The 57,671-nt window shown below is 70.9% G+C and carries 43 protein-coding genes, 1 tRNA gene and 2 pseudogenes (2 of these 46 only partly in view); 41 read left to right on the forward strand and 5 right to left on the reverse strand.

Annotated elements, in window-relative coordinates; genetic code table 11:
- From ACTWJ9_RS22315 to clpX, 5 genes are all read left to right on the forward strand, one after another.
- Nucleotides 1-49, forward strand: a tRNA-Pro gene (locus ACTWJ9_RS22315) (it extends 28 nt beyond the left edge of the window).
- A 167-nt stretch (nucleotides 50-216) separates the two neighbouring features.
- On the forward strand, nucleotides 217-1,662 hold the full coding sequence (tig, locus tag ACTWJ9_RS22320) for a trigger factor (RefSeq protein ID WP_279336040.1): 1,446 nt from the start codon (nucleotides 217-219) through the stop codon (nucleotides 1,660-1,662).
- 317 nt (nucleotides 1,663-1,979) lie between these two features.
- Nucleotides 1,980-2,588 (forward strand): ATP-dependent Clp protease proteolytic subunit, encoded by a 609-nt coding sequence (locus tag ACTWJ9_RS22325; RefSeq protein ID WP_181383553.1) that lies wholly within the window; start codon nucleotides 1,980-1,982, stop codon nucleotides 2,586-2,588.
- A gap of 123 nt (nucleotides 2,589-2,711) precedes the next feature.
- Nucleotides 2,712-3,392, forward strand: coding sequence for an ATP-dependent Clp protease proteolytic subunit (locus tag ACTWJ9_RS22330; protein ID WP_279336041.1), 681 nt, complete (start codon nucleotides 2,712-2,714; stop codon nucleotides 3,390-3,392).
- Nucleotides 3,393-3,581: 189 nt separating this feature from the next.
- Complete coding sequence (gene clpX / locus ACTWJ9_RS22335; RefSeq protein ID WP_279336042.1) at nucleotides 3,582-4,868, forward strand: ATP-dependent Clp protease ATP-binding subunit ClpX; 1,287 nt, start codon at nucleotides 3,582-3,584, stop codon at nucleotides 4,866-4,868.
- Nucleotides 4,869-4,941: 73 nt separating this feature from the next.
- Here the strand turns inward: clpX and ACTWJ9_RS22340 are convergent, their stop codons facing one another.
- Nucleotides 4,942-5,898, reverse strand: coding sequence for a hypothetical protein (locus ACTWJ9_RS22340; protein ID WP_279336043.1), 957 nt, complete (start codon nucleotides 5,896-5,898; stop codon nucleotides 4,942-4,944).
- A gap of 138 nt (nucleotides 5,899-6,036) precedes the next feature.
- Here ACTWJ9_RS22340 and ACTWJ9_RS22345 point away from each other — a divergent pair, with 138 nt between their 5' ends.
- The 11 genes and pseudogenes from ACTWJ9_RS22345 to ACTWJ9_RS22395 all read left to right on the forward strand — a co-directional run bounded on the left by ACTWJ9_RS22345 (nucleotide 6,037) and on the right by ACTWJ9_RS22395 (nucleotide 21,747).
- Nucleotides 6,037-8,658 (forward strand): valine--tRNA ligase, encoded by a 2,622-nt coding sequence (locus tag ACTWJ9_RS22345; RefSeq protein WP_279336044.1) that lies wholly within the window; start codon nucleotides 6,037-6,039, stop codon nucleotides 8,656-8,658.
- Nucleotides 8,659-8,772: 114 nt separating this feature from the next.
- Nucleotides 8,773-10,299: a bifunctional tetrahydrofolate synthase/dihydrofolate synthase gene (folC, locus tag ACTWJ9_RS22350; RefSeq protein WP_443294682.1), complete on the forward strand. Its 1,527-nt coding sequence runs from the start codon at nucleotides 8,773-8,775 to the stop codon at nucleotides 10,297-10,299.
- Nucleotides 10,300-10,305: 6 nt separating this feature from the next.
- Complete coding sequence (locus tag ACTWJ9_RS22355) at nucleotides 10,306-10,644, forward strand: DUF4233 domain-containing protein (protein WP_443294683.1); 339 nt, start codon at nucleotides 10,306-10,308, stop codon at nucleotides 10,642-10,644.
- Nucleotides 10,645-10,859: 215 nt separating this feature from the next.
- A complete protein-coding gene (gene ndk / locus ACTWJ9_RS22360) occupies nucleotides 10,860-11,273 on the forward strand; it encodes a nucleoside-diphosphate kinase (RefSeq protein ID WP_387038934.1) in 414 nt (137 codons plus the stop codon).
- Nucleotides 11,274-11,591: 318 nt separating this feature from the next.
- Nucleotides 11,592-12,611: a rod shape-determining protein gene (locus ACTWJ9_RS22365; protein ID WP_279336048.1), complete on the forward strand. Its 1,020-nt coding sequence runs from the start codon at nucleotides 11,592-11,594 to the stop codon at nucleotides 12,609-12,611.
- A gap of 246 nt (nucleotides 12,612-12,857) precedes the next feature.
- Nucleotides 12,858-13,799, forward strand: coding sequence for a rod shape-determining protein MreC (gene mreC / locus ACTWJ9_RS22370; protein WP_279336049.1), 942 nt, complete (start codon nucleotides 12,858-12,860; stop codon nucleotides 13,797-13,799).
- A 13-nt stretch (nucleotides 13,800-13,812) separates the two neighbouring features.
- A complete protein-coding gene (gene mreD, locus ACTWJ9_RS22375) occupies nucleotides 13,813-14,478 on the forward strand; it encodes a rod shape-determining protein MreD (RefSeq protein WP_279336050.1) in 666 nt (221 codons plus the stop codon).
- 87 nt (nucleotides 14,479-14,565) lie between these two features.
- Nucleotides 14,566-16,878 carry a penicillin-binding protein 2 gene (gene mrdA, locus ACTWJ9_RS22380; RefSeq protein WP_279336051.1) on the forward strand — a complete coding sequence of 771 codons (2,313 nt, stop codon included), beginning with the start codon at nucleotides 14,566-14,568 and terminating at the stop codon, nucleotides 16,876-16,878.
- Nucleotides 16,875-18,074 (forward strand): annotated as a pseudogene (rodA, locus tag ACTWJ9_RS22385) (rod shape-determining protein RodA); the annotation flags it as partial. The gene mrdA and the pseudogene rodA, both read left to right, overlap by 4 nt.
- Before the next feature lie 90 nt (nucleotides 18,075-18,164).
- Nucleotides 18,165-19,721 carry a CYTH and CHAD domain-containing protein gene (locus ACTWJ9_RS22390; protein ID WP_443294684.1) on the forward strand — a complete coding sequence of 519 codons (1,557 nt, stop codon included), beginning with the start codon at nucleotides 18,165-18,167 and terminating at the stop codon, nucleotides 19,719-19,721.
- Nucleotides 19,722-19,797: 76 nt separating this feature from the next.
- Nucleotides 19,798-21,747, forward strand: coding sequence for a TIGR03960 family B12-binding radical SAM protein (locus tag ACTWJ9_RS22395; RefSeq protein ID WP_443294685.1), 1,950 nt, complete (start codon nucleotides 19,798-19,800; stop codon nucleotides 21,745-21,747).
- Between the two features lie 84 nt (nucleotides 21,748-21,831).
- Here the strand turns inward: ACTWJ9_RS22395 and ACTWJ9_RS22400 are convergent, their stop codons facing one another.
- Nucleotides 21,832-22,746, reverse strand: coding sequence for an ion transporter (locus ACTWJ9_RS22400; RefSeq protein ID WP_388702579.1), 915 nt, complete (start codon nucleotides 22,744-22,746; stop codon nucleotides 21,832-21,834).
- Between the two features lie 191 nt (nucleotides 22,747-22,937).
- Here ACTWJ9_RS22400 and ACTWJ9_RS22405 point away from each other — a divergent pair, with 191 nt between their 5' ends.
- The 8 genes from ACTWJ9_RS22405 to rfbC all read left to right on the forward strand — a co-directional run bounded on the left by ACTWJ9_RS22405 (nucleotide 22,938) and on the right by rfbC (nucleotide 35,264).
- On the forward strand, nucleotides 22,938-24,059 hold the full coding sequence (locus ACTWJ9_RS22405; protein ID WP_387042649.1) for a hypothetical protein: 1,122 nt from the start codon (nucleotides 22,938-22,940) through the stop codon (nucleotides 24,057-24,059).
- A 48-nt stretch (nucleotides 24,060-24,107) separates the two neighbouring features.
- Nucleotides 24,108-24,884 (forward strand): TIGR03936 family radical SAM-associated protein, encoded by a 777-nt coding sequence (locus tag ACTWJ9_RS22410; protein ID WP_279336056.1) that lies wholly within the window; start codon nucleotides 24,108-24,110, stop codon nucleotides 24,882-24,884.
- A gap of 261 nt (nucleotides 24,885-25,145) precedes the next feature.
- Entirely contained in the window at nucleotides 25,146-29,378 is a 4,233-nt protein-coding gene (locus ACTWJ9_RS22415) for an Rne/Rng family ribonuclease (protein WP_443294686.1), read from the forward strand.
- A 214-nt stretch (nucleotides 29,379-29,592) separates the two neighbouring features.
- Nucleotides 29,593-30,660, forward strand: a complete 1,068-nt coding sequence (locus ACTWJ9_RS22420) for a glucose-1-phosphate thymidylyltransferase (protein WP_279336058.1) — start codon at nucleotides 29,593-29,595, stop codon at nucleotides 30,658-30,660.
- On the forward strand, nucleotides 30,657-31,679 hold the full coding sequence (rfbB, locus tag ACTWJ9_RS22425; protein WP_279336059.1) for a dTDP-glucose 4,6-dehydratase: 1,023 nt from the start codon (nucleotides 30,657-30,659) through the stop codon (nucleotides 31,677-31,679). The genes ACTWJ9_RS22420 and rfbB overlap by 4 nt, the downstream gene beginning before the upstream one ends.
- Nucleotides 31,680-31,759: 80 nt before the next feature.
- Nucleotides 31,760-32,674 carry a dTDP-4-dehydrorhamnose reductase gene (rfbD, locus tag ACTWJ9_RS22430; protein WP_279336060.1) on the forward strand — a complete coding sequence of 305 codons (915 nt, stop codon included), beginning with the start codon at nucleotides 31,760-31,762 and terminating at the stop codon, nucleotides 32,672-32,674.
- Nucleotides 32,671-34,659 (forward strand): glycosyltransferase family 2 protein, encoded by a 1,989-nt coding sequence (locus ACTWJ9_RS22435; protein WP_443294687.1) that lies wholly within the window; start codon nucleotides 32,671-32,673, stop codon nucleotides 34,657-34,659. Before rfbD ends, ACTWJ9_RS22435 begins: the two co-directional genes overlap by 4 nt.
- Before the next feature lie 11 nt (nucleotides 34,660-34,670).
- Nucleotides 34,671-35,264, forward strand: coding sequence for a dTDP-4-dehydrorhamnose 3,5-epimerase (gene rfbC, locus ACTWJ9_RS22440; protein WP_443294688.1), 594 nt, complete (start codon nucleotides 34,671-34,673; stop codon nucleotides 35,262-35,264).
- Between the two features lie 166 nt (nucleotides 35,265-35,430).
- On the opposite strand, the gene ACTWJ9_RS22445 is transcribed toward rfbC, so the two are convergent.
- Nucleotides 35,431-35,844 (reverse strand): Fur family transcriptional regulator, encoded by a 414-nt coding sequence (locus tag ACTWJ9_RS22445; RefSeq protein WP_279336063.1) that lies wholly within the window; start codon nucleotides 35,842-35,844, stop codon nucleotides 35,431-35,433.
- 206 nt (nucleotides 35,845-36,050) lie between these two features.
- Between ACTWJ9_RS22445 and ACTWJ9_RS22450 the strand changes: the two genes are divergently transcribed.
- The 11 genes and pseudogenes from ACTWJ9_RS22450 to ACTWJ9_RS22500 all read left to right on the forward strand — a co-directional run bounded on the left by ACTWJ9_RS22450 (nucleotide 36,051) and on the right by ACTWJ9_RS22500 (nucleotide 48,215).
- Entirely contained in the window at nucleotides 36,051-37,514 is a 1,464-nt protein-coding gene (locus tag ACTWJ9_RS22450) for a catalase (RefSeq protein WP_279336064.1), read from the forward strand.
- Between the two features lie 145 nt (nucleotides 37,515-37,659).
- Complete coding sequence (locus ACTWJ9_RS22455; RefSeq protein ID WP_279336065.1) at nucleotides 37,660-38,046, forward strand: ankyrin repeat domain-containing protein; 387 nt, start codon at nucleotides 37,660-37,662, stop codon at nucleotides 38,044-38,046.
- A 231-nt stretch (nucleotides 38,047-38,277) separates the two neighbouring features.
- Nucleotides 38,278-38,598, forward strand: coding sequence for a 50S ribosomal protein L21 (gene rplU, locus ACTWJ9_RS22460; protein WP_003976204.1), 321 nt, complete (start codon nucleotides 38,278-38,280; stop codon nucleotides 38,596-38,598).
- A gap of 14 nt (nucleotides 38,599-38,612) precedes the next feature.
- Complete coding sequence (gene rpmA / locus ACTWJ9_RS22465; protein WP_279336067.1) at nucleotides 38,613-38,867, forward strand: 50S ribosomal protein L27; 255 nt, start codon at nucleotides 38,613-38,615, stop codon at nucleotides 38,865-38,867.
- A 117-nt stretch (nucleotides 38,868-38,984) separates the two neighbouring features.
- Nucleotides 38,985-40,421 (forward strand): GTPase ObgE, encoded by a 1,437-nt coding sequence (gene obgE, locus ACTWJ9_RS22470; protein WP_387042694.1) that lies wholly within the window; start codon nucleotides 38,985-38,987, stop codon nucleotides 40,419-40,421.
- Nucleotides 40,422-40,501: 80 nt separating this feature from the next.
- Nucleotides 40,502-40,717 (forward strand): annotated as a pseudogene (locus tag ACTWJ9_RS22475) (PhoD-like phosphatase N-terminal domain-containing protein); the annotation flags it as partial.
- A 152-nt stretch (nucleotides 40,718-40,869) separates the two neighbouring features.
- Complete coding sequence (locus ACTWJ9_RS22480; protein WP_443294689.1) at nucleotides 40,870-42,105, forward strand: RNA-guided endonuclease InsQ/TnpB family protein; 1,236 nt, start codon at nucleotides 40,870-40,872, stop codon at nucleotides 42,103-42,105.
- Nucleotides 42,106-42,161: 56 nt separating this feature from the next.
- Nucleotides 42,162-42,287 (forward strand): hypothetical protein, encoded by a 126-nt coding sequence (locus tag ACTWJ9_RS22485; RefSeq protein ID WP_443295941.1) that lies wholly within the window; start codon nucleotides 42,162-42,164, stop codon nucleotides 42,285-42,287.
- Nucleotides 42,288-42,728: 441 nt separating this feature from the next.
- Entirely contained in the window at nucleotides 42,729-44,225 is a 1,497-nt protein-coding gene (locus ACTWJ9_RS22490) for a D-ribitol-5-phosphate cytidylyltransferase (RefSeq protein ID WP_443294690.1), read from the forward strand.
- Between the two features lie 192 nt (nucleotides 44,226-44,417).
- Nucleotides 44,418-46,496, forward strand: coding sequence for a hypothetical protein (locus tag ACTWJ9_RS22495; RefSeq protein ID WP_443295915.1), 2,079 nt, complete (start codon nucleotides 44,418-44,420; stop codon nucleotides 46,494-46,496).
- Between the two features lie 192 nt (nucleotides 46,497-46,688).
- On the forward strand, nucleotides 46,689-48,215 hold the full coding sequence (locus ACTWJ9_RS22500) for a glycosyltransferase family 2 protein (protein ID WP_443294691.1): 1,527 nt from the start codon (nucleotides 46,689-46,691) through the stop codon (nucleotides 48,213-48,215).
- 5 nt (nucleotides 48,216-48,220) lie between these two features.
- On the opposite strand, the gene ACTWJ9_RS22505 is transcribed toward ACTWJ9_RS22500, so the two are convergent.
- Nucleotides 48,221-50,344: a hypothetical protein gene (locus ACTWJ9_RS22505; RefSeq protein WP_443294692.1), complete on the reverse strand. Its 2,124-nt coding sequence runs from the start codon at nucleotides 50,342-50,344 to the stop codon at nucleotides 48,221-48,223.
- Nucleotides 50,345-51,031: 687 nt separating this feature from the next.
- On the opposite strand from ACTWJ9_RS22505, the gene proB reads away from it, so the two are divergent.
- The 5 genes from proB to ACTWJ9_RS22530 all read left to right on the forward strand — a co-directional run bounded on the left by proB (nucleotide 51,032) and on the right by ACTWJ9_RS22530 (nucleotide 56,033).
- Complete coding sequence (gene proB, locus ACTWJ9_RS22510) at nucleotides 51,032-52,138, forward strand: glutamate 5-kinase (RefSeq protein ID WP_279338055.1); 1,107 nt, start codon at nucleotides 51,032-51,034, stop codon at nucleotides 52,136-52,138.
- Between the two features lie 112 nt (nucleotides 52,139-52,250).
- Nucleotides 52,251-52,739 carry a hypothetical protein gene (locus tag ACTWJ9_RS22515; RefSeq protein WP_387041311.1) on the forward strand — a complete coding sequence of 163 codons (489 nt, stop codon included), beginning with the start codon at nucleotides 52,251-52,253 and terminating at the stop codon, nucleotides 52,737-52,739.
- A 164-nt stretch (nucleotides 52,740-52,903) separates the two neighbouring features.
- Entirely contained in the window at nucleotides 52,904-54,190 is a 1,287-nt protein-coding gene (locus tag ACTWJ9_RS22520) for a glutamate-5-semialdehyde dehydrogenase (protein ID WP_279336075.1), read from the forward strand.
- Nucleotides 54,191-54,266: 76 nt separating this feature from the next.
- Nucleotides 54,267-54,875: an SCO2584 family spore wall biosynthesis protein gene (locus tag ACTWJ9_RS22525; RefSeq protein WP_443294693.1), complete on the forward strand. Its 609-nt coding sequence runs from the start codon at nucleotides 54,267-54,269 to the stop codon at nucleotides 54,873-54,875.
- An 87-nt stretch (nucleotides 54,876-54,962) separates the two neighbouring features.
- Complete coding sequence (locus tag ACTWJ9_RS22530) at nucleotides 54,963-56,033, forward strand: SCO2583 family membrane protein (RefSeq protein WP_387041307.1); 1,071 nt, start codon at nucleotides 54,963-54,965, stop codon at nucleotides 56,031-56,033.
- Between the two features lie 62 nt (nucleotides 56,034-56,095).
- Here ACTWJ9_RS22530 and ACTWJ9_RS22535 read toward each other — a convergent pair whose 3' ends face one another.
- The gene (locus tag ACTWJ9_RS22535; protein ID WP_279336078.1) at nucleotides 56,096-57,229 is read right to left on the reverse strand and encodes a M48 family metallopeptidase; all 1,134 of its coding nucleotides are present in this window, start codon (nucleotides 57,227-57,229) and stop codon (nucleotides 56,096-56,098) included.
- Nucleotides 57,230-57,597: 368 nt separating this feature from the next.
- On the opposite strand from ACTWJ9_RS22535, the gene ACTWJ9_RS22540 reads away from it, so the two are divergent.
- Nucleotides 57,598-57,671, forward strand: partial view of a hypothetical protein gene (locus tag ACTWJ9_RS22540; protein WP_279336079.1) — the beginning only. Its footprint extends 91 nt past the window's final position; 74 of the gene's 165 nt are visible here — the first part of the coding sequence; the start codon lies at nucleotides 57,598-57,600; its stop codon lies off the right edge, out of view.

Here is a 57,671-nt window from a genome sequence, read left to right on the forward strand (position 1 = left end):
CCGCTTTGGGAGCGGAAGGCCGTGGGTTCAAATCCCGCCACCCCGACCAGTCACCCGATCACCGCCAGTGATCGGTTTTGGGGCGCTGTAGCCGCTGCCGTTACTATGCAAGCTGCACGCCCGTGTGTCTCAGGTCTGAAGTCTCCGGGCGGCGAATCCGCCGGACCGCTCTGGTCCCGGCAGAATCCGAGAAGTCAGCCACAAGGAGACCGAACCGTGAAGAGCGCCGTGGAGACCCTGAACCCGACCCGGGTTCGGCTCACTGTCGAGGTGCCCTTCGAGGAGCTCAAGGACAGCCTCGACGCGGCGTACAAGAAGATCAACCAGCAGATCACGGTGAAGGGCTTCCGCAAGGGCAAGGTCCCGGCCCGGGTCATCGACCAGCGCTTCGGCCGCGGTGCGGTGCTGGAGGAGGCCGTCAACGACGCCCTCCCGAAGTTCTACACCGAAGCGGTCAACGAGGCCGAGCTGAACCCGCTGGGCCAGCCCGAGGTCGACATCACGGAGCTGAAGGACGGCGAGACGCTGAACTTCACCGCCGAGGTCGACATCCGCCCGACCATCGAGATCCCGGACTACTCCGGCATCGAGGTCGAGGTCGACGCCGTCGAGGTCACCGACGAGGACGTCGACAAGGCCGTCGAGGAGCTGCGCGAGCGTTTCGCCTCCACCTCCCCGGTCGAGCGTGCCGCCGAGGACGGCGACGTCGTCACCATCGACCTGGAGGCCAAGGTCGACGGCGAGGTGCTGGAGGACGGCATCGCCAACGGCGTCTCCTACACCATCGGCTCCGGTGAGCTGCTGGACGGCGTCGACGCCGCCGTGACGGGCCTGTCGGCCGACCAGGAGGCCACCTTCGCCTCCGAGCTCAAGGGCGGCTCCGCGGCGGGCAAGGAGGCCGAGGTCACCGTCAAGGTCACCCAGGTCGCCAAGCGTGAACTGCCCGAGCTGGACGACGAGTTCGCGCAGCTCGCCTCCGAGTTCGACACCCTCGAGGAGCTGCGTGCGGACAGCCGCAAGCGCCTGGAGAACATGAAGCAGTACGACCAGGCCACGCAGGCCCAGGAGCGCGTCCTGGACAAGCTGCTCGAGCTGGTCGAGGTGCCCGTCCCCGAGAAGCTGCTCGAGGACGAGATCAACACCCGTAAGCACAACCTCGAGCACCACCAGCTCGCCCAGATGGGCCTCGACCTCGAGAAGTACCTGGAGATCCAGGGCAAGACGGCCGAGGAGTTCGACACCGAGACCCGCGAGGCCGCGGTCAAGGGCATCAAGACCCAGTTCGTGCTCGACCAGCTGGTCAACCAGGAGAAGCTGAACGTCAACCAGGAGGAGCTCACCGAGCACCTCATGCGTCGTGCGGCCTCCTCCGGCATGTCCCCCGACCAGTTCGCCCAGGCCGTCGTCGAGCAGGGCCAGGTTCCGCTCCTGGTCGGCGAGGTCGCCCGCGGCAAGGCCCTGGCCGCCGTGGTCGAGAAGGCCACGGTCAAGGACACCAACGGCGAGATCATCGACCTCGAGGACGAGGAGGACGAGGAGGACGAGACGGAGGCCGCCGAGGCCGCCGCCGAGTCCACCGACGCCACCGAGGACAAGGCTGAGGGCGAGGCCGACGCCAAGGCCGACAAGGCCGCCGAGGTCGAGGAGAAGACCGAGGGCTGACCCTCGCGTCGCCTCTGACGGACGTACGACGGGCCCCGGACCATCATGGCCGGGGCCCGTCTGCCGTACGGCCGCACCGGCCCCGCCGGCCGGGCCGCCCACGGCGCGCGGGACCCCGCCCCGCCCCGCGGGGCCACCTGCGCTCACAGCGAACACCCCCCGCTGCGGGATTCCCCGAAGGGGCCCGCGCGTTAGGGTCCATGAATACGAGGGCAGGGGAGTCCGCGAGTACGGCCGGACGGCCCCACACCCCGGCAGAACACGTGAGACGGCCCGGCGCCGTCGTAAGACGAGCAGGTGGATACGTGACGAATCTGATGCCTTCAGCCGCCGGCGAGCCTTCCATCGGTGGTGGCCTCGGCGACCAGGTCTACAACCGGCTGCTCAACGAGCGGATCATCTTCCTCGGCCAGCCGGTGGACGACGACATCGCCAACAAGATCACCGCACAGCTGCTGCTCCTTGCCGCCGATCCGGACAAGGACATCTACCTCTACATCAACAGCCCCGGCGGCTCGATCACCGCCGGCATGGCGATCTACGACACCATGCAGTTCATCAAGAACGACGTGGTGACCATCGCCATGGGCCTCGCGGCCTCGATGGGCCAGTTCCTGCTCAGCGCGGGCACGCCCGGCAAGCGCTTCGCGCTGCCGAACGCGGAGATCCTGATCCACCAGCCCTCCGCCGGCCTGGCCGGCTCGGCCTCGGACATCAAGATCCACGCCGAGCGGCTGCTGCACACCAAGAAGCGCATGGCCGAGCTCACCTCCCAGCACACGGGACAGTCGGTCGAGCAGATCACCCGCGACTCGGACCGTGACCGTTGGTTCGACGCCTTCGAGGCCAAGAACTACGGCCTCATCGACGACGTCATCCCCACGGCCGCGGGCATGCCGGGCGGCGGCGGCACCGGGGCGGCCTGAGCGGCCCACGGGAGCCCCAGCGGCCCCGTAGGACCCCCGTCGGACCCGCCCGGACTTGCTCCGGGCCCGACGGCAGCCCCAGCAGCCCCGGCCGACCGCCTCAGCCCCTTTCCAGGAGACACCGTGAACGACTTCCCCGGCAGCGGCCTGTACGACCGCACCCGTGCCGAGTACACCGGCCCCGCGGCCGAGTCCCGCTACGTCATCCCGCGCTTCGTCGAGCGCACCTCCCAGGGCATCCGCGAGTACGACCCGTACGCGAAGCTCTTCGAGGAGCGGGTGATCTTCCTCGGCGTGCAGATCGACGACGCCTCCGCCAACGACGTCATGGCGCAGCTGCTGTGCCTGGAGTCGATGGACCCCGACCGGGACATCTCGGTCTACATCAACAGCCCCGGCGGCTCCTTCACCGCGCTCACGGCGATCTACGACACCATGCAGTACGTGAAGCCGGACATCCAGACGGTCTGCATGGGTCAGGCGGCCTCCGCCGCCGCCGTGCTGCTCGCCGCCGGCACCCCCGGCAAGCGCATGGCCCTGCCGAACGCGCGCGTGCTGATCCACCAGCCGTACAGCGAGACCGGCCGCGGCCAGGTCTCCGACCTGGAGATCGCCGCCAACGAGATCCTCCGGATGCGTGCGCAGCTGGAGGAGATGCTGGCCAAGCACTCCACCACGCCGGTCGAGAAGATCCGCGAGGACATCGAGCGGGACAAGATCCTCACGGCCGAGGACGCGCTGAGCTACGGTCTGATCGACCAGATCATCACCACCCGGAAGATGGACAACACCAGCCTGCGCTGACGCGAGGGACCCGGGAGGCTGTATTGTCTGCCGCTCCTTGGCACGGTCGCGGACGGTCCACGTCGAAGCGAACCGTGCCAAGGGGGGCCCGGACGGGGGGCCCGGCAAGGTACCGTCGGACATAAGGCAGCACCAGGAGTCGCTGGACGTTGACGTCCAGGTGGCTCCCAGGCGAAGGGGAAGCACACCGTGGCACGCATCGGTGACGGCGGCGATCTGCTCAAGTGCTCGTTCTGCGGCAAGAGCCAGAAGCAGGTCAAGAAGCTCATCGCAGGGCCCGGTGTGTACATCTGCGACGAGTGCATCGACCTCTGCAACGAGATCATCGAGGAAGAGCTCGCCGAGAGCAGTGAGGTCCGCTGGGAGGAACTGCCCAAGCCCCGCGAGATCTACGAGTTCCTCGAGGGGTACGTGGTCGGCCAGGAGTCGGCCAAGAAAGCTCTCTCCGTCGCGGTGTACAACCACTACAAGCGGGTCCAGGCGGGGGAGAACGGCGGCGCCCAAGGCCGCGAGGACGCCATCGAGTTGGCGAAGTCCAACATCCTGCTGCTGGGCCCCACCGGCTCCGGCAAGACCCTCCTCGCCCAGACCCTCGCCCGCATGCTGAACGTCCCGTTCGCGATCGCGGACGCCACCGCCCTCACCGAGGCCGGGTACGTCGGCGAGGACGTCGAGAACATCCTGCTCAAGCTGATCCAGGCCGCCGACTACGACGTCAAGAAGGCCGAGACCGGCATCATCTACATCGACGAGATCGACAAGGTCGCCCGCAAGAGCGAGAACCCGTCGATCACGCGCGACGTGAGCGGCGAGGGCGTCCAGCAGGCCCTGCTGAAGATCCTCGAGGGCACCACGGCGTCCGTCCCGCCGCAGGGCGGCCGCAAGCACCCGCACCAGGAGTTCATCCAGATCGACACGACGAACGTCCTGTTCATCGTGGGCGGCGCCTTCGCCGGCCTGGAGAAGATCATCGAGGGCCGCGCGGGAGCCAAGGGCATCGGCTTCGGCGCCACCATCCGCTCCAAGCGGGAACTGGAGTCCACGGACCGGTTCGAGCAGGTCATGCCGGAGGACCTGGTCAAGTTCGGCATGATCCCCGAGTTCATCGGCCGGCTCCCGGTCATCACCTCGGTCCACAACCTCGACCGCGAGGCCCTGCTGCAGATCCTGATCGAGCCGCGCAACGCGCTCGTCAAGCAGTACCAGCGCCTCTTCGAACTCGACGGCGTCGAGCTGGACTTCGAGCGCGAGGCACTGGAAGCCATCGCCGACCAGGCCATCCTCCGCCAGACCGGCGCCCGCGGTCTGCGCGCCATCATGGAGGAAGTCCTCCAGGGCGTCATGTACGAGGTCCCGTCCCGCAAGGACGTCGCCCGGGTGGTCATCACCGCGGACGTGGTCCTCTCCAACGTCAACCCGACGCTGATCCCGCGCGACGCCCGCGGCCGCGGACCGGGCGAGCAGAAGACGGCGTAGCGGCAACAGCCGTCCCCGGCACAGGTGAAGGGCCCCGGTCGAGCGACCGGGGCCCTTCGCGTGCCGCGTACCACTACGCCGGGACGCGCACCTCGTCGCGGAGCTTCGTGGCGATGTCCGCGGCGGCGTCCTTCGTGATGTCCTTGGTGTTGTCACCGGGGGAGACCACCACGACCGTGCTGTAGTCCGCCCAGATGCAGAACCAGTTGGTGGTGTCCTGCTTGGTGAGGTTGTTCTTGCCCTTGCCGGCCTGGCACTTCATGACCGCACCGTCGAGCTCGACATCCTCGGGCTCGCCCACCAGCTCGGACAGGAGAGCGTTGTCCGAGCCCTTGCTCTTGGCGGTCTCCTTCTTGATGTTGGCGAAGAGCTTGTCCACGGCCGCCTCGGGGTCCTCGACCTCGCCGTAGGCGCCGAGGAAGGTCACGCCCTTCGCCTTGAGCAGCTCTTCCTGGCTGGGCAGGTCGGCCGGGTCGGGGTTCTTGAGGTCGTACCGGCTGAAGTCGGCCGTCGAGTACTGGGCGCCCACCGACTTGCCGTTCTTCACCCCGCCCTTGGCCAGGTCCTGCGTGGTGCTGGAGCTCGAGTCCTCGCCGGCCTCACCGACCCGCGTGTACTCGCCCATCACCTTCTCCGGCGCCGAGAGCTTGTGCGGGCCGTCGTCCTCCACACCGCCGGGACCGCCTCCGCCGAACACGAAGTACACGCCGACACCGATCGCCACCACGACCGCCGTCGCGCCGACGATCCAGCCGGCCTTCTTGGAGCCGCCGTCCGGCGCCGGGGGCTGCGGGGCGCCGTACGGGGCCTGGCCGTAGGGGGCCTGGCCGTAGGGGGGCTGCTGGGGCGGGACGCCCTGGCCGGGCTGGGCCGGGTAGCCGTAGCCGGGCTGGCCGGGCGGGGGCGCCTGCGGGGGGTAGCCGTAGCCGGGCTGCGGAGCCTGCGGCTGCTGGCCGTAGGGACCCGGCTGACCGTACGGTCCGGGCTGCTGGGGCTGCCCGCCGTACGGGCCCGGCTGGTTGTGGCTCATCTTCTGGGTTCCCCTCCAGATGTCTACGTGTCGTTGACATCCTGACTCAGAAGGGACGCGATCAAGCCAGCGGGGGGTGCACCGTTACAAAGGAATCGGGTTTCGGGACTGGGCCGTGACACCTCTAAACTGAGGCGCGTGACCGAGAACTCTCAGCAGCCGCAGCCGCCCACCCCCGAACTGCCGACCCAGTACGCGCCGGCCGACGTAGAGGGGCCGCTGTACGAGCGCTGGGTGGAGCGGGGCTACTTCGAGGCCGACGCCAAGAGCGGCAAACCCCCGTACACGATCGTCATCCCCCCGCCGAACGTCACGGGCAGCCTGCACCTCGGGCACGCCTTCGAGCACACGATCATCGACACCCTCACCCGCCGTGCGCGCATGCAGGGCTACGAGACGCTGTGGCAGCCCGGCATGGACCACGCCGGCATCGCCACGCAGAACGTCGTCGAGCGGGAACTCGCCAAGGAGGGCAAGTCCCGGCACGACCTCGGCCGGGAGGCCTTCGTCGAGCGGGTCTGGCAGTGGAAGGACGAGTCCGGCGGACAGATCTCCGGCCAGATGCGGCGCCTCGGCGACGGCGTCGCCTGGTCGCGTGAGCGCTTCACCATGGACGAGGGGCTGTCGAAGGCCGTCCAGACCGTCTTCAAGCGGCTCCACGACGACGAGCTGATCTACCGCGCCGAGCGCATCATCAACTGGTGCCCGCGCTGCCTGACCGCGATCTCCGACATCGAGGTCGACTACCAGGAGGACGACGGCGAGCTCGTCTCCATGAAGTACGGCGACGGGGACGAGACCATCGTCGTCGCCACCACCCGCGCCGAGACGATGCTCGGCGACACCGCCGTCGCCGTCCACCCCGAGGACGAGCGGTACCGGCACCTGATCGGCAAGCTCGTCAAGCTGCCGCTGACCGACCGCTCCATCCCGGTCGTCGCCGACGAGCACGTCGACCCCGAGTTCGGCACCGGCGCCGTCAAGGTGACCCCGGCGCACGACCCGAACGACTTCGAGATCGGCCGCCGCCACGACCTGCCGTCCCTCACCGTGATGGACGAGCACGCCGTCATCACCGTCCACGGCCCCTTCCAGGGCCTGGACCGGCTCGAGGCCCGCTCCGCCATCGTCGCCGCGCTGCGCGCCGAGGGCCGGATCGTCGCCGAGAAGCGGCCCTACGTCCACAGCGTCGGCCACTGCTCGCGCTGCAAGACCACCGTCGAACCGCGGCTGTCCATGCAGTGGTGGGTCAAGGTCGGCCCGCTGGCGAAGGCGGCGGGTGACGCGGTCCGCGACGGCAAGGTCACGATCCACCCGCAGGAGATGGAGAAGCGGTACTTCGACTGGGTCGACAACCTGCACGACTGGTGCATCTCGCGGCAGCTGTGGTGGGGCCACCGCATCCCCGTCTGGTACGGGCCGGACGGAGAGGTCGTCTGCGTCGGTCCGGACGAGGAGCCGCCGGCCGGCGAGGGCTGGCACCAGGACACCGACGTCCTCGACACCTGGTTCTCCTCCGGCCTGTGGCCGTTCTCCACGCTCGGCTGGCCCGAACAGACCGAGTCGCTCGCGAAGTTCTACCCGAACTCCGTCCTGGTCACCGGCTACGACATCCTCTTCTTCTGGGTCGCCCGGATGATGATGTTCGGCCTGTACGCGATGGACGGCACCCCGCCGTTCCGCACCATCGCCCTGCACGGCATGGTCCGCGACCAGTTCGGCAAGAAGATGTCGAAGTCCTTCGGCAACGCGGTCAACCCGCTGGACTGGATGGACAAGTACGGCTCCGACGCCCTGCGCTTCACCCTCGCGCGCGGCGCCAACCCGGGCGTCGACGTGCCGATCGGCGAGGACTGGGTCCAGGGCTCGCGCAACTTCGCCAACAAGATCTGGAACGCCACCCGCTTCGCGCTGATGAACGGCGCCACGGTCGAGGGTCCGCTGCCGGACGCCTCGAAGATGTCCTCCACCGACCGCTGGATCCTGTCCCGGCTGAACTCCGTCGTCGCCGAAGTCGACGCGTTCTACGACGACTTCCAGTTCGCCAAGCTGTCCGACGCGCTGTTCCACTTCGCCTGGGACGAGGTCTTCGACTGGTACGTCGAGCTGTCCAAGACGACGTTCCAGGCGGGTGGCGAGCCGGCCGAGGTCAGCAAGCGGGTCCTCGGCGAGGTCCTCGACGTCACGCTGCGGCTGCTGCACCCGGTGGTCCCGTTCGTCACCGAGACGCTGTGGACGACGCTGACCGGCGGTGAGTCGGTCGTCATCGCCGACTGGCCGGGGGACAGCGGCTTCCGGGACGCCGGCGCCGAGCGGGAGATCGAGACGCTCCAGTCGGTCATCACCGAGGTCCGCCGCTTCCGCGCCGACCAGGGCCTGCAGCCCGGCCAGCGGGTCCCCGCCCGGCTGACCCTCGACGGTTCGGCCCTCGCCCCGCACGAGCCGGCGATCCGGCAGCTGCTGCGCCTCCAGCCGGAGGGCGACGCGTTCACCGCGACGGCGACCCTGCCGGTGGCGGGCGTCGAGGTCGCCCTGGACCTCTCCGGGGTGATCGACTTCGCGGCGGAGCGCAAGCGCCTGGCCAAGGACCTGGCCGCCGCGCAGAAGGAGCGCCAGCAGGCGGAGGCCAAGCTGGGCAACGAGGCGTTCCTGGCGAAGGCCCCCGACCACGTGGTCGACAAGATCCGTACGCGGCTGGCCAAGGCGGACGAGGACATCGCCCGCATCCAGACCCAGCTGGACCGGCTGCCCCCGGCGTAACCGCGCGCCGCGCGCCGCGAACCGAGACCGACGGCCCCCGGAACCCGAGCACGGTTGTGGGGGCCGTCGGCTGCCGTGGAAGGGGGCGCGGGCCGGGTACGTAGACTGGGCTCCGTGAGTGAGCTCCCCCCGAACGACAGCGAGCAGCCCGGCTCCGGCGACCCCCTCGACCGCTTCGAGGAGATCATCGGGGCCGAGACGGAACGAGACCCCGACCTCGCGGTGATCGAGGCCGGCAGCCGCACCCTGCGCACGCAGGGCGGCCCGCCGCAGGCCGAGGTGCCCGCGCGGCCGGCCGACCCCGAGGTGGACAGGGCGCTGCGGGAGGTCGAGGGGGAGCTGGCGTCCCGCTGGGGCGAGACCAAGCTGGAACCGTCGGTCAGCCGTATCGCCGCGCTGATGGACGTGCTGGGCGAGCCGCAGCGCGCGTACCCCTCGATCCACATCACCGGCACCAACGGCAAGACGTCCACCGCCCGCATGATCGAGGTCCTCCTCGGCGCCTTCGAACTGCGCACGGGCCGGTACACCTCGCCGCACGTCCAGTCGGTCACCGAACGGATCAGCCTCGACGGGGCGCCGATCTCCGCCGAGCGGTTCGTGGAGACGTACCAGGACGTCAAGCCGTACGTCGAGATGGTCGACTCCCGGCAGGAGTACCGGCTGTCCTTCTTCGAGGTGCTCACGGGCATGGCGTACGCGGCGTTCGCCGACGCACCGGTGGACGTCGCCGTCGTCGAGGTCGGCATGGGCGGCACCTGGGACGCCACCAACGTGATCGACGGGAGCGTCGCCGTCGTGACGCCGATCGACCTCGACCACACCGACCGGCTCGGCGCCACGCCCGCCGAGATCGCCACAGAGAAGGCCGGCGTCATCAAGCCGGACGCGACGGTGATCATGGCCCAGCAGCCGGTCGACGCGGCCCAGGTGCTGCTGAAGAAGGCCGTCGAGGCCGATGCGACGGTGGCCCGGGAAGGGCTCGAGTTCGGGGTCGTCGACCGGCAGGTCGCCGTCGGCGGCCAGCAGGTGACCCTGCGCGGCCTCGGCGGGGAGTACCCCGACCTGTACCTGCCGCTGCACGGCGCCCACCAGGCGCACAACGCGGCCGTGGCGCTCGCCGCCGTGGAGGCGTTCTTCGGCGTCGGCGCGCAGCGGGCCGAACCGCTCGACCTCGACACCGTGCGGGGGGCGTTCGCCGCCGTCGCCTCACCGGGCCGGCTGGAGGTCGTACGCCGCTCGCCCACCGTCGTGCTGGACGCCGCCCACAACCCGGCGGGCGCGCGGGCCGCGGCCACGGCGATCGGGGAGGCGTTCCAGTTCAGCCGGCTCATCGGCGTGGTGGGCGCCAGCGGCGACAAGAACGTGCGCGGGCTGCTCGAGGCCTTCGAGCCGGTCTTCGCCGAGATCGTCGTCACCCGGAACTCCAGCCACCGCGCGATGGACGTCGACGAACTGGCGGGGATCGCCGTCGAGGTGTTCGGCGAGGACCGCGTCCAGGTCGAACCCCGGCTGCCCGACGCGCTGGAGGCCGCGATCACGCTGGCCGAGGAGGAGGGCGAGTTCACCGGAGCCGGTGTGCTCGTCACCGGTTCCGTCATCACCGTCGGCGAGGCCCGACTGCTTCTGGGAAGGAGCTGAGAAACCGTGCGTACACTCTGTGCTTCGACCCTGATCAGCGAGGTCTTCGTCATCGGCTTCGCCGGACTGGTCGCGATGAAGGACCCGGACCTCTCCGTCACCATGGTGTGGACGGTGTGCGGCATCGCCATGTTCCTGTGCGTGGCGCTGTGCGGGATGATCACCCGGCCCGGCGGCGTCGCCCTCGGCTGGGCCCTGCAGCTCGCCCTGTTCGTCTCCGGCTTCTTCGTCCCGACGATGTTCTTCCTGGGCGTGCTGTTCGCGGTGCTGTGGTGGGCCTCGGTGCACTACGGGCGGAAGATCGACGAGGCGAAGGCCCGGTTCGCCGCGCACCAGTCGGCTTAGCCGGTGTTGTCGGTGCCGGGTGCTTCACTGTGCTCGGCACCTGGGCCTTCTCCGCCGACGCGGAGATGATCCCGGCTTGCCCTTGTGCTCGGCGCACTGCTGATCGTGCTCCCCGCGGTGGCGGGGCTGTCGGACGGGGTCCAGGTGACGGCCTTGCCGCCCCACCGGGTAGCCTCGGGCCAGTCGATTTTCTGGCCTGCAAGGAGCCGCACACCATGACCCAGCGCACCCTCGTCCTCCTGAAGCCGGATGCCGTCCGCCGCTCACTGGTCGGCGAGATCATCAGCCGTATCGAGCGCAAGGCCGGCTGGCGGCTCACCGCGCTGGAGCTGCGGACCCTGGACCGTGCCACTCTGGAGCAGCACTACGAGGAGCACGTCGGCCGCCCGTTCTACGAGCCGCTGATGGAGTTCATGGCCTCCGGCCCGGTCGTGGCGATGATCGTCGAGGGTGAGCGGGTCATCGAGGGAGTGCGTCAACTGGCCGGTCCGACCGACCCGGTCGCCGCGGCCCCGGGATCGATCCGCGGCGACTTCGGCGTGATCGTCCGGGAGAACCTGATCCACGCCTCCGACTCGGAGGAGTCCGCCGAGCGCGAGGTGAAGATCTTCTTCCCCGGCCACGCCTGACGTCCCGCCCACCGAGACCGCGCATAACAATCGCATAGCGGCCGTGCGCTGCGCTGTGGCCGTCCGGCGGCTGGTCTGGGGGCTTCGCCCCCAGACCTTTTTGACATATGCGTGGCGTTCGGGGGAACGCATGCCTCCGATGGCCCGTCTCCACAAGCAACCGAACCCGCCATCTGATGACAATGGCGAAGACCCTCGCGCAGTGTTCGCGAAGGCGCGTCTACGATGGAACCCTTCGCGTCACCGCACCCACCTCGCCGACCTGAAAAGCCCTCAAAAGCCAGTGGGAAGGCCAGACGAATCCTCATGGGGAACTCTATGTCGTTCATCGGCCGTGACATGGCTGTCGACCTCGGGACCGCCAACACGCTGGTGTACGTGAGAGGTCGCGGAATCGTACTCAACGAGCCGTCCGTCGTCGCGATCAACACCAATACCGGTGGCATCCTCGCGGTCGGGTCCGAGGCGAAGAAGATGATCGGGCGCACCCCCGGCAACATCGTCGCCGTACGCCCGCTGAAGGACGGCGTCATCGCCGACTTCGAGATCACCGAGCGGATGCTCCGCTACTTCATCCTGAAGATCCACAAGCGGCGGTATCTGGCCCGTCCGCGGGTCGTCGTCTGTGTTCCCTCGGGCATCACCGGCGTCGAGCGCCGTGCCGTCATCGAGGCGTCGTCCCAGGCCGGCGCCCGTCAGGTGCACATCATCGAGGAGCCCATGGCGGCCGCCATCGGCTCCGGCCTGCCGGTCCACGAGGCCACGGGCAACATGGTGGTGGACATCGGCGGCGGCACCACGGAGGTCGCGGTCATCTCCCTCGGCGGCATCGTCACCGCCCAGTCCATCCGGGTCGCGGGCGACGAACTGGACAACGCGATCATCCAGCACATCAAGAAGGAGTACTCCCTCCTGCTGGGTGAGCGCTCGGCCGAGCAGATCAAGCTCACCATCGGTTCGGCGTACGACCTCGACTCGGACGAACACACCGAGATCCGCGGCCGGGACCTGGTCTCCGGGCTGCCCAAGACCGTGGTCATCTCCGCCGAGGAAGTGCGCAAGGCGATCGAGGAGCCGGTCAACGCCATCGTGGACGCGGTCAAGACCACCCTGGACAAGTGCCCGCCGGAGCTGTCCGGCGACATCATGGACCGGGGCATCGTGCTGACCGGCGGCGGAGCGCTGCTGCGCGGTCTGGACGAGCGGCTGCGCCGCGAGACGGGCATGCCCATCCACATCGCCGAGGACCCGCTGGACAGTGTGGCGCTCGGCTCCGGAAAGTGCGTGGAGGAGTTCGAGGCGCTCCAGCAGGTGCTGGACGCCCAGCCGCGCAGATGACGTGGCTCTTCGATTCCGCCGTACGGGGCGATCTCCTCTCGTACGGCGGATCGTTGATATAGAGACATAAGCTGACCCCCCGTAGTTCCCGGACCCGGAGAACCGTAGATCCTCAGATCTGAAGATCCGTAGGTCATCGGAGCCGTGGTTCCCGTAGTCACCCGTAATTCCCCGTATTTTCCGACCCCTTCGGTACCACCCCGTTTTCGCTACCCGTTCTCGACGAGGAAGGCACGGCCGTCGCACGTGAGGGACACACGAGAGAGCCGGCTGCTCCTGGTGCTGCTGATCACCACCGCTTTCGCACTGATCACGGTGGACATCCGCGGCGGAGAGGATTCACCGGTCGACGGTGCCCGACAAGCCGCGGCGACGGTCTTCGGCCCGATCGAGAACGGAGTGGCCGGCGCGGTCGACCCGATCGGCAACGCCGTCTCCGCGGTCCGCGACTCCGGTGACCGGCACGACCGGCTCGCCGAACTGGAGCGGGAGAACGCCGCGCTCAAGGCCGAACTCGGCAGCGACGACCGCAACCGCAGCAGGGCCAGACAGCTCGACACGTTGCTGAAGGTCGCCGGCCAGGGCCAGTACGGCATCAAGGGCGCCCAGGTCATCGCCATAGGAGCGGCCCAGGGCTTCTCCTGGACCATCACCATCGACGTCGGCGCCGCCGACGGCGTCGAGCGCGACATGACCGTCCTCAACGGCGACGGACTCGTCGGCCGGGTCACCACCGTCGGCCCGAACACCGCCACCGTGCTGCTCGCCAACGACCCCGACTTCACCGTGGGCACCCGGATGGAGGCCGGCGACGAACTCGGCTTCGCCTCCGGCCAGGGCGACCGGCCCCTGCGCGTCGAACTCCTCAACGGCAAGGCCGAGATCAAGAAGGGCGACCGGCTGGTCACCTTCGGCTCACAGGCCGACAAGCCGTTCGTGCCCGGCGTCCCCGTCGGCACCGTCTCCCGGGTCGACCCCTCCGGCGGCGGCCTCACCCGTACCCTCTACGTCACGCCGTTCGTCGGCTTCACCAAGCTCGACGTCGTCGGTGTGGTCGTCCAGGCCCCCGAGAAGGACCCGCGCGACACGGTGCTGCCCAAGAAGCCGAAGCCCACGCCCACGCCCACCGTCACGGTGACCGTCACCCCGTCAGCCCCGGCCGGCGGCCAGGACCAGCAAGAGCAGTAGGAGCTGTCACCTCATGCGCGTCAACCGGATCCTGCTCTCCAGCTCACTGGTCGTGGTGGCCCTGGTGATCCAGGTGAGCGTCCTCGCCCGCCTCCATCTTCCGGGCGCCGTCCCCGACCTGCTCCTCCTGACGGTCCTCGGCCTCGCCCTGGTCTACGGCCATGTCGGCGGCTCCCTCGTCGGCTTCGCCGCCGGACTCCTCGCCGACCTGGCCCCGCCCGCCGACCACGCCGTCGGCCGCTACGCCCTGGTGCTGTGCGTCGTCGGCTACCTCGCCGGACTGGTCAAGCCCGAGAGCGGCCAGGTGAGATCGGCGACCGGCCCGATGGCCGTGGTGGTCGCCGCGGCCATCGGCACCACCCTGCTCTACGCCGGTGTCGGCGCCCTCGTCGGCGACACCGCGGCCCGCAACGTCGGCCTCGGCGGACTGCTCCTCAGCGCGGCCCTGTACGACCTGCTGCTGGCCCCCTTCGTCGTCCCCGGGGTCATGGCCCTGGCCCGGCGCGCCGAGAACGATCCACTCGCCGAGAACAGTTCCGCCAAGTCCGGTGACGTCGCCTCCGGCTGGAGCGCGGGCGGCACCGGACTGCGCATCGGCGCCCAGCGGGGCCTGCGGGCGAAGGCGGCGCGGGCGCGGGTGGCGCGGGCCGGCCGCATCAAGGGGGTCAAGCGCCTGTGACACCGCAGAACCTCACCGAGGGGGAGGAAACCGCCGTGCCCTCCCACCCGTCTCCCACCGCCACCCTCAACGGAATGGGCTGCGCCCATGACTAACATCCCCGAGACCGGGCGCAGCCCCCGGGTCCAGATCCGGCTCGTCGTCATCCAGGTCCTCGTCCTCTCCCTCCTCGGCACCCTGGGCGGGCGCCTGTGGTACCTCCAGATCCGCGAGGGCGCCGAGTACGCGAAGAAGGCCTCCGGCAACCACGTGCAGCAGGTCGTCCAGCCCGCGGTCCGCGGCTCCATCCTGGACGCCCGCGGAGTGGCCCTCGCCGACAACGAGACCCGGCTGGTCGTCTCCGCCTCCCGCACCGAACTCATGAAGATGCGCGACGACGGCGAGGCCGTCCTCACCAAGCTCGCCGACGTCCTCTCCATGCCCACCAAGGAGGTCATGGAGAAGGTCCGGCTGTGTGACGCCAAGACCCCCCAGCCCTGCTGGAACGGCTCGCCGTACCAGCCCATCCCCATCACCGACGAGGCCACCGCCAAGCAGGCCCTGCAGATCCGCGAGCGCGCCGAGGACTTCCCCGGCATCAGCGCCGAACCCCAGGCCGTACGCCGGTACGCGGCCCCCGGGCAGGCCAACACCGCCCAGGTCCTCGGCTACCTCTCGCCCGTCACCGACGAGGAACTCCAGCAGGCCCAGGACACCGACTCGCCCTACCTGCGCTCCGACCAGGTCGGCCGTTCCGGCCTGGAACGCGAGTACGACAAGCAGTTGCGCGGCAAGGCGGGCGTCACCCGCTACGAGGTCGACAACCTCGGCCGCGTCATCGGCGAGGCCCAGGCCGACCCCGCCCAGCCCGGCGCCAACCTCGTCACCAGCATCGACGCCCGCGTCCAGCGGGTCGCCGAGTACGAGCTGAACGAGGCGATGAAGCAGGCCCGCAAGGAGATGGACCGCAACACCAACCGCCTCTACGAGGCCGACTCCGGGGCCATCGTCGTCATGGAGGCCAAGACCGGCCGCGTCGTCGCCATGGCCTCCAACCCGAGCTACGACCCCAACGCCTGGGTGGGCGGCATCTCCGGCAAGGACTACGCCAAGCTCACCGGCAAGAAGTCCAACTACCCGCTGCTGAACCGCGCCATCCAGGGCGTGTCGGCACCCGGCTCCATCTTCAAGGTCATCCCGACCGCCGCCGCGATCAACGCCGGGTACTCCTTCAACGGCCCCTACGAGTGCTCCAGCTCGTACTCCATCGGCGGCCAGGTCTTCAAGAACTTCGAATCCCAGAGCTTCGGCGGCATCAGCCTCGGCCGCGCCCTCGAGGTCTCCTGCGACACCGTCTTCTACCGGCTCGCCCACGAGGAGTGGAAGCGCGACGGCGGCAACAAGCCGAAGAAGAACGCCAAGGACTGGTTCTACAAGACCTCCCACCAGTTCGGCCTCGGCGAGCTGACCGGCATCGACCTGCCCAACGAGGTCACCGGCCGGGTCCCCGACCGCCAGTGGAAGGCCGACTACTGGAAGGCCAACAAGGACGCCTGGTGCAAGTCCGGCAAGAAGGACGGCAGCTACGTCGAGCGCATCGCCTACGAGAACTGCCTCGAAGGCAACCGACTGCGCGCCGGTGACTCCGTCAACTACTCCATCGGCCAGGGCGACACCCTCGTCACCCCCGTCCAGATGGCCACCGTCTACGCGGCCCTCTCCAACGGCGGCACCCTCTACCAGCCCACCGTCGGCAAGGCCGTCATCAGCCCCGACGGCAAGCAGACCACGGAGATCGAACCCAAGGCGCACGGCAAGCTGCCGATGACCAAGAAGACCCTCGACGCCGTGGACGGGGCCCTCGAGGGAGTCGCCACCCGCGGTACGGCCGCCTGGCGGTTCGGCGGCTGGCCGCAGGACGAGATCCCGATGCACGCCAAGACCGGTACCGCCGAGGTCCACGGCAAGCAGACCACCTCGTGGTTCGCGACCTACACCAAGGACTACTCGATCGTCATGACGATCTCCCAGGGCGGCACCGGCTCCGGCGCCTCGGGCCCCGCCGTGCGCAACGTCTACAACGCGCTGTACGGCGTCTCCCCGGACGGCGAGATCGACAAGAAGAAGGCACTGCTGCCCACCCCGCAGAAGACGCTGCCCGAGGTCAGGACCGACGGCACCATCACCTCCCCGAAGATCTCCAAGGACCCGGCCAAGGACCTGCGGGCCACCGAGGAGGCCGGGACCGGGGACGGCGGGACCGAGGAGGCCGGGACGCCCCCCGACGGCACCCCCGACGGCCAGGACCAGGGCGCGACCGTGAACACACCCCCGCCCGCCGACCGCGACACCCGCCGCCGGGACGCACGACGGAGCGCCGGCCGGGCGCGCCGCACGGCAGGCCGGAGGACGGCACCATGAGCGGCGGAGTCAACAGCTTCCACGTCTCCGGCTACGGACCCGAGCGGGCCGGCTGGACGCAGCTCTTCGCCCGCGACTCCCCGGCCCGGCGACTCGACTGGCCGATACTGCTGTCGGCGATCGCCCTGTCGCTGCTCGGCTCCCTCCTGGTCTACTCGGCGACCCGCAACCGCACCGAGCTCAACCAGGGCGATCCGTACTACTTCCTGGTCCGGCACTGGCTGAACACCGGCATCGGCCTGACCCTGATGATCGCCATGCTCTGGCTCGGCCACCGCGCCCTGCGCACCGCCGTACCGGTCCTCTACGGCGCCTCGGTCTTCCTGATCCTGCTGGTGCTCACCCCGCTGGGCTCCACCATCAACGGCGCCCACTCCTGGATCCAGCTCGGCGGCGGCTTCTCGCTCCAGCCCTCGGAGTTCGTGAAGCTCACCATCATCCTGGGCATGGCCATGCTGCTCGCGGCCCGGGTCGACGCCGGCGACAAGCCCTACCCCGACCACCGCACGGTCCTCCAGGCCCTGGGACTGGCCGTCGTCCCCATGCTGATCGTCATGCTGATGCCCGACCTCGGCTCGGTCATGGTCATGGTCGTCATCGTGCTCGGCGTCCTGCTCGCCTCCGGCGCCTCCAACCGGTGGATCTTCGGCCTGATCGGCGCCGGAGCCATCGGAGCCGTCACCGTCTGGCAGCTCGGAATCCTCGACGAGTACCAGATCAACCGCTTCGCCGCCTTCGCCAACCCCGAACTCGACCCCGCCGGCGTCGGCTACAACACCAACCAGGCCCGCATCGCCATCGGCTCCGGCGGCCTCACCGGCTCCGGCCTCTTCGAAGGCTCGCAGACCACCGGCCAGTTCGTCCCCGAGCAGCAGACCGACTTCGTCTTCACCGTCGCCGGGGAGGAACTCGGCTTCATCGGCGGCGCACTGATCATCGGCCTGCTCGGCGTCATCCTGTGGCGCGCCTGCCGCATCGCCCGCGACACCACCGACCTGTACGGCACCATCGTCGCCGCCGGCATCGTCGCCTGGTTCGCCTTCCAGACCTTCGAGAACATCGGCATGACCCTCGGCATCATGCCGGTCACCGGCCTGCCCCTGCCGTTCGTGTCCTACGGCGGCTCGTCGATGTTCGCGGTGTGGCTGGCCGTGGGCCTCCTGCAGTCGATCAGACTGCAACGCCCACTGTCCGCGAGCGCGTCCGGCCGTACGGCCGGTGCGGACCGGCCCCGCCGTTCCGCACCGGTCACGACTAGATTCAGGTCTGGCGGATAGGTTCAGTTCATGGCGGACACCACACGCGAAATCGAGCGAAAGTACGAGTCCGGCGACAGCGGACTCCCCGACCTGACCGGCGTCCCCGGCGTGGCCTCCATCGCCGACCAGGGCCTCGTCCACCTGGACGCCACCTACTACGACACCGCCGACCACCGACTCACCGCCGCCTCCCTCACCCTGCGCCGCCGCACCGGCGGCTCCGACGCCGGCTGGCACCTGAAGTTCCCCGTCGCCCCCGGGGTACGCGACGAGATCCGCGCCCCGCTCTCCGACACCCTCCCGGAGGACCTCGCCCGGCTCGTCCGCTCCCGCGTCCGCGGCGCCGCACTGGGCCCCGTGGTCCGGCTGCGCTCCGACCGCGACGTACGCCACCTCCTCGACACCACCGGCCGGCTCCTCGCCGAGATCAGCGTCGACACCGTGCACGCCGAACGCCTCACCGACGACGGCACCGCCCGGTGGACCGAGATCGAGGTCGAACTCGCCGACGACGGCGACCCCGTCTTCCTCGACAAGGTCGACAAACGACTCCGCAAGGCGGGCCTGCGCCCCTCGACGTCGCCCTCCAAACTCGCCAGGGCCCTCGCCGAGACGGCACCCCCCACGCACACCCCCCAGGCCGCCCCCGCACCCGCGGCCGCCCCGGCCGCGGCGCCGAAGCGCAAGCACCGCAGCCGGCCGGTCGGGAAACCCGTCACCGCCGGCGACCACGTCCTCGCCTACGTCCGCGCCCAGCGGGACGCCCTCGTCGAACTCGACCCCGCCGTACGCCAGGACGTACCCGACTCCGTGCACCGCATGCGCGTCGCCACCCGCCGCCTGCGCAGCACCTTCCGCTCCTTCCGCAACGTCCTCGACCGCAGGACCACCGACCCCATCGGCATCGACCTGAAATGGCTGGCCGGAGAGCTCGGCCTGGACCGCGACCAGGAAGTCCTCGCCGAGCGCCTCATCACGGCCCTGGACGACCTGCCCGGCACCCTCGTCCACGGCCCCGTGCGCGACAGGCTGACCACCTGGTCCGAGACCGGCCACCGCGGAGCCCACGGCAAGGTCACCGGAGTCCTCGACTCCCGCCGCTACCTCACCCTGCTCGACACCCTCGACGCCCTGCTGGCCGACCCGCCCCTGCGGAAGAAGGCCGCGGCCGGCCCGGACAAGGTGCTCGCCAAGGCCGTGAGCAAGGACCTCGACACACTCTCCGGCCTCGTCACCCGGGCCCTGGACCTCCCGCCCGGCCACGAACGGGACCTCGCCCTGCACGACGCCCGCAAGAAGACCAAACGCACCCGCTACGCCGCCGAGGCCGCCACCCCGGCACTCGACGCTCCCGCCAAGGACCTGGTCAAGAGCATGAAGTCCCTCCAGGGCCTGCTCGGCGACCACCAGGACAGCGTCATGGCCCGCAAGACCCTGCGCGAACTCGCCGCCGTCGCCCACGCGGCCGGGGAGAGCGACTTCACGTACGGGGTGCTGTACGGACGCGAGGAACGGCGCGCGGAGATCACCGAGAACGCCCTCCCGGAAACCTGGAAGCCGATCAGAAAATCCGCCGCCTTCTGAAGCGGTTAGGCTGGATGGTCACCCGCCCCCAGCCTCCGGCCGGGGGAGCCCCAGCCCGCACACAAAGGTTCCCGAGATGCCTGCCGAAGCCGCCGTGGCCGCCGAGTCTGTGTTCCCGCAGCTCGAAGCGCTGCTCCCGCATGTGCAGAAGCCGATCCAGTACGTCGGCGGAGAGCTCAACTCCACGGTCAAGCCTTGGGACAGCTGCGATGTCCGCTGGGCCCTCATGTACCCCGACGCGTACGAGGTCGGACTGCCCAACCAGGGCGTCATGATCCTCTACGAGGTGCTCAACGAACAGGACGGCGTCCTCGCCGAGCGCACCTACAGCGTCTGGCCGGACCTGGAGGAACTGATGCGGGAGCACGCCGTCCCGCAGTTCACGGTCGACAGCCACCGCCCGGTCAAGGCCTTCGACGTGTTCGGCCTGAGCTTCTCCACCGAGCTCGGCTACACCAACATGCTCACCGCCCTGGACCTGTCCGGCATCCCGCTCGAGGCCAAGGACCGCGGCCCGGACGACCCGATCGTCGTGGCCGGCGGCCACGCCGCCTTCAACCCCGAACCGATCGCCGACTTCATCGACTGCGCCGTCATCGGCGACGGCGAGCAGGCCGTCCTGGAGATCACCCGGATCGTCCGCACCTGGAAGGAGGAGGGCCGCCCCGGAGGCCGCGAGGAACTCCTCCACCGCCTGGCCCGGACCGGCGGCGTCTACGTCCCCGCCTTCTACGACGTCGAGTACCTCCCCGACGGCCGGATCGCCCGCGTCGTGCCGAACAGGTCGGGCGTCCCGTGGCGCGTCTCCAAGCACACCGTCATGGACCTCGACGAGTGGCCCTACCCCAAGCAGCCCCTCGTCCCGCTCGCCGAGACGGTCCACGAGCGCATGTCGGTGGAGATCTTCCGCGGCTGCACCCGCGGCTGCCGCTTCTGCCAGGCCGGCATGATCACCCGCCCGGTGCGCGAGCGCTCCATCACCGGCATCGGCGACATGGTGGAAAAGGGACTTCGCGCCACCGGCTTCGAAGAGGTCGGCCTGCTCTCCCTCTCCTCCGCCGACCACTCGGAGATCGGCGACATCGCCAAGGGCCTCGCCGACCGCTACGAAGAGGACAAGATCGGCCTCTCCCTCCCCTCCACCCGCGTCGACGCCTTCAACGTCGACCTGGCCAACGAACTGACCCGCAACGGCCGCCGCTCCGGCCTCACCTTCGCCCCCGAGGGCGGCTCGGAGCGCCTGCGCAAGGTCATCAACAAGATGGTCTCCGAGGACGACCTGATCAGGACCGTCGCCACGGCCTACGGCAACGGCTGGCGCCAGGTGAAGCTCTACTTCATGTGCGGCCTGCCCACCGAGACCGACGACGACGTCCTCCAGATCGCCGACATGGCGATGAACGTCATCCAGAAGGGCCGCGAGGTCTCCGGCTCGGGCGACATCCGCTGCACCGTCTCCATCGGCGGCTTCGTCCCCAAGCCGCACACCCCCTTCCAGTGGGCACCGCAGCTGTCGGCCGAGGAGACGGACGCCCGCCTGACCAAGCTGCGCGACAAGATCCGCGGCGACAAGAAGTACGGCCGCTCCATCGGCTTCCGCTACCACGACGGCAAGCCCGGCATCGTCGAGGGACTCCTCTCCCGCGGTGACCGCCGCATCGGCGCGGTCATCCGCGCGGTCTACGAGGACGGCGGCCGCTTCGACGGCTGGCGCGAGCACTTCTCCTACGACCGCTGGATGGACTGCGCCGACAAGGCCCTGGCGCAGTACGGCGTGGACCTCGACTGGTACACCACCCGCGAACGCTCCTACGAGGAGGTCCTCCCCTGGGACCACCTCGACTCCGGCCTCGACAAGGAATGGCTCTGGGAGGACTGGCAGGACGCCCTCGACGAGACCGAGGTCGAGGACTGCCGCTGGACCCCCTGCTTCGACTGCGGGGTGTGCCCTCAGATGGACACCAGTATTCAGATCGGACCGACGGGTAAGAAGCTTCTTCCTCTGACGGTGAAGAACACGGCCTGAGCCGTCGTGCCGAGCTGTTCGGTGGGCCCGCTCCGGAACACGGAGCGGGCCCACCGGCGTTCGCGGCCTGTGACGGGTGCGGTGTTACGACCGGGCCGTGTCGGGGGTGGGGGCCGGTTCGGGGCGGTGGGGCGGGAGGACGGCTTCCAGGTCGTCCAGGGCCCTTCTGGCGATGGCGATGCGGGTGCGCAGGTCCACGGCGGGGTCCGGGGCGGGGGCCGAGGGCGCTTCGGGGGCGGGGGAGTGTGCGTGTTCCAGTTCGCGGGCTTCGTCCAGGGAGCTGATGACGACTCCGATGAGGACGTTGACCAGGACGAACGAGGCGAGCAGTACGTAGGAGGCGTAGTAGACGATGCTCCAGCGGGAGATCTCCAGGCCGGCGTGGACGGCGTCACCGAGGCCGTCCAGGGTCATCAGCAGGAAGAGGGTGAGGACGGCGCGGCCGATGGAGCCGAACTGGCCGGGGTCCGCCTCGCTGAAGAAGACCCAGCCGACCATGGCGTAGACGTAGAGCAGGAGCGCGCCGACCAGGAGGAAGCTGACGGTGCCCGGCAGGCTGCGGGCCACCGCGACGAAGACGATCCGCAGTTGGGGGAGGAAGCGGGCGGTGCGCAGGACGCGGGCCAGGCGCAGCAGCCGCAGGACGGTGGTGTTCTCGCGGACGAGGGGCAGGAACGCGCAGGCGATGACGGCCAGGTCGAAGAGGTTCCAGGGGTCGCGGAAGAAGTCGCGGGGGCGATCCGCGTGGGCGCAGGCGCGCAGGGCTATCTCGGCGGTGAAGGCGGCGAGGCAGAGGTGTTCGGCGAGGCGTAATCCGTGGTGCCAGTCCCTGGAGAGTCCGCTGTAGGTCTCGGCTCCCAGCAGGGCCGCGTTGGTGAGGATCAGGGCGAAGACGGTGAGGGCGAACCAGCGGGCTTCGGTGACGGCGCGGGCTCTCTCCGCCAGGGTGTGGCGGAGGGGCCGGGGGGTGGCGCCCGTGGGGGCAGGGTGGTCGTTCATATCGTGCTGTATCTGCTCCTTCGTGCCGCGCGCCATGCCCGTCGCGCGGACGGGCCGGCGGGTTCGCGCGGCGGTGACACTCCAGAGCTGATTTCTACAGCATTGTAGATTCGCGGGTGCTCGTGCAGGCGTTCGTGCGGGTGAGGCGGTGCCGGTGCATCCGAACGGCCTGCCGGGGCGTCCTTCCCTGCATGGATCTGGAGAAGCAGGACGCCGGGAGACCGGCACCGCCCGCACGCCCGTCTCCGCCGCGGCGGCCGGAGGCGGCGGGTGAGGGGTGTCTGGTGGTGGCGCTCCGGCTGCCGGTACGGATCTTCGTGTTCCTCGTGGTCCTGCCGGTGCGGATGGTGTGGGACGCGGGCGTCGTCGCCGTGCGGTGGCTGGAGCGTGCCGTGTTCCGGCCGCTCGGGCGGGCGCTGTGGTGGGTGGGACGGGCGGTGTTCGTGTGGCCGCTGGTGGGGCTGTGGCGGTACGTCCTCGTGCCGCTCGGCCAGGCGCTCGCCTGGCTCGGGAACCTGGTGGTCGTCGTGCCCGCCGGGTGGCTGTACCGGTATGTGCTCGTGCCGCTCGGGCACGCGCTGGTGTGGCTGTACAGGCGCGTGCTGACGCCCTTCGGGCACGGCGTGACGGTGGTGCTGCGCGGGATCGCGACCGTCTGCGCCGCGATCGGGCTCGGGGTGTTCACCGCCCTCGCCTGGCTCACGCGGTATCTGGTCCTCGTGCCCGGCGCGTGGCTGTACAGGTGGGTGCTCACGCCCGTCGGGCATGCCGTCGCCTGGTGCGCGAAGGGACTGGTGTGGCTGGTGGGCGTGCTCGTCACCGGCATCGGCACGGGGCTGTACTGGATCACCCGGATCCTGTTCGTGCTGCCTTTGCTCGCGGTGTGGCGCTGGGTGCTGGCGCCGGCCGGGCGGGTGCTCGCCGTCGTCGCGCGGGAGATCGGCGACGCGCTCGGGCACGCCTGGCGGGTCGCCGGGTACGTCTCGCTCGCGGTGGGACGGTTCCTGGGCGCCCTGGTGCGGTGGACCGTCGTGGAGCCCGCACGGTGGATGTACGCGCGTGTGCTGACCCCGGTGGGGCACATGGTGCGGGACGCGGTGCTGCGGCCCGCCGCCGAGGCGGGTCGGGCGGTGGGCCGGGCCGTACGGCAGTCACTGGATTCCGCCCGCGCGACGCTGCGGCAGGCGCGCGCCGACCTCCGCCGGATGCTCGTCGGGGAGCAGCGGCCGGCACCGGTGGAGAACCGACGGGAACCTATCGGCGGTGACACGCGTACTCTTGGTAGCAGTACGACCGCTCTCACGAAGGACTGAACGACACTGGGCAAGCGACAGCCCGAAGGCCCGCCGCCCGCACCCGCGGTGCAGCGCATTCGACTGCGCTACACCAAGCGCGGCCGCCTCCGGTTCACCAGCCACCGTGACTTCCAGCGTGCCTTCGAGCGCGCGCTGCGCCGTGCCGAGGTGCCGATGGCGTACTCGGCGGGGTTCACGCCGCACCCGAAGGTGTCGTACGCCAATGCCGCACCCACCGGCACGGGCAGTGAGGCGGAGTATCTGGAGATCGCGCTCACCCGGGCGCGTGATCCGGAGCGGATCAGAGCCCTTCTCGACGAGTCGATGCCCACCGGGCTCGACATCATCGAGGCGGTCGAGGCCCGTACCCCGGGGCTCGCCGACCGGCTCACGGCCTCGGTGTGGGAGCTGCGGCTGGACGGTGTCGACCGGGAGGAGGCCCGCCGAGCGGTGGACGCCTTCGACGCGGCCGGTGTCGTCGAGGTGCAGCGCCGGACGAAGAGCGGGATGCGTACGTTCGACACCCGTTCCGCGGTCGTGGCTCTGGAAAGCCTGGAAACGCCCCCTCCTTCGGCTGATAGGCCGACCGGCCGGCCCTGTGCGATACTGCGGCTGGTTGTTCGGCACGTGACGCCTGCCGTTCGACCCGACGACGTCCTGTCCGGTCTCCGCGCCGTGGCCGATCTGGCGCCGCCGGTCCCCGCAGCGGTGACCAGGCTGGCGCAGGGGCTGCTCGATGAAGAGACCGGCACGGTGACCGACCCGCTCGCGCCCGACCGCGAGGCAGCAGCGACCGAGCCGTATCCGGCCGGTGCCACTGCCGCCGCGACGGCGCCGGTGTAAGGAAGGTCCCGCGTAGGGACGGACGCCGTAGCGCCGCCCTCGTACCTCGGGAGCCACCTGGGTCGGGCAGCGCATCGACCACAAGACTTTCGCCAGGCCGTGCGCATTCGGTGTACGGAACCGGTGAGACAGGACACAGAGAGTTCCCGTGCGGCGCCCGCGCCCCGGACGGCGGCAACCGCGCTTCGCGCGAGCCGCGGACGTCACCGGCATCGCCGGACCGGGTGCGGCGCCCGGGAGCCTGACGGGAGAAACCCCCGCATGCTCGAACCGACCGAGCCCACAGAGGGCTCCGAACCGAACAGCCCCAGCGACACCCTGCCGCCGCGTCGTCGGCGGCGTGCCGCGTCCCGTCCGGCCGGTCCGCCCACGGCGGGCACCGGCACGGAGGCGGAGACGGTCACGTCGGCCATACCGGCCGCCGCGTTCCCGGAGTCCGCCGAGCCCGCCGAGCCGCTCGACGAGAGCGACGAGCTCGCGGCCGAGGAAGGCACCGAGGCCGAGGCCGCCGCGCAGCCGACGGCCGCCCGGGAAGAGGCACCGGCCGCCGCGGACACCGCCGCTCCGCCCCGGCGTCGCCGTGTGGTGCGCCGCTCGGCCTCGCCCGCCGGGGCACCGGTGTCGGCGGAGGCCGCCGAGACCGTCGTGCCGACGGCCGAGACCCCCGCTGCCCAGGCTGCCGGGCCCGCCGTGGACGTGGCGCCGGCCGAGCCCGCCGGGGATGCCGCCCCGCCGCGTGCGCGCCGTCGTGCGACGCGCCGTGTGACCTCGCCGACGACCACCGTCACCGAGGCCCCCGAAGCGGCGGAGAGCGCCGCGACCGCGAGCACCGCGCCGGCCGCCGGTACGGCCGACACGGCTGTCACGGCCGGCACCACCGCCACTGACAGCACCGCCACCACCGACACCGACACCGCCGGGGACGCGGCTCCCCGCCGCACCCGGCGCCGTGCCTCGCGCAGCGTCTCCGCGCCCGCGACCACCGAGGCCGCCGCCTCCCCCGCCGAGGAGGCGCAGGCTCCCGTGACCGAGCCCACCGGGCAGACCGCGACCTCCGAGACGCCCGCCGAGCCCGCCGCGGACGACGCCGCTCCGCGCCGCCGTCGCCGTGCGGTCCGCAAGGCCGCCGCCGGTTTCGCCGAGCCCGCCCGGCCGGCCACCGGATCCACCGCGGCCGGAACCGGGGCCGGGGCGTCGAGGCGCCCCGCCCGTCCCGCCGTCGCCGTCTTCCAGGCCCCGGTGTTCACCGAGCCCCAGTTCCAGACGCCGGAGCGGGCCGCGGCCGAAGCGGCCGCCGAGGCCGCCGGCAGGCCGGAGCCCGAGCAGCCGGAGGAGACCGAGGAGCTTCCGGAGGAGCAGCCCACCGCCTCGCGCCGCCGTCGTCGCCGTCGGGGCGCGGCGGACGAGACCGACGCGGCCCCGGCCGCCGAGGCCCGCGTCGAGGCCGCCGAGGACCGGTCCGCCGATGTCTCGGGGCACGCCGACGAGTCGGCGGAGAGCTCCTCCGACGACGAGCACGACGAGCACGACGAGAGCGGCGACCACGACGAGAACGACGACCACGACGAGAGCGAAGGGGCCGGTTCCCGCCGGCGCCGTCGTCGCGGTGGCCGTCGTCGCAGGCGCGGCGAGTCCGCCGACACGGACGCCGAGGGCGGCGAGTCCGGGGACGACGCCGAGCACGACGCCGAGGACCGCTCCACCGACGACACGGAGCACGCCGACGAGCCGGCGGAGGGCCTCTCCGACGACGACCACGACGAGGTGGGCACCGCGGGCGGCTCCAGCAGCAGCCGGCGCCGCCGTCGCCGCCGTCGCCGGGCCGGGGACAGCGGCGGTGAGGCCGAGACCTCCACCGACGACCCCGAGCGCACCGTCGTCAAGGTCCGCGAACCGCGCAGGCCCGCCGAGCCGTCGGACGAGGTGCAGTCCATCAAGGGCTCCACCCGCCTGGAGGCGAAGAAGCAGCGCCGCCGGGAAGGCCGTGAGCAGGGCCGCCGGCGCGTCCCGATCATCACCGAGGCCGAGTTCCTGGCCCGCCGTGAGGCCGTCGAGCGCGTCATGGTGGTCCGTCAGTACGGCGACCGTACGCAGATCGGCGTCCTGGAGGACGGGGTGCTCGTCGAGCACTACGTCAACAAGGAGCAGGCGACCTCGTACGTCGGCAACGTGTACCTCGGCAAGGTGCAGAACGTGCTGCCGTCGATGGAGGCCGCGTTCATCGACATCGGCAAGGGCCGCAACGCCGTGCTCTACGCCGGTGAGGTGAACTTCGAGGCGCTGGGCATGGCCCACGGCCCGCGTCGGATCGAGGCCGCGCTGAAGTCGGGCCAGTCGGTCCTCGCCCAGGTGACGAAGGACCCGATCGGGCACAAGGGTGCCCGTCTGACCAGCCAGGTCTCCCTCCCGGGCCGCTACCTCGTGTACGTCCCCGAGGGTTCGATGACCGGCATCAGCCGCAAGCTGCCCGACACCGAGCGGGCCCGGCTGAAGACCATCCTCAAGAAGGTCGTCCCCGAGGACGCGGGTGTCATCGTGCGCACCGCCGCCGAGGGCGCGAGCGAGGACGAGCTGCGCCGTGACGTCGAGCGGCTGCAGGCGCAGTGGGAGGAGATCAAGAAGAAGTCCAAGGGCGGTGGCAGCTCGAGCGCGCCGTCGCTGCTGTACGGCGAGCCGGACATGACCGTCCGGGTCGTGCGGGACATCTTCAACGAGGACTTCTCCAAGGTCGTCGTCAGCGGCGACGAGGCGTGGGAGACCATCCACGGGTACGTCGCGCACGTCGCGCCCGACCTGGCCGACCGGCTGCAGAGGTGGACCAGCGAGGTCGACGTCTTCGCCACGTACCGGATCGACGAGCAGCTCGCCAAGGCGCTCGACCGCAAGGTCTGGCTGCCCAGTGGCGGTTCGCTGGTGATCGACCGGACCGAGGCGATGATCGTCGTCGACGTCAACACCGGAAAGTTCACCGGTCAGGGCGGCAACCTCGAGGAGACGGTCACCAGGAACAACCTGGAGGCGGCCGAGGAGATCGTGCGCCAGCTGCGGCTGCGCGACCTCGGCGGCATCATCGTCATCGACTTCATCGACATGGTCCTGGAGTCCAACCGGGACCTGGTGCTGCGGCGCCTCCTCGAGTGCCTGGGGCGGGACCGTACGAAGCACCAGGTCGCCGAGGTGACCTCGCTGGGTCTGGTGCAGATGACCCGCAAGCGGGTCGGCCAGGGCCTGCTGGAGTCGTTCTCGGAGACCTGCGTCCACTGCAACGGGCGCGGTGTCCTCGTCCACCTGGACCAGCCCACCTCCGCCGGTGGCGGCGGCAGGCGCAGGAAGCGGGCGCGGGCCGGTGCCGGGGAGCACTTCCACGAGCACGAGGCCGACGCGGCCTTGACGACGGAGGAGGAGGCGGAAGCGGAGTCGGAGACGGCGGCCGAGGTCGCCGCCGAGGTCGCCGAGCCGGTCGCGCTTCCCGCCCCCGAGTACGTTCCGGACGAGGAGCTGTACAGCAGTGCCGCCGAGGCGGAGGCCGCGGCCACGCGCGGACGCACCCGTCGCCGGGTGAGCCGTCGGGCCTCGGCTCCGGCGGGTGCGCCCCGGCGCGAGCAGCCCCGGCGCGAGCCGGCTGCGGCCGCCGAGGTGTCCGGGCCCGACGGGTCCGGCGCGGAGGTGCCGACGGCCCAGGAGACGACGGTCGCCGAGGAGACCGCACGCCCGGTCCAGCCGGAGCCGGCCGCCGAGGCGCACGCGGTACCGGCCGCCGCCGAGGACCCGGTCGTCGAGGCGCCCGCCGCGGCGGTGCCCGCCGAGGAGGCCGCTCCCCAGGGCCGTACGCGTCGCCGGGCCACCCGCAAGGTGTCCGCGCCGGCCGGTTCTCCGGCGGGTGCGCAGGCCGCGGTGGTGACCATCGCGGACAGCAGCACGGCCACCACGGCGGACACTGCCCCTGCGACGTCCGGGCAGACGCCGGAGCCGGTGGCCGAGGAGTCCCCGGCCGAACCGTCGCCCGAGGCGCCCGAGCCGGCCGCCGCACCGCCCCGCCCGCGCCGCCGTGCGGTGCGCAAGCCCACCGTGTCCACCGCGTCCGAGGAGGCGGCCGTCGTGGTCGTCCCGTCGGCCCCGGCGGCGGAGACGGCCCCGGCGGACGAGGCCCCGGCCGCCGAGGCGGCAGTGACCGTCACCGCGACGGCGCCCGCCGAGGAAGCCGCCGACGAGGCGGCTCCGGCCAAGAAGACCGCCCGCGCGGCGGCCAAGAAGGCCACGGCGAAGAAGGCGGCCACGAAGAAGACGGCGGCCGCCAAGACCACCGTCAAGAAGACGACGGCGAAGAAGGCCGCCACGAAGAAGACGGCGGCCACCAAGGCCACCGCCAAGAAGACGACGGCCACCAAGACCACCGCCAAGAAGACGGTGGCGAAGAAGGCGCCGGCGAAGAAGACGGCGGCGGCCGAACAGCAGTCCCCGCCGTCCGTGTCGAGCACCACCGACGGGGAGTGACGTCGGACCGTACGAGGAACACGATCCGCCCCCGGCCTCGCCGGGGGCGGATCGCTTTTTCCCCAACCCCCGCCTGTGGCACAGGAACTGACGGTACGAACAATCGGTGAACCGAGTTCCCCGGGCAGGTCTATGATGTTGCCCAGGATTCACGTTAATTTTTGACAAATGGGGCTTTTCCTCCCTGTGTGAGCGGAGTATTGGGGCGTAAGCAGTGAAGGCTCTCGTGCTTTCCGGGGGAGCGGGGACCCGTCTCCGCCCCATCACCCACACCTCGGCCAAACAGCTGGTGCCCGTGGCCAACAAGCCGGTGCTCTTCTACGGCCTGGAAGCGATCGCCGAAGCCGGGATCAGCGAGGTCGGGATCATCGTCGGCGACACCGCGGACGAGATCCAGGAGGCGGTGGGAGACGGCTCCCGCTTCGGGATCGAGGTCACCTACATTCCCCAGGAGGCGCCCCTGGGGCTGGCGCACGCCGTGCTCATCGCCCAGGACTTCCTCGGTGACGACGACTTCGTCATGTATCTCGGCGACAACTTCATCGTCGGCGGCATCACCGCACTGGTGAAGGAGTTCCGGGCGGAGCGGCCCGACGCGCAGATCCTGCTGACCAGGGTCTTTGACCCCACCTCCTTCGGCGTCGCCGAACTCGACGGCGACGGCGGGGTGGTGGGTCTGGAGGAGAAGCCGGAGCAGCCGAAGAGCGACCTGGCTCTCGTCGGCGTCTACCTGTTCACCCCGGCCGTACACGAGGCGGTCCGCTCCATCGCGCCCTCCTGGCGCGGCGAGTTGGAGATCACGCACGCCATCCAGTGGCTGATCGACGAGAAGCGGGACGTCCGCTCCACCACGATCTCCGGGTACTGGAAGGACACCGGCAACGTCACCGACATGCTGGAGGTCAACCGGTCCGTCCTGGAGTCCCTGGAGCCGCACAACGCGGGCGTGGTGGACGAGGCCAGCGAGATCATCGGCCGGGTGCGCATCGAGGAGGGCGCGCGCGTCCACGGCAGCCGGATCGTCGGGCCCGCGGTCATCGGCGCGGGTACGGTGGTCAGCGACGCGTACATCGGCCCTTTCACCTCGGTGTCCGAGGACTGCCGGATCGAGGACAGCGAGATCGAGTACTCCATCGTTCTGCGGGGCTCGTCCGTGACCGGTGTGCGCCGGGTGGAGACCTCGCTCATCGGGCGCGACGTCGAGGTCACGCCCGCTCCCCGTAACCCCAAGGCCCACCGGCTCGTGCTCGGTGATCACAGCAAGGTGCAGATCTCCTCATGACGGCCCCTTCCTCCCCCGTCTCCCCGGCCCGCCCGACCCGGATCCTGGTGACCGGCGGTGCCGGCTTCATCGGTTCGCACTACGTCCGTACGCTGCTCGGCCCCCGGGGCCCCGGCGATGTCGCGATCACCGTCCTGGACAAACTGACGTACGCGGGCAACCCGGCCAACCTCGACGAGGTGCGCGCACACCCCGGGTTCGCCTTCGTGCAGGGCGACATCTGCGACCCGGAGCCGGTCGGCAGGCTGATGGCCGAGCACGACCAGGTGGTGCACTTCGCCGCCGAGTCGCACGTCGACCGCTCCATCGACGGCGGCGCGGAGTTCGTCCGCACGAACGTGGTCGGCACCCACACGCTCGTCGACGCCGCGCACCGGGCCGGCATCGAGACCTTCGTGCACATCTCCACCGACGAGGTCTACGGCTCGATCGACGAGGGCTCCTGGCCCGAGACCCACCCGCTGCAGCCCAACTCGCCCTACTCCTCGGCGAAGGCCTCCAGCGACCTGATCGCGCTGTCCTACCACCGCACCCACGGCCTGGACGTCCGCGTCACCCGCTGCTCCAACAACTACGGGCACCACCACTTCCCCGAGAAGGTCATCCCGCTCTTCGTCACCCACCTCCTCGACGGCAGGAAGGTCCCGCTGTACGGCGACGGCGGCAACGTCCGCGACTGGCTGCACATCGACGACCACGTCCAGGGCATCGAACTGGTCCGCACCAAGGGCCGCGCGGGCGAGGTCTACAACATCGGCGGCGGCACCGAACTCTCCAACAGGGAACTCACCGGGCTGCTGCTGGAGGCGTGCGGCGCCGACTGGGAGACCGGCGTCGAGTACGTCGAGGACCGCAAGGGCCACGACCGCCGCTACTCCGTCGACTGCACGAAGATCCGCGAAGAGCTGGGCTACGAGCCGCGCAAGGACTTCCGTGCGGGCCTGGCCGAAACCGTCCAGTGGTACAGGGACAACCGCGACTGGTGGGAGCCGCTGAAGGAGCGGGCGGCGCTGAGCTGACGCACCGTCACCCCTGCGGGCCGGGGACCGCCCTCGTCCCGAGCCATCCGGCACAGAGGACGAGAAGAGGGAAGAACCCGATGAAGGAACAGTCCGACGCTCCGGCCGGCTGGCTGGTCACCGGGGCGGGCGGCATGCTCGGCCAGGACGTGTCGGCCCGGCTGGCCGCGGCGGGTGAGCAGGTCACCGCCCTCGACCGGAAGGCGCTGGACCTCACGGACGCCGACGCCGTACGGCGGACGCTCCAGCGCCACCGGCCCGCCGTGGTCGTCAACTGCGCGGCCTGGACCGCGGTGGACGACGCCGAGACCCACGAGGCCGAGGCGCTCGCGGTCAACGGCGACGGCCCGGCCCACCTCGCCGACGCCTGCGCCCGTACCGGCGCCGTCCTGCTCCACGTCTCCACCGACTACGTCTTCGCCGGCGACGCCACCGCGCCGTACGCCGAGGACGCCCCCACCGCCCCGCGCAGCGCCTACGGCCGCACCAAGCTCGCCGGCGAACAGGCCGTCCTGAAGACCCTCCCGGACAGCGGCTACGTCGTCCGCACCGCCTGGCTGTACGGCAGGGGCGGCCCCAACTTCGTCCGCACCATGATCGGACTGGAGGGCCGGCGCGAGACCCTGGACGTCGTGGACGACCAGCGCGGCCAGCCCACCTGGAGCGCCGACCTGGCCGGCCTGCTGCTCGAACTGGGGCGCGGAGCCCTGGCCGGCACCGCCCCGGCGGGCGTCTACCACGGCACCGGCTCCGGCGAGAGCACCTGGTACGGCTTCACCCGGGAGATCTTCCGCCTGCTCGGCGCCGACCCGGACCGGGTCCGCCCCACCACCAGTGAGGCGTTCGTCCGTCCCGCTCCCCGCCCGGCCTACAGCGTGCTCGGCCACGAGCGCCTCGCCGCCGCCGGTATCGAGCCGCCGCGCGACTGGCGCGCGGCCCTCACCGAGGCGTTCCCGGAGATCCACCGGTCCCACGAGAAGGAGAACCCGGCGTGACAGTGAAGGTCAGCGTCGTCATCGCGGTCTACAACCCGGGCACGTACGTGGAGGACTGCATCACCGGCCTGCTGCGGCAGAGCCTCACCCCCGACGAGTTCGAGGTCCTCTTCGTCGACGACGGTTCCACCGACGAGACCCCCGCCCGGCTGGACCGGCTGGCGGCCGAGCACCCCCACATCCACGTCATCCACCAGGAGGCGTCCGGCTGGTCCGGCAGGCCCCGCAACACCGGCATCGACGCCGCCCGGGGCGAGTACGTCATGTTCGCCGACCACGACGACTGGCTCGGCGACGAGGCCCTGGAGCGGATGTACGACTACGGCAGGGCGAACGACGCCGACGTGGTCGTGGGGAAGATGGCGGGCATCGGCCGCCCGGTCCCGCAGGAGCTGTTCCGGGTCAACCGGCCGCGCGCCACGGTGGAGAACGCGCCGCTGATCGACAGCCTCACCCCGCACAAGATGTTCCGGCGGGAGTTCCTCACCCGGCACGGCATGCGCTTCAAGGAGGGCCGCCGCCGGCTGGAGGACCACGTCTTCGTCGTCGAGGCCTATCTGCGGGCCGAGAGCGTCGCCGTCCTCGGCGACTACCCGTGCTACTACCACATCACCCGCGACGACGGCTCGAACGCCGGCTTCCAGCGCTTCGACCCGGCCGGCTACTTCGGGAACCTCCGGGAGGCCCTCGACGTGGTCGAGGAGCTCACCGAGCCCGGCCCGCTGCGCGACAGGCTGTTCAGCCGCTGGCTGCGCAACGAGATGGTCGAGCGGCTGCGCGGCGACCGGCTGCTCAGGCTCCCCGAGGACTACGCGGAGGAGCTGTACCGCGAGATCCGCGGTGTGATCACCGAGCGGTTCGGGCCGGGAGTGTTCGCCAGGGTGGCCCCCCTGCAGCGGGTGGTGGCCGGACTGGTCGCCGCCGACCACTACCAGGACGTCCGCGCCCTCGCCCGCTGGGAGGCCGGGATCAGACCCACCGGCACCCTGGACTCCCTGGCCTGGGAGGACGGCGTCCTGGCCATCGGGTTCACCTCCGAGTACCAGGTCGACGGCGAGCCGATGACCTTCCGCCGGGAGGACGGGCGCGACCTGCTCGGCCTGCCGCTGTCCGACAAGGCGCTCGAGGCGCTGGCCGGCCAGGGCATCACCCTGGACGCCCCGGTCGGCAGGAGCGACGTGGACCTGGTGGTCCGCCACCGAGAGAACGCCACGCAGTACTACCTCCCGGTCGAGTGCGCACCGCACCGCCCGGACGCGGAGGACGGCTCCTTCCGCCTGCGGATCACCGCGCGCGCCGCCCTCGACCCGCAGACCGCGGCCGCGGGCAAACCGCTGGACAAGGGCATCTGGGACCTGCACCTGCGCATCAAGTGCTGCGGCTGGAGCAAGGAGACCCGGCTCGGCGCGGTACGCGGCGAGGACGCGGAGGCCGGACGGCTGGCCGCGCTCACCGGTGAGCCGAGGCGGCTGGTCCTGCCGTACTGGACCGACGGGCCGGGCAACCTCTCCCTCGACGTCGACCAGCACACCAACAAGCTGGAGCGCGAGGCGGTGGCCCTGATGGACCCGGCCGAGGCCGTGGCCGGCGGCTCCACCGTGCGGCTCCCGTTGCCGCTGCACGTCGCGGGGGACGGGAGCGGCACGGCGGACCCGGTGCGGCTCCGCTTCGAGCGCAAGAACGTGGGCAAGTTCCCGGCCGACGCGGAGGTGGACGGCCGTACCGTGAGCGCCACGCTGCCGCTGGAGAAGCTCACCGGGAAGCGCTGGGCCGTCCGGATCGGCGTACCGTCCGCGGGCCGGGGCGAGGCGAAGTGGACCCGGCTCCCGGTCGACGTGGTGGTCGCCGCCGACGGCACCGCCCGGGTGATCGACCGGCACACCCCACCGGCCGCGCCGAAGAGGACCGCCCCGCCCCGCCCCCTGTGGCGCCGGGCCGCCGGGCGTGTCAAGCGCTCACTGACCAACCAGCGGAAGAAGAGCTGAGGACCCCTTCGATGCGACCCCTTTCCCTCTCCGGTGCCTGGGTGCACGAGCCGAAGATCTTCCCCGACGGCCGGGGCAGCTTCCACGAGTGGTTCAAGGCCCCGGCCTTCACCGAGGCGGCCGGCCACCCGCTCACGCTCGCCCAGGCCAACATGTCCGTCTCCAGCCGGGGCACCCTGCGCGGCATCCACTTCGCCGACGTGCCGCCCGGCCAGGCCAAGTACGTCACGTGCGTGCGCGGCGCGGTCCTCGACGTGATCGTGGACATCCGGACCGGCTCGCCCACCTTCGGCCGGTGGGAGAGCGTCCGCCTGGACGACCGGGACCACCACGCGGTCTACCTCTCCGAGGGTCTCGGCCACGGCTTCATGGCGCTCACCGAGGACGCCACCGTGATCTACCTCTGCTCCGAGGGGTACGCACCCGAGCGCGAGCACGGCATCCACCCGCTCGACCCGGCGCTCGGCATCGACTGGCCCGGGGACCTCACGCCGCTGCTCTCCGCGAAGGACGAGCAGGCGCCCACCCTGGCCGAGGCCCGGGAGCAGGGCCTGCTGCCCTCCTACGAGGAGTGCGCGGCCTACCGGGAGAGCCTCGGCGGCTGAACCGGCCGGTTCGACCGGAAGCTTTCGCGAGGCGGACCCCACTCCCCGCCGGGGAGTGGGGTCCGCCTTTCGCGTGCCGACCAGGAAACGCGCCGACCCGTGTGCCGACCAGGAGACCCGTGTACGTCCCCGAGGACGCGAGGCCGACGCGGCGACCGCTCCGGTGTCAGGCCGCGCAGTCCGGACAGATTCCGCGGTAGGTCAGTTCGACGCCGGAGAGCGTGTATCCGAAGCGCCCCGACTCCGGAAGGTCGGAGAGAGGGGTGCCCGTCGGGTGCACGTCGCGGATGGTGCCGCAGCCCTCGCAGAGCAGGTGGTGATGGGGGCGGTGCGCGTTCGGGTCGTAGCGCGTGGCACGGTGGTCGGTCGAGAACTCGACGAGTTCACCCAGCGTCACCAGTTCGCCCAGGGTGTTGTAGACCGTCGCCCGGGAGATCTCGGGCAGCCGCTCCACCGCGCGCGCGTGCACCTCGTCGGCGGTCAGATGGATGTGGTCCCCGCCGAGCACCTCGGCCACAACGCGTCGCTGCGCGGTCAGGCGCCAGCCGCGTTCCCGAAGTCTCTTCAAGAGATCACTCATGTACGTCACCCTAACCAGCGATTGATCCCATCTCAAGAACAGATATGATTCTGAATGTCGCCTTGACTTAGATCATGTCTAACATAGGGTGGGTCCTGATGCGGGCTGCGGAGCGGAGCAGTTCGCGCGGATGCTCGGACGGCCGGGCCCTCCAGGACCACCAGGCCTTGACCCCCCGCGAAGAACCACACATCGAGGAGCGAGTTTTGACCGAGAACAACCAGAAGCCGTTGACGACGGCCGCCGGCGCGCCGGTTGCCGACAACCAGAACGCCCTGACGGCCGGTCCGCGCGGTCCGATGCTCCTGCAGGACGTGTGGTTCCTGGAGAAGCTCGCGCACTTCGACCGCGAGGTCATCCCGGAGCGCCGGATGCACGCCAAGGGCTCGGGCGCCTTCGGCACCTTCACGGTGACCCACGACATCACGCAGTACACGAGCGCGAAGATCTTCTCCGAGGTCGGCAAGAAGACCGAGCTGTTCGCCCGGTTCTCCACCGTCGCCGGTGAGCGCGGCGCGGCCGACGCCGAGCGCGACATCCGCGGCTTCGCCCTGAAGTTCTACACCGACGAGGGCAACTGGGACCTGGTCGGGAACAACACCCCGGTCTTCTTCTTCCGCGACCCGCTGAGGTTCCCGGACCTCAACCGCGCGGTGAAGCGCGACCCGCGCACCAACCTGCGCGACGCCGAGAACAACTGGGACTTCTGGACCAACCTCCCCGAGGCCCTGCACCAGGTCACGATCGTCATGTCCGACCGCGGCATCCCCGCCTCGTACCGGCACATGCACGGCTTCGGCTCGCACACCTACAGCCTGATCAACGCCGAGGGCGAGCGGTTCTGGGTCAAGTTCCACCACCGCACCCAGCAGGGCATCAAGAACCTCACCGACGCCGAGGCCGAGGCCCTGGTCGGCAAGGACCGCGAGTCCCACCAGCGCGACCTCTACGACTCGATCGAGAACGGCGACTTCCCGAAGTGGAAGCTGTTCGTCCAGATCATGCCGGAGGCCGACGCGGACAACTACCGCTTCCACCCCTTCGACCTCACCAAGGTCTGGTCGAAGAAGGACTACCCGCTGATCGAGGTCGGCGAGTGGGAGCTCAACCGCAACCCCGCGAACTACTTCGCGGACGTCGAGCAGGTCGCCTTCACCCCGGCGAACGTGGTTCCGGGCATCAGCTACTCGCCCGACAAGATGCTGCAGGGCCGCCTCTTCTCCTACGGCGACGCCCAGCGCTACCGCCTCGGTGTGAACCACCACCAGATCCCGGTCAACGCCGCGAAGAACCCGGTGAACACCTACCACCGCGACGGCGCCATGCGGGTCGACGGCAACCAGGGGTCCACCCCGGGCATCGAGCCCAACTCCTACGGCCGCTGGGCCGACCAGCCGGCCTACCGCGAGCCGAGCCAGGCCGTGGGTGCCGTCGCCGACCGGTTCAACTTCCGTGAGGACGACGACAACTACTTCGAGCAGCCCCGCAACCTGTTCCGCCTGATGAGCCCCGAGCAGCAGAAGGTTCTCTTCGAGAACACGGCGCGCGCCATCAACGGCGCCTCGGAGCAGACCGTCGAGCGGCACATCGCCAACTGCACCCAGGCCGACCCGGCCTACGGCGAAGGCGTCCGCAAGGCGATCGAGGCCCTGGCCGCCGGCAACCTCTGAGCCTCACCGCTCGAGGGAACCGCGGTACACGCCGCATCGCGCCCGGGCGCGGGCCACTCGGTGGCCCGCGCCCGGGCGTGCGCCGTCACCGCCCGGTGCCGGCGCGGACACGACCAGCGCAACCGCGTGATCAGGAGAGATGCACATGAGCAGGGACGGTCTGACTCCTGAGCAGACGGAACGCGTCGTGGCCATCGCCATGGACCTGGCCCGGGCGGGCACGACCGAGGAGCTGGCGGGGTTCGTGGAGCACGGGCTGCCGGTCGACGTGACCGACGAGGCCGGCAACACCCTGCTGATGCTCGCCGCCTATCACGGCCACGCCGACACCGTGCGGGCTCTGCTCCGGCTCGGCGCCGACCCCGACCTGCGCAACGCCCGGGACCAGGCACCCATCGCCGGCGCCCTGTTCAAGGGCGCGGACGAGGTGGTCGAGGTGCTGCGGGAGGCCGGTGCGGATCTGGACTCCGGCACGCCGACCGCGCGGGTCGCGGCGGCCATGTTCGGGCGCGCCCACCTGCTCACGGGCTGAACCACCGGGCGGGACCGCCCCCGTCCGGCACGGCGTCCACCGATCGGCAGGGCCCGGTTTGACCGGTCGGGGCACGTCCCCGTAACCTTGACCGTCGGCGTGTCCATCGGGACGCCACATCCCCGTAAACCTCTTCCTCCCGGGCGCGGGTCGGCTCGGGAGAGGTTGCCCGTGTGTCTGTCGGGCGGCTGGCCTGCGGGGTGCCGTTCTTCGAGTGAGAGTGAGATCCGCGTGTACGCCATCGTGCGCAGCGGTGGCCGCCAGCACAAGGTTGCTGTCGGTGACATCGTTGAGGTTGACAAGATTTCCACGGGCAAGGTCGGCGACACGGTCGAGCTCTCGACCCTGCTCGTCGTCGACGGCGACGCCGTGACCAGCGACCCGTGGGTGCTGGCCGGCATCAAGGTCCAGGCCGAGATCGTGGACCACCACAAGGGCCAGAAGATCGACATTCTGCGCTACAAGAACAAGACCGGCTACCGCCGTCGTCAGGGCCACCGCCAGCAGTACACGGCGATCAAGGTCACTGAGATCCCCGCGGCTGCGAAGTAAGGGACTGAGGAGAGATGGCACACAAGAAGGGCGCATCGTCCACCCGGAACGGTCGCGACTCCAATGCCCAGCGGCTCGGCGTGAAGCGCTTCGGCGGTCAGGTCGTCAACGCGGGTGAGATCCTCGTCCGCCAGCGCGGCACCCACTTCCACCCCGGCGCCGGCGTCGGCCGTGGTGGCGACGACACGCTGTTCGCGCTGCAGGCAGGTTCGGTGCAGTTCGGCACCAGCCGCGGCCGCAACGTCGTGAACATCGTTCCGGTCGCCTGATCGGAAGCTTTCGCGAGGCGGACCTCACTTCCCCGGCGGGAAGGTGGGTCCGCCTTTCGCGTGTTGACCAGGAAACACGTACACACGTACACCGCACTGTCTCTGGAGGCACCCCCCATGACCACCTTCGTGGACCGCGTCGAACTGCATGTCGCCGCGGGTAACGGAGGCCACGGCTGTGCCTCCGTCCACCGTGAGAAGTTCAAGCCGCTGGGCGGACCGGACGGCGGGAACGGCGGGCGGGGCGGCGATGTCATCCTGACCGTCGACCAGTCCGTGACCACGCTCCTCGAGTACCACCACTCCCCGCACCGCAAGGCCACCAACGGCAAGCCCGGCGAGGGCGGCCACCGCAGCGGCAAGGAGGGCCAGGACCTGGTCCTGCCGGTGCCGGACGGGACCGTCGTCCTCGACAAGGCGGGCAACGTGCTCGCCGACCTGGTCGGGAACGGGACCTCGTACGTCGCCGCCCAGGGCGGCCGGGGCGGGCTCGGGAACGCCGCCCTCGCTTCCGCCCGGCGCAAGGCGCCCGGGTTCGCGCTGCTCGGTGTGCCGGGAGACCTGCGGGACATCGTCCTGGAGCTGAAGACCGTCGCCGACGTGGCGCTGGTCGGCTATCCGAGCGCGGGGAAGTCCTCGCTGATCTCCGTGCTCTCCGCGGCCAAGCCCAAGATCGCCGACTACCCGTTCACCACCCTCGTGCCCAACCTGGGCGTCGTCACCGCCGGGTCGACCGTCTACACCATCGCCGACGTGCCGGGGCTGATCCCGGGCGCCAGCCAGGGCAAGGGCCTGGGGCTCGAGTTCCTGCGGCACGTGGAGCGGTGCAGCGTGCTCGTGCACGTGCTGGACACCGCGACGCTGGAGTCGGACCGCGACCCCCTCTCCGACCTCGACATCATCGAGGAGGAGCTGCGGCAGTACGGCGGCCTCGACGACCGTCCCCGCATCGTCGTCCTCAACAAGACCGACGTACCGGACGGCAAGGACCTCGCCGAGATGGTCCGGCCCGACCTGGAGGCGCGCGGCTACCGCGTCTTCGAGGTGTCCGCCGTCGCCCACCTCGGGCTGCGGGAACTGTCGTTCGCGCTCGCCGAGGCGGTGGCCCAGGCACGGGCCGCCAAGCCGCAGGAGGAGGCGACCCGCATCGTCATCCGGCCCAAGGCCGTGGACGACTCCGGGTTCACCGTCACCCGCGAGGACGACGGGCTGTTCCGGGTGCGCGGCGAGAAGCCCGAACGCTGGGTCCGCCAGACCGACTTCAACAATGACGAGGCCGTCGGCTACCTCGCCGACCGGCTCAACCGGGTCGGTGTGGAAGGCGCGCTGGTGAAGGCCGGTGCCCGGTCCGGCGACGGTGTCGCCATCGGCCCCGAGGACAACGCGGTCGTCTTCGACTGGGAGCCGACGCTGACCGCCGGTGCGGAGATGCTCGGCCGGCGCGGCGAGGACCACCGCCTGGAGGCGCCCCGCCCGGCTGCCCAGCGACGCCGCGAGCGGCAGGCCGAACGGGACGAGTCCGAGCAGGAGTACGACGACTTCAAGCCGTTCTAGGCCGGACGGGCCCCAGCGCCTGTCGTGTGGAGCGTGCCGGGCCCGCGGCACGCTCCACACGGATCACGGCGACCGGCCCCGTCGTTCGCCGGGGCACCGCCTGGGCCAGGCCCGCCCACGGGCACAGCGTCCACGTCGACGTGCGCGGCCTGCGCCCCGACACCCGGTACTGGTACCGCTTCCGCGCCGAAGGGCAGCTCTCGCGCACCGGTCGCACCCGCACCGCGCCCCCGGCGCACAGCACGGGCGGCAGTCTGCGGGTCGCGCTCGCCTCCTGCCAGAACTGGCAGCACGGCTCCCAGGACTCATTCGCCGGGCGCCGGCGTTCACGCCGGTGGTGAAGCGAATCCGGTGGTTGCGGCGCGGAGCGTCGCCGGATCGTTCCGGCGGAGCCGGAATTCGGCCGATCCGCACCGGACTGTCGGTGACTGCTGCTAGCGTCCGGATCATGCAGCTTCGGTATGCCTTCCGCCTCGACCCGTCACCCGGTCAGCGTGGTGCGCTGGCCCGGGCGTTCGGGTGTGCGCGGGTGGTGTACAACGACGCGATCGCGGCCCGGGAGCGGGCCCGGGCGGCCGACCGGCCGTTTCCCACCGCCGGGGTGCTGTCCAGGACGCCGGTCACCGAGGCGAAGAAGACCCCTGCGCGGCACTGGCTGGGCGAGGTCTCGGCGGTGGTGCTGCAACAGGCGCTGCGGGACGTGGAGGCCGCCTACCGCAACTTCTTCGCCTCCCTCACAGGCGAGCGCAAGGGTCCGAAGCTGGGCGCGCCGCGGTTCAAGTCGCGCAAGGACCATAGGCAGGCGATCCGGTTCACCACGAACGCCCGCTGGAGGATCACCCCTGCCGGGCGGCTGAGCCTGCCGAAGATCGGCGAGGTACGGGTCAGGTGGTCCCGGACCCTGCCGTGCGTGCCGTCCTCCGTCACCGTGGTCAAGGACGCGGCCGGGCGGTACTTCGCCTCCTTCGTCGTCGACACCGACCCGGACGCCGACCTGTCGCGGATGCCCGCGAGCGACCGGGCCGTGGGCATCGACCTCGGCCTGGTCCACTTCGCCGTGCTGTCCGACGGCACAAAGATCGACTCCCCGCGGTTTTTGCGCCGCGCGGAGAAGAAACTCAAGAAGGCCCAGCGGGAGCTGTCCCGCAAGCAGAAGGGCTCCAGCAACCGGGAGAAGGCCCGCCGGAAGGTCGCCTGCGCGCATGCGCGGGTGGCCGACGCGCGTCGCGATTTCCACCACCAGCTCTCCACCCAGCTGATCCGTGAGAACCAAACGGTCGCGGTGGAGGACCTGGCGGTCAGGGGACTGGCGCGCACCCGGCTGGCCAAGAGTGTGCACGACGCGGGATGGTCCCAGTTCGTGCACATGCTCGCCTACAAGGCCCGGCGTTATGGGCGGACTTTCGTCAAGGTCGGCCGGTTCGAGCCCACCAGCCAGGTGTGCTCGGCCTGCGGCCACCGGGACGGGCCCAAGCCCCTGCACGTGCGGGAATGGACCTGCACGGTCTGCGGCACGGTCCACGACCGGGATCACAACGCCGCGAAGAACGTCAAGGCCGCCGGACTGGCGGTGACAGCCTGCGGAGCGCCGGTAAGACCAGAACCCGTTCTGGCGCGGTGTGAAGAAACAGGAAGCCATGGAATCCCCACGAAAACCGTGCCGTGTAGCGGCACGGCAACGTGAAGGAAGGCCAGAATCCTCGGGCCTCAGCCCGAGGAGCAAGTCAACACCTGTTCGACGTGCGCCGCGAGGGCATCGACGCACGGGTGCGGGTGGTGGACACCGTGGTGCGGCCGCAGGCCGCACCACGCACGCCGGCCCGGCTGCGGGTGGAGGCGGGCCGCCCCGGCGTCCACCCGGTGTGACCGCCGGCCGTCGTCCCGCTCCGCCGATACCGGAAAACCGCCGGATCCTCATATGGAATTTCCCCGCAAAGAGCGGGCGGACCAGCCGAATTTCGGGTTGTCGGGCGCTTCATCCTTTGTGGTGCTCCCGAGTATGAAGAAAGGGCACGGTCCCTCCTCCGGAGGGTGAAGTTCCGCGGTCCCCGGTCCGGGGCGCGGCCGCCGGCCGCGCCCCGGACCGCCGCCGTGCCCGCCCAGGACACCCACTGAGACAGGCCGGTGACCTGTGCAGTTACTCACAACGATTTCCGGGGCGTTCGGGGAACCAGTGTCAACGACCTGGGGGTCACAGGTGAATGACAGGTGGCGCGTACATATGCGCTGGAGGTCGCTCACCTTGCATTGCGGTAACCACAAGTGGGACCATTTTGCAGTTCCCTGATGCCCCGAGGTAGGTCACCTGTGTCACAGCACATAGCCAAGCCCCGTACCACCGCAGTGATCCTGGCCGGTGGCACCGGCCAGCGGGTGGGTCTGTCGATCCCCAAGCAACTGCTGAAGATCGCCGGCAAGGCAGTCATCGAGCACACCCTGACCACTTTCGAGAACGCCGACTCGATCGACGACATCATCGTGCTGATGGCGCCGGGCTACGTGCCCGACGTCGAGAAGATCGTCGCCAAGGCCGGTTTCACGAAGGTCACCCGGGTCATCGAGGGCGGCTCGACACGGAACGAGACCACCGAGCGGGCCATCTCGGCCCTCGGTGAGGGCCTGGCCGAGGGGGAGGACCGCAACGTCCTCTTCCACGACGCGGTCCGCCCCCTGCTGTCACAGCGTGTCATCGACGACTGCGTGAGCGCCCTGGAGCGCTACCAGGCCGTCGACGTGGCCATCCCGTCCGCGGACACCATCATCGTCACACGGACGCACGGCGACGACGGCGAGTTCATCACCGAGATCCCGGACCGCTCCCGGCTGCGCCGCGGCCAGACCCCGCAGGCCTTCAAGCTGTCCACGATCCGCCACGCCTACGAGGTCGCCGCCGGCGATCCCAACTTCCAGGCCACGGACGACTGCTCCGTCGTGCTCAAGTACCTGCCCGACGTGCCGATCCACGTCGTCGCGGGCGACGAGTACAACATGAAGGTCACCCAGCCCGTCGACGTCTTCATCGCCGACAAGCTGTTCCAGCTCGCCTCCACGGCGGTGCCCGAGCAGATCGGCGAGGAGGCCTACCGCGAACTGCTCACCGGCAGGACCCTCGTGGTCTTCGGCGGTTCCTACGGCATCGGCAAGGACATCTGCGACCTCGCCGAGTCCTACGGCGCCACCGTGTACCCGCTCGGGCGGTCCACCACCGGCACCCACGTCGAGAACCCGGAGGAGGTCGACGACGCGCTGTCCAAGGCGTACGCGGAGACCGGCCGCATCGACTACGTCGTCAACACGGCCGGCGTGCTGCGCATCGGGAAGCTGGCCGAGACCGACAACGCCACCATCGAGGAGGCGCTGAAGGTCAACTACCTGGCCCCGGTGCAGATCGCCCGGTCCGCGTACAAGTACCTCGCCGAGACGAAGGGACAGCTGCTGCTCTACACCTCCAGCAGCTACACCCGCGGACGCGCCGAGTACAGCCTCTACTCCTCGACCAAGGCCGCGATGGTGAACCTCACCCAGGCCCTGTCCGACGAGTGGGCCGGCGACGGTGTCTGGGTCAACTGCGTCAACCCGGAGCGCACCGCCACGCCGATGCGCACCAAGGCTTTCGGGCAGGAGCCCGCGGGCAGCCTGCTGTCCTCCGAGGCGGTCGCCCGCACCTCCCTGGACGTGCTGCTCTCCGAGCTCACCGGCCATGTCATCGACGTACGGCAGCAGGACCCGACCGCGGGCGCGGCCCGTGCCACCGGATTCGAGCAGGCACTCGCGTCGGTCCTGGATCGTCAGGACGGCGTGTAATAATCGGCGGCACATAAAATTCGTCAATTCAGGCCTCTGTGACTCTCCCGCTCACGCAGTTCGCGTGTGGGTGTATCGCGGGGGCCTGAATCCGTCACCCACACTTATCCACTATCTACAGGCGCAAACCGGCACTAACCCCCACAAGAGCAGGTTTATCCGTTGATATCCACCGCTATTCGCGTCGCCCGGGTGGGCAGCGCGGCCGAACTGGCCGCGGCGGTCCTCATGATGCTGGCCTTTCCCTGCCTCATGCTGGCCGCGCTCGTCCCGAGCGTCCCCGCCTTCGCGGCGGCAGCCGCCGTGACGTACCTGGCGGACCACTATCTGCACCACAAGGGCAGCTATCTGGTCAGCCGTCTCAGCAAGGTGCGGGCGGGCCTGTCGATCCGCTTCCTGATCCGGCAGTTGCTGCTGGTCCTGCTGCTGGCCCGGCTGTCGCTCGCGGACAACCTGATCTACTACGGGGCGATCGCCTGCTTCATCGCCTTCTACGGTCTTCAGGCCCCCCACGGCGCGTTGACCACACTGATCCGCAACCGCCGGCGCATGCCGGTGGCCACCCGCAACATCGACCTGGCCTCCCGCGTCCGCATCCCGGACGCGCCGCCGCGCGTACTGCTGCACCGCGCCGCCGAGAAGATGCTCCACCTCGACCTCGCGGCGGTCGTCGGCATACTGGCCGCCGTGGCGCTGGACTCGGCCGCCATCGGCTTCGTCGGCATCGGGAGCACGGTGCTCCTGGGCCTCCTGTACGTGCTGGCCCTGATGCCCTACGTGCGGGGCCGACGGATACCGCCGAACGCCGAGAAGGTGCTGGAAGCGGTCGACGGCTGGTTGAGCGACTACCGGCCGGAGACCGTGCTGTACTTCTCCGGCTCCAAGGACTCCGCCTACCAGGTCGACATGTGGCTGGAGACCATGGAACAGCTGGAGACCCGTCCGATGATCATACTACGTGAGCGGGCCATACTGAATAACCTGGCCTCCACCACGGTCCCCGTCATCTGCGTGCCCGGAGGGGTGCACCTGATGAACCTGGACCTGTCCACGGTGCGCGTCGCGCTGTACGCGGCGAACGTCGGCAAGAACATCCACCTGCTGCGCGTTCCCACCATGAAGCACGTCTTCATCGGCCACGGCGACAGCGACAAGATCGCCAGCGTGAACCCGTACAGCAAGGTCTACGACGAGGTGTGGACGGCGGGCCGCGCGGGCCGCGACCGCTACGCCATCGCCGACGTCGGCGTCCGCGACGAGGACATCGTCGAGGTCGGCCGCCCCCAGCTGGCCCCCATCGAGGGCGTCCGCGGCGAAACCGCCGACGGGCACCCTCCGACGGTCCTGTACGCCCCCACCTGGGAGGGCTGGGACGACAACCCCGGCAACACCTCGCTCCTGCTGGCCGGTGAGAACATCGTGAGGCGGCTGCTCGCGGCCGACCCCGCGGTCCGGGTGCTCTACAAGCCGCACCCGTTCACCGGAACCCGCAGCGCGCAGGCCGAGGCCGCCCACCAGCGGATCACCGCGCTGATCGAGGAGGTCAACGCCGAGCGCGCCGCCGACCCCCGCCACGCCGTGGACACGGAGGCCCGGGAGCGGGCCGCGGCCGAGCTGGCGCGCATCGAGGCCCGGCTGGACGAGCTGGCCGTCGGCACCGGTAGCGGCGACGAGGCCGAGGCCAGCCGTGACGGCCTGGCCGACGTGGCCCGGCACGAGGAGACCGCCCGGCTGCGCGCCGAATGGAACACCGCGTACTGGAGCTCCTTCCCCGACTGGGAGCACCGCGTCATCACGGGCCCCCGGCCGCGCCTGTACGACTGCTTCAACGTCTCCGACGCGATGGTCTCCGACATCTCCAGTGTCGTCTCCGACTTCATCGCCAGCGGCAAGCCGTACGCGGTGACCGACTCCGCCGGGCTGGGGGCGGAGGAGTTCAAGCGGCAGAACACGGCGGTGCGCGCCGCGGTGATCCTCTCCCGCGACGCGGCCGGACTCGACGAGCTGCTCGCCGCCGTCCGGGAGCCGGAGAGCGATCCGCTGGCCGCGGAGCGGGTCGAGCTCAAGCGCTACCTGCTGGGCCCGGACGAGCCGAAGTCCATCGACCAGTTCAACGCCGCGGTGGGCCGACTCGCCCGGAAGGCCGAGACGCGCAACCTCGGCCAGGAGTCCCGGACCGCGGTCGGCGGACCGGACGTGGAGCCGGCGGACGCGCTGCCCGCGCGGGCGGCGTCGGTGACCGGCGAGACGGAGGGTGCCGGAGCGGGCTGACCCGCCCCGGACACCCGTCCGGCACACGCAGGCTCGGCCCCCGAGGAGTTGCTCCTCGGGGGCCGAGCCTTTCGCGTCGGCCTACGACCGCCCCGACTCTCTTGTGACATGGGTCACTTGAGGGGGTGTTCGAGGCAACCCCTTTCCTCGAACACCCGTCTAGCGAGTAGCGAATGAGGAGATGCGAGGGGAATGTCCCGCAGCAAGGGGGGGAACGCGGCCGTGGCGCAGCCTGAGGTCACCGTGGTCATCGGGGCGTACGAGGCGATGCCGTATCTGGTCGAGTGCCTCGCCTCGCTGGAGGCGCAGACCATCGCCCCGGAGCGCATCGAGGTCATCGCCGTCGACGACGGCTCGACGGACGGCACGGGGGAGTGCCTGGAGGAGTTCGCGGGCCGGGCGCCCATGCCGGTCACCGTGATCCGGCAGGCGAACTCGGGCGGTCCCAGCGGCCCGCGCAACATCGGCCTGGACCGGGCCACCGGGCGCTACCGAACGCTTGCCCAGTGCTCCGCCCTTCAGGGTGGAGGTGTAGGGCATCCTGCCCGTAGTGGCCCGAAGGGGCGCGGCGGCATGGCTAAGATCGCCTTGTCCGACGACGGAGTTGTCGGACCTACCGCCGGACGGGCGGGAAGTCAGGCCTGCGGAGGCCGTGTAAGACCGACCCTCGCCGGTCGGCAGTGGCCTGTGAAACAGGAACCCGAGGTGGTACCGCGAAGCGGTACCGACCGGAATCTCCTGCCCTCGGGCAGGAGAGGACGTCAAGTCTTCTTCCTGGACGCCGACGACCGGCTCGGGCACGAGGCCCTGCAGCGGATGGTGGCCATGGCCGACCGGGCCGGCACCGATGTGGTCCTCGGCCGGGTCGAAGGCGTCAACCGGGGTGCCCCGAAGTCCATGTGGGGCCGCACCCTGGAGCGTACGGACGTCCACTCCTCCCCCATCAAGTACACGCTCAGCGCGCAGAAGCTGTTCCGCCGCGCGTTACTCGTCCGGCACGGCATACGGTTCGACGAGTCGCTGTTCACCGGCGAGGACGCGCTGTTCACCATGGAGGCGTACCTCAGGGCGAACGGCGTCTCCGTGATCGCCGATCACACCTGCTACTACCTGGTGGGCCGCGACGACGGCAGGCACGTGACCAAGAGCGGGAGTCACACCCTGCGCTTCGAGTCGGCCCGCCGCTTGGCGGACCTGATCGCCGCCCTCGTCCCCGCGGGCCCCCGGCGCGACCGGCTCATGCTGCGGCCCTTCACCGTCACCCTGCTCCCGCAGTTCGGCCCCCGGTTCCTCAAGGACAGCGACCGGGTGCGGCGGCACAAGCTGGAACTGGCGAAGCCCCTGATGGACGCGCACTGGAGCGAGGACGTCGCCCGGCACCTGAAGGTCGAGGAACGGCTGAGACTGCACCTGGTGGCCGAACAGCGGCTCGAACTCCTCACCGAAGCAGTGAAGTTCACAGCGGAGAGGAAGCAGGCGCCGGCCCTGCTGGAGCGGCGGGGCCGACGCGTCTACCTCGTGTATCCGCACTTCCGTGACCGCGCGGCGGGCGTCCCCGACTCCGTCTACCTCGCCTCGCCCCGGGAGGCCCGCGCCTTCCCCGGCTACCGCGAGGGCGGCACGGCCACCGTCCTGCGCCGCGCCGCCCGCCGGGCCCGCCACCTGCTGACCTCGCCCGGGAGGCCCGCCCCGGAGCCGAAGACCCCGGCGGCGGCATGACACCTCTACCCCTGACCGCCCCGGGCTCCGGTGTCGGCTCCGGCCTCGGCCCCGGTTCCGGTTCCCGGGTCGGTGTCGGGGTTCTGACGCGGGGAGGGGAGCAGGGCCTCCTGGGGGATGGAGGACATGCGCGTCCTGTGGTGCAGCGCGGTCGTGGACAGGGCGTGCAGGGCGGCGTTGCAGCGCTCCTGGGCCGTCGGCTCGTCGGGGCCCAGCAGCCTCAGCTTCAACTCCGCTCGGGCATCCGCCAGTTCGTCCTTCTCCGGGTGCCGGACCGACTCCAGCAGGGCCGGCACCCCGCCCGCGTCCGGGGCCAGTACGGTCGCCGCGGCCACCGTCGGGAACTCCGCTCGGAACGCCTCCTCGGACAGCCCGCCGGTGTTCGCCACCGCGTACGGCTTGCCGCTGGCCAGGAAGTCGCTGATGACGCTCGACACATCGCTGATCAGCAGGTCGGCGACGTCGAAGCAGGCGTACAGGGCGGGCCGTACGTCGATGACGATCTGGTGCTCCCCCTCCGGAAGCGACGCCCAGTACGCCTCCTCCCAGGCCGCCGTGACCCTGCTCACCGCCTCGGCCCGGCCCGAGGGCGGGGCGGACTGCGCCAGCATCCGCTCGACCTGGTCGGCGTCCGGACGGACCCCGGCCGCCGTGAGCCGGTCGAGCTCCGCGGTGAGCCGGTCCAGTTCCGCGACGGACCGGGTGGGCCGGGCGGAGCCCGCGGACCGCTCCCGGTTCGCCGCCCGGATCAGCTCCCGGATGCGCTGGTCGGCGGCGCCCGCCCGCGGATCCACCGAGCCGGTCAGCGGGTGCGGCTTGTACAGCAGCCGTACGCCCGGGTCCGCGAGCAGCGCCCGTACGAGGTTCTCCCCGGCCGCGAGCACCGAGGTGTTGCCCGGGTTGCCGTCCCAGCCCTCCCAGGTCGGCGCGTACAGCACCGTGGTGTACGGACCGGTGGGCGGGCCCGCGTACGGGTGCACGGCGTCCAGCTGGGGGCGGCCGATCTCCACCACGTCCTTGTCCTCGACCCCCACCTCGGCCCGCGCGTACCGCTCGCGCGCCTCGGGACCGGCCACCCACACCTCGTCGTAGGCCTTCGCGTACGGGTTGCAGGACGACAGCTTGTCGCTCTCGCCGTGGTTGACGAAGGCGTGCTTGATCGTGGGGATGCGCAGCACCTGCGAGGTCTTGCCGGAGTTCGACGGGTGGATGAGGACCCGCAGCGAGGACTGCTCGAGCCGCATCAGGGTGGCCACCTTCGGCAGGCACACGACCGGGATGTCGGTCGCCGCGATCTTCGCCACCATGAACCGCTCACGCAGGATGATCACCGGTCGGCCCTCGAGCCTGCTCATCGTCTCCAGCCACATGTTCGCCTGGTAGGCGGAGGAGGCCCCGCCGGAGAAGTACAGGCCGACCGTGGGCCGGTAGTCCTCCAGCCAGGCGTCGAACCAGTCGAGTACCTCCTGTTCGCCCGCCGGCCGCCGGGAGGGCAGCAGGCGCAGCAGCAGTGCGCCCAGGCCCGCCGCCGCGAGCACCAGCGACAACGCGATCCCGGCCACCGCGGGCAGGGAGGTCCGGGTCACCGCCGTCGCGGCCAGGCCGGCCGTCGCGGGCAGGCCGAGGAGCAGCAGCCGACGGCCGGGGTGGCGCAGCAGCGTGGCCGGGGCGCGGGTCAGGCGCAGGGCCGAGGCGTCGATGTTCCGGGTCACCACGGGCAGCGTGCGGGTGCGGCGGACCAGCACGGAGACCGCCTGGATCGCGCAGTGCAGAGCGTAGAAGGCGAGCAGGCCGACGACGAGCCACGCGTACCGCGGCTCCCCGCCCTGCCCGGCGAGTTGCAGCAGGCCCACCACCAGCAGCAGGTCCCGCAGCACATGGCGGACGGTGATGTCCGCGTGCGCCTTGGCGAGCATCGACAGCAAGCCGGGCTGCCACCGGTACAGGGCACCCTCGACCGCCAGGGACGCGGCGGTCGCGCCGAGCAGCAGCGGGGCGCTCGGGAGCAGGGCTCCGGCGGCCTGCGCCGCGGTGGCTGCCAGCAGAGTGGTGGCGACGAGGACCCTCAGCGCGGCCTGTCGGTGAGGAAGCCCTGCCGTGAACCATCGGTGGGGGAGAGGTACGTGCACTGCGGACACTCCAAAGTCGTCACACGAGGACGTGTGGAGATTAACGTGCACCGACCTGTGGGCGACACGGGCGTGTCCGCCTGCCGTTCCGGCCGTGAACTGTTATGTCCCGTTGCCGCTCCCGTCGGTCGGGGGAAATGCGGGCGTACCCTTCCAATAGGCCGGGGTGACCTGCGCGCTGATCTCATTTCGGTCCGGCCGGGGACGATATCCCGGCCGACCGCTCGGACCGTGGGCGATGAGTGAACACGGGCGGGCCGCGTGGAATCGATGTACACGTGTGCGGCCTTGACGTGAGGTCATCCTCCGTCGCCGATCGGTGTCAGGTCCGGCTGGTCGGTCAGGGGCGGCGGTTTTCGGCTCGGGCTCCCTTTCTGCTGCGATGTGTTGTCGTGACTCCCCGACTCCCCGAATCGCAGGGGACCCGGATGTCGTTTCCCTGAGCGGGCACCGGCCGTGGTGATCTGCTCCGCACCGGCTCGAGCATCGCCGGCCGGTGGGTCCTCCCCCGCCGGCCGAGGAGCCCGGACACGACCCGCGGTGCGGTTCACAGCGTGAAACGGTGGCGCGCCGCCCCGTTCCCTTCCCGTAGATTCCTGGTGAGCGATCGATCGATGTGAACCGGTGGTCGACGCGAATCCGATGTGAAGGGGACGGGCGGCGAAAGTGGCACGGGCAAGGCAGGCCGTGGGCGAGGCCCGCAGGATCGTCGTCAAGATCGGATCCTCCTCGCTGACCACCGCGGCGGGAGGCCTGGACGCCGACCGGGTCGACGCACTCGTCGACGTGCTCGCCAAGGTGCGCTCCGGCGGGGAGCGCGAACTGGTCCTCGTCTCCTCCGGTGCCATCGCCGCCGGCCTCGCCCCGCTGGGCCTGACCCGCCGTCCCAGGGACCTGGCCCGCCAGCAGGCCGCGGCCAGCGTCGGCCAGGGCCTGCTGGTGGCCCGCTACACGGCCTCCTTCGCCCGCTACGGCGTCCGCGTCGGCCAGGTGCTGCTGACCTCCGACGACATGAGCCGCCGCGCCCACCACCGCAACGCCTCCCGCACCCTCGACAAGCTGTTCGCGATGGGCGCCTTCCCGGTCGTCAACGAGAACGACACCGTCGCCACCGACGAGATCCGCTTCGGCGACAACGACCGCCTCGCCGCCCTCGTCGCCCACCTGGTCCACGCCGATCTGCTCGTCCTGCTGTCCGACGTGGACGGCGTGTACGACGGCGACCCCGCGCGGCCCGGCACCTCGCGGATCGCCGAGGTGCGGGGCCCCCAGGACCTCGCCCACGTGGACATCGGCAGCGCGGGGAAGGCCGGTGTCGGCACCGGCGGCATGGTCACCAAGGTGGAGGCCGCCCGGATCGCCGCCGCCGCGGGCGTCCCGGTCGTGCTGACCAGCGCCGTCCACGCGGGCGACGCCCTCGCCGGCGCGGACACCGGAACGTACTTCCACCCCACCGGCCGGCGCTCCGCCGACCGGCTGCTCTGGCTCCAGCACGCGTCCACCCCGCAGGGCGCGCTCACCCTCGACGACGGCGCGGTGCGCGCGGTCGTGGAGCGCCGCAAGTCGCTGCTGCCGGCCGGCATCGCGGGCGTCGAGGGCGAGTTCAGCGCGGGCGACCCGGTCGAGCTGCGGGACCGCGCGGGGCGGCCGGTGGCCCGCGGCCTGGTCAACTTCGACGCCAAGGAGATCCCCCGGCTGATCGGCCGTTCCACCCACGATCTCGCCCGCGATCTCGGACCCGGGTACGAGCGCGAGGTCGTACACAGGGACGATCTGGTGGTCCTGCACCCGTAATGTCCCGGATCGTCCGCCCCGCGCGGTGGACGTTCCGCAAAACCGCCCCATGACGCCCGGCGGCCTGCTCAACTTTCCTCCAGGGACACATCCGCCCGGCCCGAGAGCCGGCCTGTGCGTGAAGGAGGCCGTCGTGAGACGAGGACGCCCTGGGACGACGGCGTCCCGCGGTGGTGCCGGCTCCCGGACGGCCGGTGAGGAGCGCGCCCTGACCAGCGTCGCGGCCGGGGACCGGTTCCAGGGCGGCGAGCACCGGGACCTGCCCCGCCTGTGGCACGTCACCCTCAGCGTCTCCGGCAGCCGGGCCCCGGTCGCCGAGGTCCGCCGCGCCCTGGAGCAGCTCGCCCACGACCACCCCTTCCTGCTGACCAGCCGGTACGCCGACGACCACGCGGAGATCCGCTACTGGGAGGAGGCCCGGGACCTGCACGACGCGGCCGCCGTGGCGCTGCGGCTGTGGGGCGAGCACCGGCAGACCGCGGGCCTGCCGCCCTGGGAGATCGTCGGCCTGGAGGTCATCGACCGGGCCACCTACCACCAGCGCATCGCCGCGGGCCACGGCCCGGCCCCGGCGACCCCGGTGGGCGTGCACCCGTTCTGAACCGGATCACGCACCGCACCCACTGATGGCGACCACGCACCGCAACCGTCGATCGAGCAACCCCTACGGCGCGTCACCGCGTCCGCGAGAGCGCCGCCGGTTCAGGCGCGAAGGGGGCGGCTGCCCCGCCCCCGGTTCCCTCCGGCCGCACTATCCTTCCCCCCATGACCACGCTTTCGCCTTATGACTCGATGTCCCCGGTCAACCAGGCCGCCTACCGGGCCAAGGGCGCCGCCGCCACCCTCGCTCCGCTGCCGCGTGCCGCCAAGGACGACGCACTGCTCGCCATCGCGGACGCGCTGGAGGTCCGGGCGAGCGAGATCGTCGAGGCCAACGCCCAGGACGTGGCCAGGGCGCGCGAGGCGGGCATCGGCGAGGGCATGATCGACCGGCTCACCCTCACCCCGGAGCGGGTGCGCGCGATCGCCTCCGACGTACGGGACGTGGCCGCGCTGCCCGACCCGGTCGGCGAGGTCGTCCGCGGCTCCACCCTGCCCAACGGCATCGACCTGCGGCAGGTCCGGGTGCCGCTCGGCGTCGTCGGGATCGTCTACGAGGGCCGCCCCAACGTCACGGTCGACGCCGCCGCCCTGTGCCTGAAGTCCGGCAACGCGGTCCTGCTGCGCGGCTCGTCCTCCGCGTACCGGTCGAACACCGCGCTGGTGCGGGTGCTGCGCGACGCGGTGCACGGCGCCGGGCTGCCCGCCGACGCCGTGCAGCTGGTGCCCGGCGAGAGCCGGGAGAGCGTGCGCGAGCTGATGCGCGCCCGCGGCCTGGTCGACGTGCTCATCCCGCGTGGCGGCGCCTCCCTGATCAACACGATCGTCCAGGAGTCGATCGTCCCGGTCATCGAGACCGGCACCGGCAACTGCCACGTCTACGTCGACGCCCGCGCCGACATCGACACCGCCGTGGAGATCCTGGTCAACTCCAAGGCCCAGCGGGTCGGCGTCTGCAACGCCGCCGAGACCCTCCTGGTCCACCAGGACATCGCCCCCGCGTTCCTGCCGCGCGCCCTGGACGCCCTGGCCGACGCCGGGGTCACCGTGCACGCCGACGAGCGGGTGATGGCGTACGCCGAGGATTCCAAGGCGACCGTGGTGGAGGCCACCACGGAGGACTGGGAGACCGAGTACCTCTCCCACGACATCGCCGTGGCGGTCGTCGACTCCCTGGACCGGGCTGTGGAGCACATCCGGCTGTGGACCTCCGGCCACACCGAGGCCATCGTCACCACCTCGCAGCAGGCCGCCCGGCGGTTCACCCAGTTGGTGGATTCCACCACCGTCGCCGTCAACGCCTCCACCCGGTTCACCGACGGGGGGCAGTTCGGCTTCGGTGCGGAGATCGGCATCTCCACGCAGAAGCTGCACGCCCGGGGGCCGATGGGCCTGCCGGAGCTGACCAGCACCAAGTACATCGTGACCGGCGACGGACACGTCCGCCGCTGAACCACGGCCGCTCGGGCAGGCGGATGAATTTCCGTACCGTCTGCCCAAAATGACCCCTCAGGTCTACTCTGGAGATGTGCCGGAGGACGTGGGGGGCATGCCGTTCCCTGACGGCGGGGAGCCCGACGACGACCACGACCGCGGAGTGTCGGACGACGCGTTCGACTCCGTGGTCTTCGACGAGGCGTTCATCGGTGCGGCCGTGGTCCACGAGCCGACCGCCGTCGAACGCCTCCTGGCGGCCGCCCGGGCCAGAGCCGAGGCGTCCGAGGCCGAGGCCCGCCGTACCCGCCCGAAGAGCGAGCGGTACGAGGACGGATACGGCGACGGGTACGGCGGGCGTGACGGGTACGGCGGATACGGCCGCCGCCGCGGTGGCGCCTTCGACGACGTGGACGACGACTCCGACGATCCCGAGGTGCTGGAGGACGGGTACGGCTCCCCGGGGCCGTACGGCAGGCAGGTCCGCTGGCACCGCCCGGTCGCCTGGGTGCTCGCCCTCGTGATGGGCATCGGGATGGTCGCGCTCGCCTTCTCGGCCGTCTACCGGGGGGCCTCCTCCCCGCGTCAGGACCCGGCCCCGACGCCCGCCTCGACCGGCCCGGAGCAGGGCGGCGGCGTGACGCCGTCCGCCTCCGCCGACTTCTCCCGGCCGACCGTCCCGGTGATCCCGCCCGGCCCCTGACAGCGGGGCCGGACCTGGTGGGAACCTGTCACAACTTGTCGTGCGGCAGGGCGTTTACGGGAGCTCCCCGCGACCTACTCTGAAGATATGGCAGGGCCAGCGGACCCCCCTGGAGGGACTCCTGAGGGTGCCCCCTCGGGCGGCGAGGACGAGTACCGGTCCGTCGTCTTCGACGAGTCCTTCGTCCGTGCTGCCCGCCTCCAGGAGTTCTCCGCCGAGGAGCGCATCACCGACCACGCTCCCGCGGTACGCCGCCGTCCGCGGCGCCGCCGGGGCCTGTCCCGGCAGGTGCTGGTGCTCGTGGTGCTGATCGCCCTGGCCTTCGGCACCGCGATCTACATGGGCGTACAGCACCCCTACCGGGCGGCCACCGCCGGGGAGGCGGTCGAACCCCTGCGCATGACCGTGCTCCCGCTCGAGCCCGAGGGCAGGGTGCCCGGCACCACTAGCGTCGAACAGCTGTACGCCAGGAGTCCGGCGGCACAGTTCCGCGTCGGTGCCGAGGGAGTGCCGCTCCCGGCGTCCCGGCACACCGCGCACTTCTCGGACGGGCAGGTCGTGGCCGCGCTGCTCACCGCGAAGGACTACGTGGTCCGGTCCGCGCTCGATCCCGCGGTGCTCACCGGCGGGGAGACCCGCTCGGTACGCGTCCTGCTCGACGCCGACCAGCAGGAGCAGTTCGACCAGAGCCTCACCCGGCCGGCCGCCGACGGGCGGCACGCGCCCACCGGATGGCTCGTCCGCTTCGACCCCTCCCGCGCGGAGCTGGCCGACCACAGGATCCGCGTCCAGGGCACCCTGCAGGCAGCCGAGGCCGACCCCTCCACCCTCGAGGTCACCGCGGACCACACCTCCGTGTACGCGCTGCGGCCGACCGGTGCGGAGAAGGGCGCGGAGGCGTCGCTGTTCACGGTCCGGCGCGAGCTGCACTTCCGCTTCGACCGCGAGGACCTGCGCCTGCACCAGGCGCAGCTCGCCGTCTCGTACGTCCAGGCCGGCCCGCTGTCCTGCGCGGAGGACTCGGCGGGCCGGCTGCGCCCCCTGCTGGCGGGCGCCACGGCCGAGCAGGGCGGCCCCGCCGGCACCGACCCCTACGTCGCGGGCGGCACCGCGGCCCTGTGCGGCTCGCTGGCGGCGGGGGCACAGCCCAGGTTGTGACGACCGCGCCCCCGGTGGCCGTGTGGCCGCCCCCGCCGTGGCTCCTGTGCCTCAGGCGTGCCTCAGGTGCCGTCGCGCGGCGGGCGGTCGTCCCCGGAACCGGAGTCCGGGCCGGAGTCCGGCGAGGGCTTCGACCCTGATGCCCCTGATGACCCCGACGACGTGAAGCCGCCGAAGCCGCGGCGGACCCGGCCGCCCAGATCACCGGCGCCGCCCGCGATGTCGCTGACCAGCTTCATCAGCGGATCCTTGGAGTTCTTCACGTCACCGGCGTAGCTGCTCGCCGACTCGCGCCAGGAGTCCCGCACCGAGGCGTCCTTGTCCTCGTCGCGGCGCGGGTAGTGGCCGTCCATGAGCCGCTGGTAGTCGCGGGACTCCGCCCACTTCTTCAGCTCGGCCGCCCGCACGGTGGTGAACGGGTGGGAGCGGGGCAGCACGTTGAGGATCTTCAGCACGGAGTCGCGCAGATCGCCCCCGGCGTCGTACTCCTCGGCCTGCTCCAGGAACGCGTCGACGTTCATCTCGTGCAGATGGTTGCCACCGGCGATCTTCATCAGGCCGCGCATCGAGGCCTGGAGGTCCTGGCCGACCAGCAGCCCCGCACGGTCCGCGGACAGCTCCGACTTGCGGAACCACTCGCGCAGCGCCGTCACGATCGCCATGATCGCGACACTGCCCAGCGGAATCCAGGCCACCCGCACCGCGAGGGACGTCAGGAACAGCAGGACGGTCCGGTAGACCGAGTGCCCGGACAGCGCGTGCCCGACCTCGTGCCCGACGACGGCCCGCATCTCCTCCTCGTCGAGCAGCTCGACCAGTCCCGTGGTGACCACGATGATCGGCTCGTCCAGACCGATGCACATCGCGTTCGGCGTCGGGTCCTGGTTCACGTACATCGGCGGGACCTTCTCCAGGTCCAGGATGTAGCAGGCGTCCCGCAGCATGACGTTGAGATGCGCGAACTGCCGGTCCGAGACGCGCACCGAGTCGGACAGGAAGAGCAGCCGCAGGCTGCGCTCGGGCAGCAGGCCGCTCAGTGCCTTGAAGACCGTGTCGAAACCGGTCAGCTTGCGCAGCGCCACCAGGGCGGAGCGGTCGGCGGGGTGTTCGTACGCACGCGAGGAGATTCCGGGGAAGCGCCTGCGCTTCCTGCTCGGCACGTTCTCGTGCCCGTTGTGCTGATGGCCGTCGGACATGTGTCCCCCATGTGCGTCTGTGTGACCTTCGAGGTCCCCTTGGCGGTCCCTTGCCGGTCCTCCGTGCGGTCCCTGCCGCACCCGCTGCCCGCCCCGGGGCGAAGCCCAGCCTAGGCGGAGACGGCGTGGACCGGCAGACCGGATGCGAGCCGTGCGGCTCCCCGACAAGGACGGCCCGGGCGGCGGGATGGTTGCCTGCCGGGGTGCCCGGCGGGATGTCCGCCGTGGAGGCCCCGGCGCCCGGCCGGGGAGCGGCGGGGAAGGCAGCCGGGCCCGCAACGGCGGAGTCGGGGTGATCGTCGAGAAGGTGCCCGCTTACGATGAGCCGAAGTCTTTATCCCGCCCACACGCGATAGGTACTGCCGAAGATGAGCTTCCCCAGCGCCGCTGCCCAGTTGGTCACCCTCGCCGCCGAGGGCGGAGCGAACAGTGGCAACCACGA

Origin of the sequence: Streptomyces sp. GDS52 (assembly GCF_052246875.1) — a bacterium.
In the GTDB taxonomy this organism is placed as follows: domain Bacteria; phylum Actinomycetota; class Actinomycetes; order Streptomycetales; family Streptomycetaceae; genus Streptomyces; species Streptomyces cathayae.

Coding starts and splice junctions, on each gene's coding strand:
- ACTWJ9_RS22415 (WP_443294686.1), top strand. CDS start 25,146: ATGCTCGAACCGACCGAGCCCACAGAGGGCTCCGAACCGAACAGCCCC.
- ACTWJ9_RS22390 (WP_443294684.1), top strand. CDS start 18,165: ATGGCGGACACCACACGCGAAATCGAGCGAAAGTACGAGTCCGGCGAC.
- ACTWJ9_RS22455 (WP_279336065.1), top strand. CDS start 37,660: ATGAGCAGGGACGGTCTGACTCCTGAGCAGACGGAACGCGTCGTGGCC.
- ACTWJ9_RS22480 (WP_443294689.1), top strand. CDS start 40,870: ATGCAGCTTCGGTATGCCTTCCGCCTCGACCCGTCACCCGGTCAGCGT.
- ACTWJ9_RS22365 (WP_279336048.1), top strand. CDS start 11,592: ATGTCGTTCATCGGCCGTGACATGGCTGTCGACCTCGGGACCGCCAAC.
- obgE (WP_387042694.1), top strand. CDS start 38,985: ATGACCACCTTCGTGGACCGCGTCGAACTGCATGTCGCCGCGGGTAAC.
- ACTWJ9_RS22400 (WP_388702579.1), bottom strand. CDS start 22,746: ATGAACGACCACCCTGCCCCCACGGGCGCCACCCCCCGGCCCCTCCGC.
- rfbD (WP_279336060.1), top strand. CDS start 31,760: ATGAAGGAACAGTCCGACGCTCCGGCCGGCTGGCTGGTCACCGGGGCG.
- rfbB (WP_279336059.1), top strand. CDS start 30,657: ATGACGGCCCCTTCCTCCCCCGTCTCCCCGGCCCGCCCGACCCGGATC.
- ACTWJ9_RS22325 (WP_181383553.1), top strand. CDS start 1,980: ATGCCTTCAGCCGCCGGCGAGCCTTCCATCGGTGGTGGCCTCGGCGAC.
- mrdA (WP_279336051.1), top strand. CDS start 14,566: ATGACTAACATCCCCGAGACCGGGCGCAGCCCCCGGGTCCAGATCCGG.
- mreD (WP_279336050.1), top strand. CDS start 13,813: ATGCGCGTCAACCGGATCCTGCTCTCCAGCTCACTGGTCGTGGTGGCC.
- ACTWJ9_RS22535 (WP_279336078.1), bottom strand. CDS start 57,229: ATGTCCGACGGCCATCAGCACAACGGGCACGAGAACGTGCCGAGCAGG.
- ACTWJ9_RS22520 (WP_279336075.1), top strand. CDS start 52,904: ATGACCACGCTTTCGCCTTATGACTCGATGTCCCCGGTCAACCAGGCC.
- ndk (WP_387038934.1), top strand. CDS start 10,860: ATGACCCAGCGCACCCTCGTCCTCCTGAAGCCGGATGCCGTCCGCCGC.
- ACTWJ9_RS22445 (WP_279336063.1), bottom strand. CDS start 35,844: ATGAGTGATCTCTTGAAGAGACTTCGGGAACGCGGCTGGCGCCTGACC.
- ACTWJ9_RS22500 (WP_443294691.1), top strand. CDS start 46,689: ATGTCCCGCAGCAAGGGGGGGAACGCGGCCGTGGCGCAGCCTGAGGTC.
- ACTWJ9_RS22340 (WP_279336043.1), bottom strand. CDS start 5,898: ATGAGCCACAACCAGCCGGGCCCGTACGGCGGGCAGCCCCAGCAGCCC.
- ACTWJ9_RS22405 (WP_387042649.1), top strand. CDS start 22,938: ATGGATCTGGAGAAGCAGGACGCCGGGAGACCGGCACCGCCCGCACGC.
- ACTWJ9_RS22395 (WP_443294685.1), top strand. CDS start 19,798: ATGCCTGCCGAAGCCGCCGTGGCCGCCGAGTCTGTGTTCCCGCAGCTC.
- ACTWJ9_RS22530 (WP_387041307.1), top strand. CDS start 54,963: ATGGCAGGGCCAGCGGACCCCCCTGGAGGGACTCCTGAGGGTGCCCCC.
- rfbC (WP_443294688.1), top strand. CDS start 34,671: ATGCGACCCCTTTCCCTCTCCGGTGCCTGGGTGCACGAGCCGAAGATC.
- rpmA (WP_279336067.1), top strand. CDS start 38,613: ATGGCACACAAGAAGGGCGCATCGTCCACCCGGAACGGTCGCGACTCC.